This is a genomic window from Ruegeria sp. O4, from assembly GCF_056535125.1.
Window position 1 is genome coordinate 168,777 of the sequence record NZ_JBQERO010000002.1, and the last position, 57,671, is coordinate 226,447.

Annotated in this window: 50 protein-coding genes (1 of these 50 only partly in view); 23 read left to right on the forward strand and 27 right to left on the reverse strand. The window is 59.3% G+C overall.

The features are described 5' to 3' along the window. The 4 genes from lpxC to ACR0J7_RS05070 all read left to right on the forward strand — a co-directional run. Window positions 1-799, forward strand: partial view of a UDP-3-O-acyl-N-acetylglucosamine deacetylase gene (gene lpxC, locus ACR0J7_RS05055; RefSeq protein WP_480481843.1) — the 3' portion only. It extends 122 nt beyond the left edge of the window; only the last 799 of its 921 coding nucleotides appear in the window; its start codon lies beyond the left edge, outside the window; its stop codon occupies window positions 797-799. Between the two features lie 126 nt (window positions 800-925). Further along, window positions 926-1,789 carry an outer membrane protein assembly factor BamD gene (locus tag ACR0J7_RS05060; protein WP_267363885.1) on the forward strand — a complete coding sequence of 288 codons (864 nt, stop codon included), beginning with the start codon at window positions 926-928 and terminating at the stop codon, window positions 1,787-1,789. 36 nt (window positions 1,790-1,825) lie between these two features. After that, complete coding sequence (gene recN / locus ACR0J7_RS05065; RefSeq protein ID WP_480913463.1) at window positions 1,826-3,475, forward strand: DNA repair protein RecN; 1,650 nt, start codon at window positions 1,826-1,828, stop codon at window positions 3,473-3,475. 99 nt (window positions 3,476-3,574) lie between these two features. Next, window positions 3,575-5,260, forward strand: a complete 1,686-nt coding sequence (locus ACR0J7_RS05070; protein ID WP_480913465.1) for a chloride channel protein — start codon at window positions 3,575-3,577, stop codon at window positions 5,258-5,260. A gap of 59 nt (window positions 5,261-5,319) precedes the next feature. Here ACR0J7_RS05070 and ACR0J7_RS05075 read toward each other — a convergent pair whose 3' ends face one another. The 5 genes from ACR0J7_RS05075 to cobS form a co-directional block, all read right to left on the reverse strand. Then, the gene (locus tag ACR0J7_RS05075; RefSeq protein ID WP_480913467.1) at window positions 5,320-5,661 is read right to left on the reverse strand and encodes a DUF427 domain-containing protein; all 342 of its coding nucleotides are present in this window, start codon (window positions 5,659-5,661) and stop codon (window positions 5,320-5,322) included. Between the two features lie 63 nt (window positions 5,662-5,724). Continuing rightward, a complete protein-coding gene (locus ACR0J7_RS05080; RefSeq protein WP_480913469.1) occupies window positions 5,725-7,515 on the reverse strand; it encodes an aminopeptidase P family protein in 1,791 nt (596 codons plus the stop codon). 81 nt (window positions 7,516-7,596) lie between these two features. Then, on the reverse strand, window positions 7,597-9,474 hold the full coding sequence (cobT, locus tag ACR0J7_RS05085; RefSeq protein WP_267363892.1) for a cobaltochelatase subunit CobT: 1,878 nt from the start codon (window positions 9,472-9,474) through the stop codon (window positions 7,597-7,599). Window positions 9,475-9,650: 176 nt separating this feature from the next. After that, window positions 9,651-10,154: a hypothetical protein gene (locus ACR0J7_RS05090; RefSeq protein ID WP_480899040.1), complete on the reverse strand. Its 504-nt coding sequence runs from the start codon at window positions 10,152-10,154 to the stop codon at window positions 9,651-9,653. Further along, on the reverse strand, window positions 10,155-11,141 hold the full coding sequence (cobS, locus tag ACR0J7_RS05095) for a cobaltochelatase subunit CobS (protein ID WP_480475981.1): 987 nt from the start codon (window positions 11,139-11,141) through the stop codon (window positions 10,155-10,157). It lies immediately after the preceding gene. A 100-nt stretch (window positions 11,142-11,241) separates the two neighbouring features. On the opposite strand from cobS, the gene ACR0J7_RS05100 reads away from it, so the two are divergent. Both ACR0J7_RS05100 and ACR0J7_RS05105 read left to right on the forward strand, forming a co-directional pair. After that, window positions 11,242-11,448 carry a hypothetical protein gene (locus ACR0J7_RS05100; protein WP_480913471.1) on the forward strand — a complete coding sequence of 69 codons (207 nt, stop codon included), beginning with the start codon at window positions 11,242-11,244 and terminating at the stop codon, window positions 11,446-11,448. Window positions 11,449-11,587: 139 nt separating this feature from the next. After that, on the forward strand, window positions 11,588-12,478 hold the full coding sequence (locus ACR0J7_RS05105; protein WP_480913473.1) for a Hint domain-containing protein: 891 nt from the start codon (window positions 11,588-11,590) through the stop codon (window positions 12,476-12,478). 166 nt (window positions 12,479-12,644) lie between these two features. On the opposite strand, the gene ACR0J7_RS05110 is transcribed toward ACR0J7_RS05105, so the two are convergent. The 3 genes from ACR0J7_RS05110 to ACR0J7_RS05120 form a co-directional block, all read right to left on the reverse strand. Continuing rightward, window positions 12,645-13,430 (reverse strand): hypothetical protein, encoded by a 786-nt coding sequence (locus tag ACR0J7_RS05110; protein ID WP_480913475.1) that lies wholly within the window; start codon window positions 13,428-13,430, stop codon window positions 12,645-12,647. A gap of 101 nt (window positions 13,431-13,531) precedes the next feature. Further along, complete coding sequence (locus tag ACR0J7_RS05115) at window positions 13,532-14,080, reverse strand: NYN domain-containing protein (RefSeq protein WP_480506273.1); 549 nt, start codon at window positions 14,078-14,080, stop codon at window positions 13,532-13,534. Between the two features lie 132 nt (window positions 14,081-14,212). After that, a complete protein-coding gene (locus tag ACR0J7_RS05120) occupies window positions 14,213-14,839 on the reverse strand; it encodes a J domain-containing protein (RefSeq protein ID WP_480475989.1) in 627 nt (208 codons plus the stop codon). Window positions 14,840-14,945: 106 nt separating this feature from the next. On the opposite strand from ACR0J7_RS05120, the gene ACR0J7_RS05125 reads away from it, so the two are divergent. Continuing rightward, complete coding sequence (locus ACR0J7_RS05125) at window positions 14,946-15,200, forward strand: BolA family protein (protein ID WP_267365906.1); 255 nt, start codon at window positions 14,946-14,948, stop codon at window positions 15,198-15,200. 9 nt (window positions 15,201-15,209) lie between these two features. Here the strand turns inward: ACR0J7_RS05125 and ACR0J7_RS05130 are convergent, their stop codons facing one another. The 7 genes from ACR0J7_RS05130 to pepN form a co-directional block, all read right to left on the reverse strand. Then, entirely contained in the window at window positions 15,210-16,286 is a 1,077-nt protein-coding gene (locus ACR0J7_RS05130; protein ID WP_480557540.1) for a PLP-dependent cysteine synthase family protein, read from the reverse strand. 161 nt (window positions 16,287-16,447) lie between these two features. Further along, the gene (locus tag ACR0J7_RS05135) at window positions 16,448-16,879 is read right to left on the reverse strand and encodes a DUF4177 domain-containing protein (RefSeq protein ID WP_480913477.1); all 432 of its coding nucleotides are present in this window, start codon (window positions 16,877-16,879) and stop codon (window positions 16,448-16,450) included. A gap of 80 nt (window positions 16,880-16,959) precedes the next feature. Next, entirely contained in the window at window positions 16,960-18,216 is a 1,257-nt protein-coding gene (gene pepT / locus ACR0J7_RS05140) for a peptidase T (RefSeq protein ID WP_480506275.1), read from the reverse strand. A gap of 147 nt (window positions 18,217-18,363) precedes the next feature. Then, entirely contained in the window at window positions 18,364-19,875 is a 1,512-nt protein-coding gene (gene gatB, locus ACR0J7_RS05145; protein WP_267365910.1) for an Asp-tRNA(Asn)/Glu-tRNA(Gln) amidotransferase subunit GatB, read from the reverse strand. An 81-nt stretch (window positions 19,876-19,956) separates the two neighbouring features. Further along, the gene (locus tag ACR0J7_RS05150) at window positions 19,957-21,216 is read right to left on the reverse strand and encodes a hypothetical protein (protein ID WP_480913479.1); all 1,260 of its coding nucleotides are present in this window, start codon (window positions 21,214-21,216) and stop codon (window positions 19,957-19,959) included. A 129-nt stretch (window positions 21,217-21,345) separates the two neighbouring features. Beyond that, a complete protein-coding gene (locus tag ACR0J7_RS05155; protein ID WP_480913480.1) occupies window positions 21,346-21,774 on the reverse strand; it encodes a hypothetical protein in 429 nt (142 codons plus the stop codon). Beyond that, complete coding sequence (pepN, locus tag ACR0J7_RS05160; RefSeq protein WP_480913482.1) at window positions 21,771-24,323, reverse strand: aminopeptidase N; 2,553 nt, start codon at window positions 24,321-24,323, stop codon at window positions 21,771-21,773. Before pepN ends, ACR0J7_RS05155 begins: the two co-directional genes overlap by 4 nt. Window positions 24,324-24,530: 207 nt before the next feature. Between pepN and ACR0J7_RS05165 the strand changes: the two genes are divergently transcribed. From ACR0J7_RS05165 to ACR0J7_RS05175, 3 genes are all read left to right on the forward strand, one after another. Continuing rightward, entirely contained in the window at window positions 24,531-26,666 is a 2,136-nt protein-coding gene (locus tag ACR0J7_RS05165) for a malate synthase G (protein WP_480913484.1), read from the forward strand. A 57-nt stretch (window positions 26,667-26,723) separates the two neighbouring features. Beyond that, a complete protein-coding gene (locus ACR0J7_RS05170) occupies window positions 26,724-27,149 on the forward strand; it encodes a GlcG/HbpS family heme-binding protein (protein ID WP_480481817.1) in 426 nt (141 codons plus the stop codon). Window positions 27,150-27,370: 221 nt separating this feature from the next. Beyond that, window positions 27,371-28,150: a gamma-glutamyl-gamma-aminobutyrate hydrolase family protein gene (locus ACR0J7_RS05175; RefSeq protein WP_480476009.1), complete on the forward strand. Its 780-nt coding sequence runs from the start codon at window positions 27,371-27,373 to the stop codon at window positions 28,148-28,150. Between the two features lie 59 nt (window positions 28,151-28,209). On the opposite strand, the gene ACR0J7_RS05180 is transcribed toward ACR0J7_RS05175, so the two are convergent. Continuing rightward, window positions 28,210-30,450, reverse strand: coding sequence for a xanthine dehydrogenase family protein molybdopterin-binding subunit (locus ACR0J7_RS05180; RefSeq protein WP_480913486.1), 2,241 nt, complete (start codon window positions 30,448-30,450; stop codon window positions 28,210-28,212). Window positions 30,451-30,453: 3 nt separating this feature from the next. Beyond that, entirely contained in the window at window positions 30,454-30,918 is a 465-nt protein-coding gene (locus tag ACR0J7_RS05185; RefSeq protein ID WP_480506281.1) for a (2Fe-2S)-binding protein, read from the reverse strand. 98 nt (window positions 30,919-31,016) lie between these two features. On the opposite strand from ACR0J7_RS05185, the gene ACR0J7_RS05190 reads away from it, so the two are divergent. Then, window positions 31,017-31,595 carry a TetR/AcrR family transcriptional regulator gene (locus ACR0J7_RS05190; RefSeq protein ID WP_480913488.1) on the forward strand — a complete coding sequence of 193 codons (579 nt, stop codon included), beginning with the start codon at window positions 31,017-31,019 and terminating at the stop codon, window positions 31,593-31,595. Here the strand turns inward: ACR0J7_RS05190 and kynU are convergent. After that, a complete protein-coding gene (gene kynU / locus ACR0J7_RS05195) occupies window positions 31,588-32,781 on the reverse strand; it encodes a kynureninase (protein WP_480506283.1) in 1,194 nt (397 codons plus the stop codon). The two genes, ACR0J7_RS05190 and kynU, sit on opposite strands and share 8 nt — an antisense overlap. Window positions 32,782-32,953: 172 nt before the next feature. On the opposite strand from kynU, the gene ACR0J7_RS05200 reads away from it, so the two are divergent. From ACR0J7_RS05200 to ACR0J7_RS05225, 6 genes are all read left to right on the forward strand, one after another. Continuing rightward, window positions 32,954-33,403, forward strand: a complete 450-nt coding sequence (locus ACR0J7_RS05200) for a methyltransferase family protein (protein WP_267364290.1) — start codon at window positions 32,954-32,956, stop codon at window positions 33,401-33,403. A 129-nt stretch (window positions 33,404-33,532) separates the two neighbouring features. After that, complete coding sequence (locus ACR0J7_RS05205) at window positions 33,533-35,104, forward strand: Re/Si-specific NAD(P)(+) transhydrogenase subunit alpha (RefSeq protein WP_267364292.1); 1,572 nt, start codon at window positions 33,533-33,535, stop codon at window positions 35,102-35,104. A gap of 13 nt (window positions 35,105-35,117) precedes the next feature. Next, a complete protein-coding gene (locus tag ACR0J7_RS05210) occupies window positions 35,118-36,572 on the forward strand; it encodes an NAD(P)(+) transhydrogenase (Re/Si-specific) subunit beta (protein WP_480913489.1) in 1,455 nt (484 codons plus the stop codon). A 155-nt stretch (window positions 36,573-36,727) separates the two neighbouring features. After that, entirely contained in the window at window positions 36,728-37,084 is a 357-nt protein-coding gene (locus ACR0J7_RS05215) for a VOC family protein (RefSeq protein ID WP_480557517.1), read from the forward strand. Between the two features lie 109 nt (window positions 37,085-37,193). Beyond that, window positions 37,194-38,471 carry a DUF3422 family protein gene (locus ACR0J7_RS05220; RefSeq protein WP_480913490.1) on the forward strand — a complete coding sequence of 426 codons (1,278 nt, stop codon included), beginning with the start codon at window positions 37,194-37,196 and terminating at the stop codon, window positions 38,469-38,471. 107 nt (window positions 38,472-38,578) lie between these two features. Then, a complete protein-coding gene (locus tag ACR0J7_RS05225; protein ID WP_480913492.1) occupies window positions 38,579-39,676 on the forward strand; it encodes an MFS transporter in 1,098 nt (365 codons plus the stop codon). A 6-nt stretch (window positions 39,677-39,682) separates the two neighbouring features. Here the strand turns inward: ACR0J7_RS05225 and ACR0J7_RS05230 are convergent, their stop codons facing one another. From ACR0J7_RS05230 to ACR0J7_RS05240, 3 genes are all read right to left on the reverse strand, one after another. Next, window positions 39,683-40,663 (reverse strand): ABC transporter permease, encoded by a 981-nt coding sequence (locus tag ACR0J7_RS05230; protein ID WP_267366742.1) that lies wholly within the window; start codon window positions 40,661-40,663, stop codon window positions 39,683-39,685. Next, entirely contained in the window at window positions 40,656-41,663 is a 1,008-nt protein-coding gene (locus ACR0J7_RS05235) for an ABC transporter permease (RefSeq protein ID WP_209504480.1), read from the reverse strand. Before ACR0J7_RS05235 ends, ACR0J7_RS05230 begins: the two co-directional genes overlap by 8 nt. 93 nt (window positions 41,664-41,756) lie before the next feature. Beyond that, on the reverse strand, window positions 41,757-43,463 hold the full coding sequence (locus tag ACR0J7_RS05240; protein ID WP_480486243.1) for a peptide ABC transporter substrate-binding protein: 1,707 nt from the start codon (window positions 43,461-43,463) through the stop codon (window positions 41,757-41,759). A gap of 285 nt (window positions 43,464-43,748) precedes the next feature. On the opposite strand from ACR0J7_RS05240, the gene ACR0J7_RS05245 reads away from it, so the two are divergent. Genes ACR0J7_RS05245 through ACR0J7_RS05265 form a run of 5 tightly spaced genes read left to right on the forward strand, consistent with a single transcriptional unit; the run spans window position 43,749 to window position 50,317 of the window. Continuing rightward, complete coding sequence (locus ACR0J7_RS05245; protein ID WP_480913494.1) at window positions 43,749-45,569, forward strand: ABC transporter ATP-binding protein; 1,821 nt, start codon at window positions 43,749-43,751, stop codon at window positions 45,567-45,569. A 4-nt stretch (window positions 45,570-45,573) separates the two neighbouring features. Then, complete coding sequence (argE, locus tag ACR0J7_RS05250; RefSeq protein ID WP_480831594.1) at window positions 45,574-46,740, forward strand: acetylornithine deacetylase; 1,167 nt, start codon at window positions 45,574-45,576, stop codon at window positions 46,738-46,740. 43 nt (window positions 46,741-46,783) lie between these two features. Continuing rightward, window positions 46,784-47,950, forward strand: coding sequence for a M20 aminoacylase family protein (locus ACR0J7_RS05255; RefSeq protein ID WP_480913496.1), 1,167 nt, complete (start codon window positions 46,784-46,786; stop codon window positions 47,948-47,950). Window positions 47,951-47,965: 15 nt separating this feature from the next. After that, window positions 47,966-49,129, forward strand: coding sequence for a M20 aminoacylase family protein (locus ACR0J7_RS05260; RefSeq protein ID WP_480481803.1), 1,164 nt, complete (start codon window positions 47,966-47,968; stop codon window positions 49,127-49,129). Between the two features lie 24 nt (window positions 49,130-49,153). Beyond that, on the forward strand, window positions 49,154-50,317 hold the full coding sequence (locus ACR0J7_RS05265; protein ID WP_480913498.1) for a M20 aminoacylase family protein: 1,164 nt from the start codon (window positions 49,154-49,156) through the stop codon (window positions 50,315-50,317). Between the two features lie 42 nt (window positions 50,318-50,359). Here ACR0J7_RS05265 and ACR0J7_RS05270 read toward each other — a convergent pair whose 3' ends face one another. Together ACR0J7_RS05270 and moaA are read right to left on the reverse strand one after the other, a co-directional pair. Further along, the gene (locus ACR0J7_RS05270; protein WP_480913499.1) at window positions 50,360-51,682 is read right to left on the reverse strand and encodes a 3-deoxy-D-manno-octulosonic acid transferase; all 1,323 of its coding nucleotides are present in this window, start codon (window positions 51,680-51,682) and stop codon (window positions 50,360-50,362) included. A 3-nt stretch (window positions 51,683-51,685) separates the two neighbouring features. Beyond that, window positions 51,686-52,693 carry a GTP 3',8-cyclase MoaA gene (gene moaA, locus ACR0J7_RS05275; RefSeq protein ID WP_480773226.1) on the reverse strand — a complete coding sequence of 336 codons (1,008 nt, stop codon included), beginning with the start codon at window positions 52,691-52,693 and terminating at the stop codon, window positions 51,686-51,688. Window positions 52,694-52,783: 90 nt separating this feature from the next. Here moaA and ACR0J7_RS05280 point away from each other — a divergent pair, with 90 nt between their 5' ends. Next, complete coding sequence (locus ACR0J7_RS05280) at window positions 52,784-53,215, forward strand: hypothetical protein (RefSeq protein WP_480913501.1); 432 nt, start codon at window positions 52,784-52,786, stop codon at window positions 53,213-53,215. Here the strand turns inward: ACR0J7_RS05280 and ACR0J7_RS05285 are convergent. The 4 genes from ACR0J7_RS05285 to glmU are packed head-to-tail and all read right to left on the reverse strand — an operon-like array spanning window position 53,203 to window position 57,620. Beyond that, window positions 53,203-53,889: a DNA alkylation repair protein gene (locus ACR0J7_RS05285; RefSeq protein ID WP_480913503.1), complete on the reverse strand. Its 687-nt coding sequence runs from the start codon at window positions 53,887-53,889 to the stop codon at window positions 53,203-53,205. The genes ACR0J7_RS05280 and ACR0J7_RS05285 overlap by 13 nt on opposite strands. Beyond that, complete coding sequence (locus ACR0J7_RS05290) at window positions 53,883-54,437, reverse strand: pyridoxamine 5'-phosphate oxidase family protein (protein ID WP_480506294.1); 555 nt, start codon at window positions 54,435-54,437, stop codon at window positions 53,883-53,885. The genes ACR0J7_RS05285 and ACR0J7_RS05290 overlap by 7 nt, the downstream gene beginning before the upstream one ends. A gap of 3 nt (window positions 54,438-54,440) precedes the next feature. After that, window positions 54,441-56,264, reverse strand: coding sequence for a glutamine--fructose-6-phosphate transaminase (isomerizing) (gene glmS, locus ACR0J7_RS05295; protein ID WP_480899002.1), 1,824 nt, complete (start codon window positions 56,262-56,264; stop codon window positions 54,441-54,443). 3 nt (window positions 56,265-56,267) lie between these two features. Further along, window positions 56,268-57,620 carry a bifunctional UDP-N-acetylglucosamine diphosphorylase/glucosamine-1-phosphate N-acetyltransferase GlmU gene (gene glmU, locus ACR0J7_RS05300; protein WP_480773229.1) on the reverse strand — a complete coding sequence of 451 codons (1,353 nt, stop codon included), beginning with the start codon at window positions 57,618-57,620 and terminating at the stop codon, window positions 56,268-56,270. Between the last annotated feature and the right edge of the window lie 51 nt (window positions 57,621-57,671).

The window sequence follows — 57,671 nt, forward strand, 5'->3', positions numbered from 1 at the left end:
TATCCATCTGGGCGATGCGATGATCCCGGCGATCTATCACGTGGTCGAACGGACCCCGCTTTGCACCCGTCTGGTCAATGGCGCCGGGGTGTCGGTATCCACCATCGAACATATCATGGCTGCTTTGGCCGGGTGCGGCGTTCACAACGCGCTGATTGAAATCGACGGCCCCGAAGTTCCGATCATGGACGGGTCTTCGATCGATTTCGTACGCGGTATCATGGCCCGAGGCGTGCGTCGTCAGGCCAGCCCGGTGCTGGCCTATGAGGTGCTGAAGACCGTCACCGCATCGCGGGAAGGCGCCAGCGCAAGCATCGCACCCGCGGATGGGCTGATCATCGATTTCCACATTGATTTCGAAGACAGCGCAATCGGCAGCCAGACCAAGACGCTGGATATGCGCAACGGGTCGTTCGCGCGCGAACTCAGCGATTGCCGCACCTTCTGCCGCCGCATTGATGTCGAAGCCATGCGCGAAAACGGGCTGGCCCTTGGCGGTACCCTGGATAACGCCGTGGTCGTGCAGGGCAACGAGGTGCTGACACCCGGTGGGTTCCGCCGCGCCGACGAAGCCGTGCGCCACAAGATGCTGGATGCTCTGGGTGATCTCTATCTGGCAGGCGGGCCGATTCTGGGCCATTTCACGGGCGACAAGTCGGGTCATTCGCTGACCAACACATTGCTGCGCAATCTGTTTGAAACACCCGGCGCGGTGCGTCCGGTTCTGTGCACGCCGGAACAGGCCGCACGCCTGCCGGGGCAGGGCCTGATCGTAAACGAAATTCCCGAAGTCGCCTGATCAGATCAACTCTGACGACATTTGCGCCAGATGTTGCATAAGGCGTTTTGCACCGGAATTTTCTGTGCTAGACCATGGCTCAATTCGGGGCGAACCCTCTTAAGTAAGACGACAAGGATGGGCGGTATGGTTGGCAGCAAGGCGGCAGTCAGATTCGCAGGCGCGGTTCTTCTGGCAGCAGTTTTGACGGCATGTGGAAACGCAGGCGGCCTTTTTGGCAACAAGGGCGCGGACCGGGATCAGAATCTGGAAGGGTTCACACCAGAACAGATCTATACCCGTGGCGAATACGAACTGTCGCAGAATCGCTCGGATGACGCGGCTTGGTATTTCTCCGAGGTCGAGCGTCTGTATCCCTATTCCGACTGGGCCAAGCGTGCGCTGATCATGCAGGCGTTCTCGTTCCATTCCGACAAGAACTACGAAGAAAGCCGGGCCGCTGCCCAGCGGTATATCGACTTCTATCCAACAGACGAAGATGCGGCCTATGCCCAGTATCTGCTGGCGCTCAGCTATTATGACCAGATTGACGAGGTCGGGCGCGATCAGGGGCTGACCTTTCAGGCGCTGCAATCGCTGCGCACCGTGATCGAGGTTTATCCCGACAGCGAATATGCCACCTCGGCAGTGCTCAAATTCGATCTGGCCTTTGACCATCTGGCCGGCAAAGAGATGGAGATCGGGCGATACTACCTGCGTCAGGATCACTTTGTCGCCGCCATCAACCGCTTCCGCGTCGTGGTCGAGGATTTCCAGACCACATCCCACACCGCCGAAGCGCTTTATCGTCTGGTCGAGGCTTATCTGTCCCTCGGCCTGCTGGATGAGGCGCAAACCGCAGGTGCCATCCTTGGCTACAACTACCAATCCTCGGAATGGTATGACGATGCGTACAAGCTGCTGACCTCACGCGGGCTTCAGCTCAAGAGCCGTGGCAACAACTGGCTCAGCACGATCTATCGTCAGACCATCAAGGGTGAGTGGTTGTAATCGCCATGGCATTAGGCTTGGGACGCTGAAGACCCGATGCTGCGCGCCCTTGATATCCGCGACATGCTGATTATCGACCGGCTGGAACTCAGTTTTCAGCCGGGCCTGAATGCGTTGACCGGTGAAACCGGCGCGGGCAAGTCGATCCTTCTGGATTCGCTGGGCTTTGTTTTGGGCTGGCGCGGGCGTGCGGAACTGGTACGGCAAGGTGCGGCACAGGGCGAGGTTGTGGCCGAGTTCGAGCTTTCCGCCGATCATCCCGCACATGCGATACTGTCCGAAGCGGGCCTGCCAGGCGGGGATGAGCTGATCCTGCGCCGGGTCAACACCGCCGAAGGGCGCAAGACCGCTTGGGTCAATGACCGTCGCTGCTCGGGCGATGTGCTGCGCGCACTGTCGGAAACCCTGATCGAACTGCACGGCCAGCACGATGACCGCGGGTTGCTGAACCCGCGCGGCCACCGGGCCATGCTGGACGATTTCGCCGGGGTCTCGGACCGGCTGACATCCGTTCGTGCGGCCTGGACCGTTATGTCACGTGCCCGCAAGGCACTGGCCGAGACCGAGGCCGCGCTGGCCGCCGTCCGAAGTGAGGAAGATTTCCTGCGCCACGCGGTTTCCGAGCTGGATCAGCTTGATCCTCAGCCCGGTGAGGATGCCGAACTTGATGCCCGCCGCCGCATGATGCAAGGGGCCGAGCGTATCCGCGATGATGTCGCCCGCGCCTACGCGCTGCTGTCGGGGGACGGTGCCGAAGGGGCGATGTCCGACGCTATCCGGTGGCTGGAAGGCGTGTCCGGCAACGCAGGTGGTCAGCTGGACGAACCGATTGCCGCGCTGGGGCGCGCGATGATTGAACTGGGCGAGGCGCAGGATGGCGTGAACGCCTGCCTTCAGGCGCTGGACTTCAACCCGTCGGAACTGGAACAGGCCGAGGAACGCCTGTTTGCCATCCGCGCACTGGCCCGCAAACATGACGTGGCCCCGGATGACCTGGGCGCGTTTGCCGACACTCTGCGCACCCGCCTCAACCAGTTGGAAGCAGGCGATGCCGACCTGGCGGACAGGCGTGCCGCTGTGGACGCGGCACAAAAGGCTTATGACAACGCCGCCGCCGACCTCAGCGCGGCCCGCGCAGCGGCTGTGGGGCGGCTGGACGCTGCCGTCATGGCGGAACTGGCCCCGCTCAAGATGGAACGCGCGGTGTTCCGGACCGAACTCACCCCGACGGAACCCGGCCCCGAAGGGACCGACGCGGTGGCCTTTACCGTGGCCACCAATCCGGGCGCGCCTGCGGGGCCGCTGAACAAGATCGCCTCGGGGGGTGAACTCAGCCGCTTCCTGCTGGCGCTCAAAGTGTGCCTGTCGGGCGATGACAGCGCTCGCACGATGATCTTTGACGAGATTGACCGCGGCGTCGGCGGGGCCACTGCCGACGCGGTCGGGCGCAGGCTGGCGTCATTGGCACAGGGCGGGCAGGTGCTGGTTGTCACCCATTCCCCGCAGGTCGCTGCCCGTGCGGCGCATCACTGGCGGGTGCAGAAACAGGTCACGGACGGACAAACCCTGTCCACCGTCATCCCTCTGGCCCAACCCGACCGGGTGGACGAGATTGCGCGCATGGTGGCGGGCGACACCATCACGGACGAGGCCCGCGCCGCCGCCCGGGCTCTGCTGCAGGCCTGATGCGCCCGTGGCACGAATTGGCCTCACACTGTCGCTATCTCACTTTTATTAGGGTGCTCCGTGGCTTACTAAGGGTTACGTGATGATCCCCGAGAGCCAATGACCCAGTCGACCCGCACCGTTCTGCGCAACCAGCTCAATCAGGCTCTGGCCGCGATCAGGGATGCGTGGCGGGTGATGCTGCGCCGGGGGCCAAGCCAGATCCAGTTCTGGTTCATCGCGCTGGTCATTGGTATCGCTGCCGGATTCATGGCGCTTGGGTTCCGCAAGGCCATCCGCGCGTTGCAGGCCTATCTCTATGACACCGATGACGTCCTGCTGCTGCACAGCCATGCCGAGAAACTGCCGTGGTTCATGATCCTGATCATCCCGATCATCGGTGGGCTGGTCGTGGGCCTGATCCTGAACCGGTTCACCAATGACGGGCGCGTCAGGTCTGTCGCTGATGTGATCGAAGGGTCCGCCATCACCGACGGGCGGGTCGAGGTCAAGGCCGGCATCGCCTCGTTCTTTGCCTCGCTGATCACGCTCAGTTCGGGCGGGTCAACGGGCCGCGAAGGCCCCGTGGTGCATATGGCCGGGGTGATTTCCACCTGGGTCAGCAACCGCATCCATGCCGACGGGATCACGGGCCGTGACCTGCTGGGCTGTGCTGTCGCCGCCGCCGTTTCAGCCAGCTTCAACGCCCCCATCGCCGGGGCCCTGTTCGCGCTCGAGGTCGTGCTGCGCCACTTCGCCGTGCATGCCTTTGCCCCGATCGTCATCGCCTCGGTCGCCGGAACGGTGATCAACCGCCTCGAATATGGCGACGTTACCGAGTTCACGCTGGAAACGCCCGGATCGCTGCAATTCTATGTCGAACTTCCCGCCTTCCTGATCCTCGGCCTGATCTGCGGCTTTGTCGCGCTGCTGCTGATGCGATCGATCTTCTTTGCTGAAGATATCGGCAGCCATATCCAGAACCGCCTGTCCATTCCGGGCTGGCTGCGCCCGGCCGTGTCCGGCGCGATGCTGGGGCTGATGGCGATCTGGTTCCCGCATATCATCGGTGTGGGCTACCAGACTACGATCCGCGCTTTAACCGGCGATCTGGTTCTGACGACCGCGATCCTGTTTGCGGTGACCAAGACTATCGCCGTGGCGATCACCATGGGCGGGCGCATGGGGGGTGGGGTGTTTTCACCGTCCCTGATGATCGGCGCGCTGACCGGGCTGGCGTTCGGACTGATCGCCACAGGGCTGCTGCCGGATGTGTCCGGCACGCACACACTTTATGCCTTTGCCGGAATGGGCGCGGTTGCCGCGGCGGTGCTGGGTGCCCCGATCTCGACCACTCTGATCGTGTTTGAACTGACCGGCGACTGGCAGATCGGCCTTGCTGTTATGGTCAGTGTGTCCATGTCCACGGCGCTGGCCTCACGCCTTGTGGACCGGTCATTTTTCCTGACCCAGCTGGAACGCCGCGATGTCCACCTGGCCGCCGGGCCGCAGGCTTATCTGCTGGCGATGCTGCGCGCCGGGGCGGTGATGCGCCCCATCGGGGATGACCGTTCAATCACTGCGGACGAGGCGCGCGCCCTGATCGAACAGGGCCTGTGCATTCAGGCCAGCGCCACGCTTGAGGCCGCGATGCCCTATTTCGACCGCGACGACATACCCTGCATTCCGGTTATCGTTCTGGAACAGGACGGGTCCGAGACACCCGTTGGCGCGCTCTACCATGTCGACGCGCTCAAGGCGTACAACCGGGCCCTTGCAGCCACCGCGGCCGAGGAACATTCATAAGGCTCCCGCCACCGGGACAAGCGTTCCCGAAGCCTCCGCTGAAACCCTGTCCGGCGCCTCTAGATCTGCTCCACCTTCACCGAGTCTACCGGATAAAACGCCAGATACCCCTTGATCTCGGCCAAGGCGGAAATCGGGTCCTCATAGCTCCAGACCGCGTTTTCGGTCACCGAGGATTTGTTGACGATGGAAAAGTGCGTCGCGTCACCCTTGCCGGCGCAATGCGTCACCTTGTCGGTCTGGTCCAGAAACGCCATCGCAACATCGCCGCGCGGAAAGTAAATCACCGGAGCTTTGTCGCCTTCCTGCAGTTCCAGCGCGTTGCTCGTTTCGCCCAGAATCGCACCGCCCGAACGGACAGTCCATTTGCCCGGTGCTTTTTGGATCGTGATCTCAGTCATTTCTGGTCCTTCCGTCGACGTATTGGGGCCTCTCCTCTGCCCGTTCTATGTAACAGGCGGGTGTCAGATCGGCGCAGTTGCGGCATCCAACCACAGTTGCGCGTCATGTCCCAGCCTTGGGCGGATTTTTTCCGCGACGTCGCGATGATAGGCGTTCAGCCAGCCGCGCTCGTCAGGCGTCAACATATCCACCATGATCAGCCTGCGGTCAATTGGCACAAATGTCAGGGTGCGCCAGCACAGCATCGCGCGTTCCGCATCGCCACCGGGCAGGGCCGGAGCTTCTTCCACCACCACTAGGTTTTCAATGCGGATGCCAAAAGCGCCCTCGCGGTAATATCCCGGCTCATTCGACAAGATCATGCCGGGTTGCAGCGGGACATGGCTGACCTTCGACAGGCGTTGCGGCCCCTCATGCACGCTCAGATAGGCCCCGACGCCGTGTCCGACACCATGGTTGAAGTCCTGCCCCGCCGCCCATAGCGGCGTGCGGGCCACGCATTCGATGTCGCGCCCGGCCAGCCCTGCGGGCCAGCGCAGCATCGACATGGCAATCATGCCCTTCAGCACGCGGGTGAAGCAGGTCTTTTCCTCCGCCCCAACAGTGCCGATGGCAAGCGTCCGCGTGATATCGGTGGTGCCATCCAGATATTGCCCGCCACTGTCCAGCACCAGCAGATGACCATCCTGCAACCGGCTGTCGGTCTCGTCCGTCACGCGGTAATGCATGATCGCGCCGTTCGGACCCGTCCCGGCAATGGTATCGAACGAGATATCCTGCAACACGTTGTCCCTGCGGCGGTTGTCTTCCAGCCGCGTGACCACCTGCGTCTCGGACAGGCTGCCGGGGGGCTGTGCGTCCAGCCAGCACAGAGTTTCGACCACCGCCACCGCATCACGCAAATGCGCCTCGGCGCTGCCCGCGATTTCGGCCGGGTTTTTGCAGGCCTTGGGCAGGGCACAGGGGTCGCCGCCATCCACCATGGCATCACCCAACGCGTCGGCCACGATCTGCGGCACCGTGTTCAGGTCCACCTGCACCACACCGTCCAGCGCTTTCACCGCCTCCAGAAACTCCGCGGGGTTGTGCACCGTCACCTTCGGGTCCAGATGATCCTGCACGTCCAACAGTTTTGCCGTAGCCATGAACAGATCGACCCGGCCGTCGTCATGCAGGATCGCAAACCCGTGGGCCACGGGGTTGTAAGCGATATCCGACCCCCGAACGTTCAGCAGCCACATGATCGAATCCGGCAACGTGATCACCGCGGCCTTTCGCCCGGCCTGCCGCAGGTCTGCGGCCAGTCTGGCAATCTTGCTGTCAGCGGTTTCGCCCGCAAACTCGATCGGATGCGCCTTGACGGCCTGCATCGGCGGTTCAGGCTGATCCGCCCAAATGCGGTCCACCAGATTGCCGCAGCGCACCAGTTCGATGCCTGCGCCCTCAAGCTCGCCCAGCGTGGACGAGATCTGCCCTGCCGCGTGCAACCACGGATCAAAGCCCACCTTACCACCACCGGGCAACTGCGCTTTCAGCCATGTACTCAGGCTGATATCAGGCCACGGCACCGGCGTGAACACATCCGCGACCTGCGCCTTGACCTGCGTGCGATACCGCCCGTCGATGAACACACCGGCCATGCCGGTCAGCGCAGCACAGAACCCGGCCGATCCCGTAAACCCGGTCAACCAGGCCAGACGCTCATCCCGCGGGGCCACATACTCGCCCTGATGCGCATCCGCACGCGGGATCAAAAACCCGTCCAACCCTTCGCGCACCAGCTCAGCGCGCAACGCAGCCAGACGCGGCGGCCCCTGCTCGGGCCGCGCGGTCACCTCAAAGGATTGGAACATACTACACCTCCCTCAGCCGGGCGGTCGAAATCGCCGCCTTTTCATCTTTTGGGAAATACTCCCGCCGGAGGCAAGGCCAGCCTAGCTGACCTTCTTCATCCCCATCACCCGCGCCCGCGCGCGCGGATCACTGTCGAACAGGGCCGCCAGTTGTTCCGTCATCGCACCGGCCAGCTGTTCCACATCGGTGATTGTCACCGCACGGTCGTAATACCGGGTCACATCATGACCGATGCCAATCGCCAGCAGCTCGACCATTTTGCGCTTTTCCACCATGGCAATCACATCGCGCAGGTGCTTTTCCAGATAGTTGGCGGGGTTCACGCTCAGGGTTGAATCATCAACCGGAGCCCCATCCGAAATCACCATCAAAATCTTGCGCTGCTCGCGCCGCGCGATCATCCGGCGATGCGCCCATTCCAGCGCCTCACCGTCAATGTTTTCCTTCAGCAGGCCCTCTTTCATCATCAGGCCCAGATTGGGCCGCGCCCGCCGCCACGGCGCATCGGCGCCCTTGTAGATGATGTGGCGCAGGTCGTTCAGACGGCCGGGTTGCTGCGGGCGGCCATCGTTCAGCCATGCCTCGCGCGCCTGACCGCCTTTCCACGCCCGCGTGGTAAAGCCCAGAATCTCGACCTTCACATTGCAGCGCTCCAGCGTCCGCGCCAGAACATCGGCACAGATGGCCGCGATCGAGATCGGACGCCCCCGCATCGACCCAGAATTGTCCAGCAACAGCGTCACCACCGTATCGCGGAACTCGGTATCCTTCTCGACCTTGAAACTCAGCGGAGTGGTGGGGTTGGCGACAACGCGCGCAAGACGGCCCGCATCCAGAATGCCTTCCTCGCGGTCGAATTCCCAACTGCGGTTCTGTTGCGCCTGCAACCGGCGCTGCAACTTGTTGGCAAGGCGCGAAACCGCCCCTTTCAAAGGTTCAAGCTGCTGATCCAGATAGGCGCGCAGCCGTTCCAGTTCCGCAGGTTCGGCCAGATCTTCGGCCGCAATCTCTTCATCATGCGTGCTCAGATAGACCTTGTAATCCGGGTCGGCCTCGGATGCGGGCGGCGGGGCAGGCGGCTCCAGCGGCGCTTCGCCATCAGGCATCTCGGCCTCGTCACCAAGCTCATCCTCGGCCATCTCATCCATCGAGACCTGCGCCTGAGATTGATCCTGCTGCTCTTCCTGCGTCTGCTCAGGCGTCGCATCCGCGTCCTGCTCGTCCTGATCATCCTGACCGGTGCTGTCGGGATCGGGTTGTTCCTCGGCGTCGTCCTCGGCCTGATCCTCCTGCTCGTCGTCCAGCTCGTCGGGGTCATCGCCCAGCTGGTCGCCATAGCCCAGATCCTTGATCATCTGCCGCGCGAACTTGGCGAACTCCGCCTGATCCGACAGCACGTCATCAAGGTTTTCCAACACGCCACCGGCCTGTTCCTCGATGAACCCGCGCCACAGGTTCATGATATTCTCGGCCGCAGGCGGCAGATCGCGCCCGGTGGCCAGATGCCGGATCAGATATCCCGCCGCCACCGACAAGGGCGCGTCGGCAGGCTGCTTGCACTGGTCATATCCGCGCCGGATCGCCTCATGCCCGATCTTGACGTCGATGTTGCTGGCAGTGCCGGGCATATCCCGCGCACCCATCGCCTCGCAACGTGCCGTTTCCATCGCCTCGTACAAATCCCGCGCCATATCCCCCGGAGGCGCATAGCGCGCATGGGTGGCGTCATCATGATACCGGCGCTGCAAGGCCAGCGCATCCGCCGTGCCGCGCGCCAGCAGAACCTCTTCCCGCGTCATACGCCGAGACACCTGCGGCAGCCGCATCGACTCACCCGACAGGCCCGATGGATCGACCGTGTACGAGATGTTCAGCTCAGGATCATCAGCCATGACCTTGGTGGCCTCGGCCAGCGCTTTCTTGAACGGATCAGCGGGGTTGTCGTTGGGTTTGCTCATCAGGCAGGTCCGGTCTTGTTCTGTCCCGGCAACCTAGTGCTATTCAGGGGACTTGACCATAGGGCCAACCCCCTTTTCCCATCGAACCAGCACACCTGTACAGCAGGTTCTTATGCAATCAGATGCACTTGCCCCATTTAACCTACAGTCCCAGCTAATCACTCACCAGTTGGGAGTTACTCAGGTAGCGAAACTTCCTGGGTGTTTTTCGAGTAGAAACCGCGACCATACTTAATAGTGATAGCGTGCGTGAATTCCGCACATGCAATTGTGTGGGCAGCGAGAAGTCTGCCTTCGTGAACATTGTAAGGTTCGCCATCGTTAAGTTTGATTGGTGCCCAGTAGGTTTCGCCTTGGCTTCGCCAGTTTTTTTCCCAGCCGAGTGCTACTTTTTGCGCATCTGCTAAAACCGACATTCCTCCTATGGCCTCAAGAATCCAGTCGGCGGGTAGGTTGGTCTGAACTGTGTCGCCAAAGTAGTATTCGCGTGGCTTGGAGGACAAGTTGGCTATCTCCGAACCAACTAGTCCAGCTAGTGCGTTGGCATAGTTCACAGCCACACAGTGTTTGATCTTCTCGATTTCTGAAGCACCGGTCGGAAAAACGCTTGAAGATAGTTCGGCGTGCGCCAGAGAGGGCAACGAAATTAACGCTGCACCTATCGTTAGTCGTATCACCAATTAGCCCAAGCTCGCACTCGCCGCGCTTTCCGGCAATTCCTCGTCAAAGCAGCGCTGATAGAACTCGGCCACGGTCTGACGTTCCAACTCGTCGCATTTGTTCAGGAACGACAGGCGGAACGCATAGCCCACATTGCGGAAGATCTCGGCATTCTGCGCCCAGTTGATCACGGTCCGCGGGCTCATGACGGTGGACAGATCGCCATTCATGAAGGCGGTCCGGGTCAGGTCGGCCACGGTGACCATTTGGCTGACGGTCTTGCGCCCCTCGGCGGTGTTGTAATGCGGCGCCTTCGACAGCACGATCATCGTCTCAGCGTCATGGCTCAGATAGTTCAGGGTTGAGACCAGCGACCAGCGGTCCATCTGTGCCTGGTTGATCTGCTGGGTGCCGTGATACAGACCCGTGGTATCGCCCAGACCCACGGTGTTTGCGGTGGCAAACAGGCGGAAACACGGGTTCGGCGTGATGATCTCATTCTGGTCCAGCAGGGTCAGTTTACCGTCATGTTCCAGCACCCGCTGGATCACGAACATCACATCCGCACGGCCCGCGTCATATTCGTCGAACACGATGGCGACGGGGTTGCGCAGGGCCCAGGGCAGAATGCCCTCGTGGAATTCGGTCACCTGCTTGCCATCGCGCAGTTTGATTGCGTCCTTGCCGATCAGGTCAATCCGGCTGATGTGGCTGTCCAGGTTCACGCGCACAGCGGGCCAGTTCAGACGGGCGGCGACCTGCTCGATATGGGTCGATTTGCCGGTGCCGTGATAGCCCTGAATCATCACCCTGCGATTATGGGCAAAGCCCGCCAGGATCGCCAATGTTGTCTCGGGGTCAAACTTGTAGGTCGGGTCGATCACGGGCACACGGTCGGTGGCTTCGGCAAACCCTTTGACCTTCATGTCCGTATCAATGCCAAATACGTCACGGACCGAGATATCTTCGGTGGGTTTTGCGTTTACATCGATCGATCCGTCAGCCATGCGCCTTGTCCTTATCCTTTGCCCCGCTCACCGGGTTTGAACCCGTGTGTGGTGCAACATATTGCGGACAAGGGCAAGGGAAAGCCGCCCGCTCGGAAAGGTGAGCAGGTTTTTCTTTCAAACTGGCCCTATTGACGCGCGGGCGATCCTCAACTGCGACGGGTACAAGACGCAGATCACGCTGCGCTCCTCAATGACAGCGCGGCCTGATCGGATGCAGATGCCGAACCATGTGTCCGAAATGCTGCATGCAGGTGGGCATTCGGCAAACTATATGTTGTGGAAAGTGACCTTATCAGACATATAAAATGGTCTTATGGGGCGCTTTATAAGTGATCGGGTGTTGGTGAAACGGGAATGCCGGGTGCGGCTCCGTCTGCAATGTTGCTCTGGGTCGAGTGATCAGCACGCGTCGATATCTGCCAACATGGCCTTGGTGACGCCAGGTGGCATTTAACGTTCTTCTCCATACGGCCAAGACAACGGGCCAGAACGATCTCATCGTCCAGAACACGACACAATCCGCGATCATCAGCGGATCGATGGTGTCGTTTGACGGGGGCGCGACTTTCCAGCCTTACACCTATCTGGGGCAAGGAAACTACCGCGGAACCGGGGAAACCGGAGAATTCATTCAGGTCGGCGGGCAAATCTACGCCTGGGATGCCAATAACCCAACCGGTCCGATGACCACTGGCAACTGGAAAATCACCCCGAGTGATCTGAACCCGACCGATCCGCCCTGTTTTGTTTCGGGCACCCTGATCGAAACGGATCGCGGCCCGCGCCCGGTCGAAGATCTGACCGTGGGCGACCGGGTTTGCGTAGCCGGCGGGACCCCGCTGCCCATCGAATGGATCGGCAAACGAACACTCAGCGCGCAAATCCTGCGCATCCGGCCCCAATTCAACCCGGTCTGCATCCGGCGCGATGCGTTGGGCAAGGGCCTGCCGGACAGGGATCTTTACCTCTCTCCGCAACACCGGGTTGTGCTGGGGGGCTGGCGGGCCGAGCTTTATTTTGGCGCACCAAGCGTGTTCTGCGCGGCCATTCATCTGGTCAACGATGATACCATCCGGCAAGTGACCACGGGCGAGGCGGTGACATATTATCACATCGCCTGCGCCGAACATGTGATCCTCACATCGCACGGTCTGCAAAGCGAAAGCCTGTTTCCGGGTGACATGGCGCTGAAATCACTGCATCGCGACGATGTCGAGGAACTGCGCGCGCTCTTTCCGGTGTTGCGTTCAGACGCAGGACCACACCCCCAAACGCGCCTAAGCTGCCTGACCGGGCGCGAGGCACGCGCGTTGCGAGGCATGTTCGCAGGTTAGGCCCACGTTGCGGAAATCGTGGCGCCATTGTTGGTGCGCACCCGGATCACGCCGCGCTGTTAACAGCATTAGTGCAGTAGTTGCCAATCGGGGATCAACCGAACAAGGTTTGACGCCTTCATCCTCCGGGACATCAACCCAACATCATTCGCGCATGGCTCAGACCTTAGGTCGACAACCCACCCATTGCCCAATCGGCATGGGTCTCGATAACACTGGCCACGGACAGTGCCTTTGCCGCGATATCCTCCGGAGTGTCCTCGGCGAACGCGATGCGGGTCATCCTGTCGTGCATCGCTTCCGAGGTGTAAAACTCAAAGGCCCGCGTATTGCCGGGGCTGTTCCAGAATGCGGTAATCCAGATCGAGTCCCGCCCCGGAATACAATATGCACACCAATCGCGCCACAGACGCAGCACCAATTCGGTATCCGGGCTTGCGGCGACCTGTTCGAACAGCGACTCCAGCGGCCATCCTGCCAGGGCAAACATGCAAAGCGTATCGTCCAGGCAGCCGCGTTCCCGTGCCATCTCGCGTTTCAGATATGCGCGCTGGAACCGATCCAGAACCTGCCATTCCTCGGGCGACCAGTTCTTCGGGTTGCCGGTTTCATACCGGTTCAGGCTCACCTCCAGCCCAACGCTGGCGGGGTCTTCGTCCACAGACAGAATCTCAAGGATCCGGGGCAGTAGGTACCCCCATGTTTCGCGGGCTATCCCCGCGGGATCACAAGCGGCAAAGAACCAGTCCTGAACGTAATGCAGGGGAAGCTCGGCAATGGGCGGCGTGAAGAAATCCGCCTCAATATCTGCGTCCATGCAGCAGCCTTCGCAAACTTCGATGCTGCTCGGCTTTGGATAGGCAAAAACCCTGTACGCATCGCTGATGATGTCAGAAAACGGATGATCCGGCGGGATCTTGGCTTTTGGCGGGTTCTGCTCTTTGCGTGCCACGGTCCTTGCATCCAAAACTGTTCTGCCGGGGCAGGGTCCCGTCAGTGTCATCCCTGAACGCTACGAAACCCGGATCGTTGCGTAAAGCTGTGGTCGCGTGGTCAAAGCGAAAACCAAAGCTCGTCCTTGCGAAAACCACCTTTCACAAGGCGATCCGCTTTCAACACATCCGGAAACTCGTCCTCCCAGTCACGGAACCTGTCATTTGTCACGATACGCGCCCTGCTGTCCCGCGCGGCCTGCAAGATCAGCGGATCTGCCGGCGTGCCTTTGGGCGCGACCATGACCCGCTTGGCCCGCAAGCCCAGGGCGCGGCTCAGCGCCCGGTCGTTCATGTATTCCCCTTCAACCTTGTACCCGACATTCGCATCGAACACGACGCCCGGTTTGAACCCGGCTTGCTTCAGACTGGCCAGAACCTGCCGCAACGTCGCCAGATCCGGGGCGCCGTCTTTCCAGTGCATCACGTTTGACCCGTCCACGATGATCCATGTGTTGGCCCTGCGCCAGTCGAACCAAGCCCGGATCAAAAGGATCGTACTGGCGAACACACAAAGCAGGGACAAAAGGAACAGCCAGTCCATCTCGGTCGGATAGAACTGCGCCACGACCAGCCCGAAAAGAGAGGCAAGCAACAGTAAGAAAGGCATACGCACAGTGGACGCTCCGGGAAAAGCTCTGGTTCTATACCCTGCCACTATCGCGGGAATTGAAACAGGTTTCCAGACAGCATCCTCACAATCCGTTCAAACTGTGTAAACAGCTGGCGACTGACGGCGGCCTTACTTGAAATTCCGGCTGTCCTTGATCTGGTCCCAGGCCCAGACGACCTCTTGCAACTGCTCTTCCTGCGACCGGTCGCCGCCGTTCATGTCCGGATGCAGCACCTTGATCAGCTTCTTGTACGCCTTGCGCACTTCGGTTTTGGACCAGCTGTCATGGGCTTCCAGAATCTCGATTGCACGGCGTTCAGTAGGGGGCAGGCGACGTCCACCACCACCCGAGGTGCGCCCCTTGTTCTGCGTGCTGTTGGCGCCCAGAACCTGATGCGGGTCCTCAATGCCCAGACGGGCCCAGGCGCGCGCCTCCGGGTCTCCCATCGGCTTGGTCTCACGTTCCCAAACCTTGTCCTTCGAGCGCTGCGCGTTCAGCTCGGCCTCGGTGGTGCCGTCGAAGAAATTCCACTTCTGGTTATACTCGCGCACGTGCTGCTGGCAGAACCAGAAATAGTCATCCAGCACATCCGGTGCCTTGGGCGCGCGGAACTTGCCCGGCTCGTCACACCCGTCGTGATCGCAGATCCGGACCGAGGTCTCGGACGCGCCCGACATGCCCCGGCGCCCACGCGGGTTCTTTTTCTTGGCGCTGGAAACGGACATATCGAATCCGAAGGGGTCTGATTTCGCCATGCTCTATCCTCACGAACGCATCTTTTCGACTCGGAGGCAGCAGTTTAGTCTAAGCAGCCGAAAGTAGAAGAGGGGGGCGGCAAAAATTTTGCCGCTGAGCAAAAAAATGAGCGTGACCGACGAAATCCGAACCTGCCTGCAAGCCGCCTTTGACCCGCATGAACTTGACGTGATCGACGACAGCGAAAGCCATCGCGGCCATGCAGGCCACAGGGAAGGCGGCGAAAGCCATTTCAACGTCCGCATCCGCGCCGCCGCATTCGCCGGTCAATCCCGCGTCGCCCGCCACCGGGCCGTGCACAAGGCGCTGGGCGACATCGTGCCCCGCATCCACGCGCTGGCGCTGGATATTGGAACCTGACGCTGCGCCCTATTCTGCGCTCATCTGCGCGGATGGGGTCGAGGCCGAGATCGCATATTCCTCATCCGTCATGACGTCTTCGACCCCTTCGAACAGAGGCGTCGACAGGTAACGCTCGCCCGTATCCGGCAGCATCACCAGCATGACCGATCCCGGCGCTGCGGTTTCGGCCAGCTTCATCGCCACCGCAAAGGTCGACCCGCCCGAGATCCCGGTGAATATCCCCTCTTCCGAGGCAAGGCGGCGCGACCACTCAATCCCTTGCGGCCCCGGAATAGGGACCAGTTGGTCGTAATAAGAATTGTCGATGGCTTCCTGAAGGACCCATGGAATGAAATCCGGTGTCCAACCCTGAATCGGGTGCGGCTCGAAATTGGGGTGGCTTTCGGTGGGCTGGTGATCGTCGTTGCGCGTATTCACATAGCCTGACGACACGATGGCGGCATTAGCCGGTTCGGTCAGGATGATTTTCGTATTGGGCCGCTCTTTGCGCAACATGCGTGACACTCCGGCGACCGTGCCACCGGTGCCATAGCCCGTCACCCAGTAATCCAGCTGCTTGCCTTCGAAATCCGCAAGGATTTCCCGCGCGGTCGTATTCTCGTGAATATCGGCATTGGCTGCGGTCTCGAACTGGCTGGCCAGAAACCATCCGTTTTCCTCGGCCAGTTCCTTGGCCTTGGTATACATGCCGAACCCCTTTTGCGCCTTTGGGGTCAGAACAACCTTCGCGCCCAGAAAGCGCATCAGCTTGCGCCGCTCGACCGAAAAGCTTTCGGCCATCGTCACGACCAGCGGATATCCCTTGGCCGCACAGACCATGGCAAGCCCGATCCCGGTATTGCCCGATGTCGCCTCGACAACCGTCTGACCGGGTTTCAGCCGCCCATCCCGTTCTGCCGCCTCAATGATATTCAGCGCCAGCCTGTCCTTGACCGACCCCGCCGGATTGAACGCTTCGAACTTCACATAAACGGTCACATGCTCCGGCGCGATCCGGTTGATCCGGATACAGGGCGTGTCGCCGACTGTATCAAGGATGCTGTCATACAGGCGTGCCCGCCCCTGTGTCTGCCGAATACCCATTTCAAAGTCCCTCCCGGTTTTCCGGTTAACATGCCACAGATTTCGCTGGGTTGATAAGCACATATCGCGCCCGCAGCGCCCAACCTGCCCGCGGGCGGGCTGCTCAAACTGCGGTGCACACCGTGTTGCAGGTGTAACCGCACGTCAAACCCTGATCCGTCTCAGGCGTCTTTCTTGTCATTGGCGGTATCAGTGTCCTGGTCAACCTGGTCCCGGCTTTTCAACGACAAAGGCGGCTCATGCGCTTCTTCCGAAATTGGTTTCGGCGCGGCCACCACACCGGGGCCGGGGATCGGTTGGGCCAATGGGGTGTCGTCGAACTCGGGTACGTCTCCGATCACCGACGCATCGACTTCCTCGGCCACGACCCGCCGGAACACCAGCACATTGCGCCAGTTTGTGGTCGATCCGGTCAGGCCCGAGCGTTCCTCGCTGGGCAGCAGCTCGGCGCGCTGGTATTCCCAGCCGTCCTGCGCCATCTGGTTCAGGACCTGTTCGACCGAGACCGCAAAGCGGCCCTCGGCCGTTTTCACGCCCTTGGCTTTCACGCCCTTTTGCGGCGCGGGGACGACCTTGTATTCAAAAAGCTGCATCAAGTGTTCCTAAATACCTGTTCACGCCAACTTACCACGCTGACCCCCGGGTGAAAGAGCCGTCGCCCGACCGGCGGTTTTCAGCCCTGATTATTGCCGCCAGCCTGTGCCGCCTTGGTCACAACCGACAGGCACAGCTCGGTCGCCACTGCCATGTCCTGTACCGATATCCACTCCAGTGGCCCGTGAATGCACTGCATTCCGGTGAACAGGTTAGGGCAGGGGGTGCCGAACTCGGTCAGGCGCGACCCGTCGGTGCCGCCGCGGATCGGCACCGACAGCGGCTCGATCCCCAGCTCGCGGCAGGCGTCGCGCGCCAGATCAACCGGTGTCATGTCGTTTTCCAGCCAATAGCGCATGTTCCGGTATTGGTGGCTGATATCGCAGGTGATGGTCGCGCGCGGTTCCGTGGCCTGCACGGCGGCACAGACCTGCCGTACGATGTCACGTTGTGCCTCAAGGCCCTCCATCTCGAAATCGCGCAGGATCAGCTTGATTTCCATCTCGGACGATCCACCGCTCATGTCGGTGACATGAATGAACCCGTCGCGGCCATCGGTTGTTTCGGGCGTCATGGTGGCCTGCGGCAAAGTCTGCACGATCTTCGCCGCCAGATGGGCTGCGTTCACCATCTTGTCCTTGGCCAGTCCGGGGTGGATTGATACCCCCTCGATCCGGATCACGGCACGGTCGGCCGAAAAGCTTTCATATTCGATCTCGCCCACTTCGGCACCGTCCAGAGTATATGCGAAATCCGCCCCCAGATCCTTGGGCAGCTGTTCGGTAACGCCGCGCCCGATTTCTTCATCCGGGGTAAAGGCAATGCGGATAGGTCCGTGCGGGATATCCGGGTTTTCGATCAGATGCCGGGCCATGGTCATCAGGATCGACACCCCGGCCTTGTCATCCGCGCCGAGCAGGGTGGTGCCCGATGCCGTGATCAGATCATGTCCGATCTTCTCGGCCAGATAGGGGTTCTCGTCCGGGGACAGCACCAGATCCGGGTCGTCCGGAAAGGAAATGTCGCCACCGTTATATCCCTTGATCACCCGCGGCTTGACGCCCGTTGCATTGAACTGGGGGGCCGTATCCACATGCGCCAGAAAGCCCACCGTCGGGCCGGGTGCGGTGCCGGGGATGGTCGCGACGACCACGCTGTCACCCGTCAGCGTCACATCGCTAGCGCCGATCTCGGTCAGTTCCTGCTTCAGCAGGTTCAGCATGTCGAACTGTATCGGGGTGCTCGGCGTGGTCGCCGAGGTCTCGTCGCTCTGACTGTCGATCGCCGCGTAACGCACCAGCCGATCTTCGAGTTCCTGATCAAATCTGTTCTGCATGATACCTCACCTCTCTGGGGCGGAAGAAAGGGTGCAATCACGGGCGAAGTCAAGCCGATGAGCTGACCCCATTTCTTAAAAAATCGTGGAAATCTGATTGTACAAACCTGACAATTGCCACTGGCAGGCTTGTACAAAATGTAAGGTTCAGGAACTCAGCTTCTTGCTGACCAAATCGTTAACGGCCTTCGGGTTGGCCTTGCCGCCGGTCGCTTTCATCACCTGACCCACGAACCAACCCGCCAGTTTCGGGTTCACCTTGGCCTTCTCGACCTGGGCCGGATTGGCCGCGATGATCTCGTCCAGTGCGGCCTCGATCGCACCGGTGTCGGTGACTTGTTTCATCCCGCGATCCTCGACGATCTGCGCCGGGTCACCGCCTTCGGTATAGACGATTTCAAACAAGTCCTTGGCGATCTTGCCCGAGATGGCATCAGAGGAAATCAGGTCGATGATCCCACCCAGCTGCGCCGGAGAAACGGGCGACTCCGTGATGTCGTGGTCTTCTTTTTTCAGACGTCCGAAAAGCTCATTGATCACCCAGTTCGCGGCCAGTTTGCCATTGCGGCCCTGCGCGACCTCTTCGAAATAGGCCGCCGATTCAACTTCGGCAGTCAGTACCGAGGCGTCATAGTCGGTCAGGCCGAACTCACTGATAAAGCGCGCTTTTTTGTCGTCAGGCAGCTCTGGAAGATGGGCGGCGATATCGTCCACCCATGCCTGCTCGATCTCCAGCGGCAGCAGGTCGGGATCGGGGAAATAGCGGTAATCATGCGCTTCTTCCTTGGACCGCATCGACCGGGTTTCGCCCTTGTCCGGATCATACAGGCGGGTTTCCTGCTCGACCTTGCCACCGGCTTCGACAATAGCGATCTGGCGGCGGGCTTCGACCTCAATGGCTTGCTGGATGAACCGCATCGAGTTCATATTCTTGATCTCGCAACGGGTGCCTAGATGCGAAAAGTCCTGTGTTTCCTGATACTTCTCATACGCGCCCGGCAAACAGATGGAGACGTTGACATCCGCCCGCAGGTTGCCGTTCTGCATGTTGCCGTCACAGGTGCCCAGATAGCGCATGATCTGACGCAGCTTGGCAATGTATGCAGCGGCCTCTTCCGGCCCGCGAATATCAGGGCGGCTGACGATCTCCATCAGGCAAACACCGGTCCGGTTCAGGTCGACAAAGGACATGTGCGGGTCCATGTCGTGGATCGATTTGCCGGCGTCCTGTTCCATGTGGATGCGTTCAATGCGAACCATGCGCGCAGTGCCGTCCCCCATCTCGACCAGAACCTCGCCTTCGCCCACAATCGGATGATAAAGCTGGGAAATCTGGTAACCTTGCGGCAGGTCAGGGTAGAAATAGTTCTTGCGGTCAAAGGCCGATTTCAGATTGATATCCGCCTTCAGGCCCAGCCCGGTGCGCACTGCCTGTTCCACGCAGAACTCGTTGATCACCGGCAGCATTCCCGGCATTGCCGCATCCACGAAAGCCACGTTCGAGTTCGGCTCGGCCCCGAATTTTGTGGACGCGCCCGAGAACAGCTTGGCATTGGATGAGACCTGCGCATGCACCTCCATCCCGATCACCAGTTCCCAATCGTGCTTGGCCCCGGCAATGGTTTTGGGTTTGGGCATTTCGTATGTCAGGTCGAGCATGGCGCGCCTCATTTCCGCAGAAGTCTAAGCCTGCGTATTAGGCCCGGCAGGGCCTAGGGGCAAGGGGGAATCCTGACGCGTTCAGTTCTTGGAAAACTGCAGACCGGACGATGTAAAGGTTACATCCTTGCCGCTGCGCAGTTCATCCCGGAACAAATCCGAGATGGCGCGCAGCGCGTCGCGCTGACCACGCGCAGCAAACCGCTCGGGCGAGTTGATGCGGACAGAGTTGTTGAACCCGTTGGCGGCATGGGCCCAGATCAGGGGGTGAAGCTCGGTCAGGTGATCGCGGATCAGCCAGTTTGCGGTGTCGCGCATTTGGGCGCGGACATTGTCTGCCTTTTCGTTCAGCCCGCGACCATTCTGAATGGTGATTGCACAATAGGCCGACAACATATTGATCATCTGCTGGTCAGGGCGCAGGCCTACGATATCGCGCAATCCTTCAAGGAAATATTCGACATCGACCTGCGCGCAGGCCTCTTCGTCCAAAGCGATGGCATCGAATTGCACCCACGTATATCCACCAGCGCCCCAGATATCCTGTGTCCGGACGGCATTGCGCAATGCCTGCAATTCCAGTTCCGCGTAGCTGCCGAACCACCGGGGTAATAGATGGCTGCCCATCGCGCGCATGTGACGCTGATTGCGCGGATCCAGCGTGATCAGACGCTCGTACTCATCGGCAACGCGGGCGTTTGATTTGCGCTGCCCGGCCAACAGGGCACAACCAGCGGCCGCAATCAGAGGGCTGTTCGGTGCATCCGCCTTGCACTTGGGCAGGATCGCAGCGGCCCGGTCGAAATGAGCGGCACAGCGCGAACGGTGCAAGGGTGGAAGGGCCGTGTCCGTGGCGTTCCCGCGCCAGGCCCAGGCCAGGTCGATATGGGCCAGCGCCACAACGGCAGCGATCATCGGATCACCAGGATTGTCTGACAACTCGCCTTCCAGTTCCGAAATACCACCCAGCAAATCGTAATCGGATATGGCCTTGCCGTCCGACAGTGCATGTTCCGCAGCCAGAACCACGTCAGATCTGGCCCCGAACGCCAAAAGATCGGCAATCGGCATACCATCTGATACGGCGGCACGATCCTGATCCGCTGCACGCATTTCATCGGACAACTCGGTCCAGCGATCCTGTCTGGCCAGATAGCGCCCATGTTCGATTGTAGAATGTCCAATCAGATTGTCGCAATTCGACGTTGCAACAGGAATGTTGAGCTGCCCATGTTCAGGCAGGGCAGCGGCCAGCGCAGATTTCGTTGCGCACAGATCTTCTGAGGCGTCCGTGGGATTGGATATGGGCTGGGCAAACAGCGCCCTTAACGACCGAAACATGGTAAAACTCAAAACTGTAAAAACACTTAACTGAGTCTGAAGTCTGGCGAGGTATCAGGCTCAATTCAAGTAATTTGCTTAATAAACTTTGTTTTTTGTGTCCAATGCGCCCTTAGATCACGCAGTGTTTCAGAAAACAGTGAAATGATGACGGTTTACGCGAAAACCTGCCTGTTTCAGAATGGTTTCCAGATCCCGATGCGGCGGCAGAGACTCATCTGGCAGCCGGATTCGTTTCCCGGATTTCAGGGCGATGGATACGCGAACGGAAGTGTCCCACCGGGTGTCAAATCGGAAATGGTCGATATCCCGCATTGGGATATCGCCCTGCCGATTGCCCGTGAACCAGCGTACGGCATCCCGGTCCAGCTGCACGCCCGCGCTGGTATTCTGGATCACGTCCCATAGCGCTGGGAGGGTGGCCAGAGACAGCAGGCCAACAACCCACCAAGCCGCGTCGAACAGGATGACCAGCGCCAGTAGGGCCGCGTAGACACTGGCCAGAATGACCACTGCTCGCGTGTTCCTGTTGCGACGGGTAAAGCTGTAAGGTGTCATGCGCCAAGAATGCGGGATACCATTTCCGTCGTGTCGCGCGACAGGTTCGGAGTTTCCGCAATGCGGGACAATTGTGCGCGCATCAGGTCCTGACGCCCGGCGTCGTACCGTTTCCAGGTCTGGAAGGCAGAACACATCCGTGCCGTGGTTTGCGGGTTCACAGGATCAAGGCGGATCAGCCAATCGGCCAGCAGGCTGTACCCGGCACCATCCGGTTGGTGGAACCCTGCGTGGTTCATCGCCAGCGCGCCCATAACAGCGCGGAACCGGTTCGGGTTCTTCCAGTTGAAGTCGGGATGCCCGGTCAATGCCTTCGCCGTTTCCGGTGTCGCCTCGGGGGCGGCCATGGTCACCTGCAAGCCAAACCATTTGTCCATGACCAGCCGGTCATGCTGCCATTGGTCATAGAAGTCGGCCAGCTGCGCCTCGCCCTTGCGGGCGCGCAGCAGGCAGGACAGGGCGGTCAGTTGCAGGGTCATGTTATCCGCTTTGGCATACACAGTGGCCGCCATTGCCCCTCCGTCCAGACGAGAAGTCAGCGCCAGTGCCGCGCTGCCAAGGGCGCGTTTTCCTGATTGCTCGGCATCCGGGCTGTAGGGGCCATCAACCAACGCCTCGCTGTGCAGGCGGGGCAGCAGATCCTGCACGTGCTGTGTCGTGGCCTGCCGCAGCGTTTCGACCGCCGACCAGATTGCCATCGGATCGGGCGTCTGGCCGCGTTCATGCAAGGCCGCAGCCAGTTCGGATTGCGTCGGCAGCCCAAGCATCAAGGCGCGATAGGCCGGGTCCAGCGTGTCGTCACGCAGCACAGCCAATAGCCCGTCAAGGTAATCGGCGTCCGGGGTTGCCTCGTCCAAGATCATCCGCAGCAAGGTGTCTTGCGCCAGCGATCTGCCAGCCTGCCAGCGGTTGAACGGATCTGTGTCATGCGCCAGCAGAAACGCGCGTTCGGCGTTTGAATGATCGTGTTCCAGAATGACCGGTGCCGAGAAATCGCGCAGGATCGAAGCTGTGGGCCTTGTCGCAAGCCCGGTGAACTGAAAACTCTGCTCGGCCTCTGTCAGTTCCAGCACTTCGGTCGCGCGGACCTCATCCCCGTTTGACCCCAGCAGGCCAATGGCGACCGGGATCACCTGGGGCAGTTTCTCTGCCTGACCCGGTGTGGGATCGGTGCGCTGTTTCAGTGTCAGGGTATAGGTCCCGTCGGCCCAATCTTCAGATACGGTCAAACGCGGTGTGCCCGACTGGCTGTACCAACGTTTGAACTGGGTCAGGTCGCGGCCCGTGGTGTCTTCGAACACTTTCAGCCAATCCTCGATCGTGCAGGCCTGCCCGTCATGGCGGTCAAAATAGAGGTCCAGCGCCTTTGCATAGGCCTCATCCCCGACCAGCCGCTTTAACATGCCGATGACTTCGGCACCTTTTTCGTAAACCGTGGCCGTGTAGAAATTGTTGATTTCCTGAAAGCTTTCGGGCCGGACCGGGTGCGAGAGCGGGCCGTTATCCTCGGGGAATTGCCGCGCGCGCAGGTCGATGGCGTCGTGAATGCGTTTCACAGGGCCCGAGCGCATGTCGGATGTGAATTGTGCATCGCGGAAGACGGTCAGACCTTCTTTCAGACACAGCTGGAACCAGTCGCGGCAGGTGATGCGGTTGCCCGTCCAGTTGTGAAAATACTCATGCGCGATGATCGCCTCGATCCGTTCGAAATTGGCATCGGTCGAGGTTTCAGGACTGGCCAGAACAGCCGAAGAGTTAAAGATGTTCAGCCCCTTGTTTTCCATCGCGCCCATGTTGAAGTCATCGACGGCGACGATGTTGAAGACGTCCAGATCGTATTCCCGGCCATAGACATCTTCGTCCCATTTCATGGACTTCTTCAGCGCCTCCATGCCGAAGGCGCACTTGCCTTCATCCCCCGGACGCACCCACAGGTTTAACTCAACATCCCGGCCTGATCTGGTGGTGAACCGATCAGGATGGGCCACAAGATCCCCAGCGACAAGCGCAAACAGATAGGCAGGCTTGGGCCACGGGTCGGTCCATTCGGCCCATCCTTCGCCCTTGCCCGAGGGGTTGCCGTTCGACAGAAGAACCGGCAGGTCGCCATTGATGCGCACGGTAAAGGTGGACATGACATCGGGGCGATCCGGATAATATGTGATCTTGCGGAAACCTTCCGCCTCGCACTGGGTGCAATACATGCCGTTCGACATATAAAGCCCCTCCAACGCCGTGTTGTTGCCCGGATCGATCTCAACCTCGGCTTCCCAGAGGAACGGGGCGTCGGGAACACCGGCGGTCAGGCCCTTGTCCGTGACGTCAGGCGAAACTTCGGATCCGTTGATGGACGCGCGGATCAGGTTCAGATCTTCGCCGTGCAGAAAAAAGGTGCGATCGGTCGCGTCGGGGTTTGGACGAAACGCGATACGCGACGTGACCCGTGTGGCATGTGCAGACAGATCGAAGGTCAGGTGCACGCTGTCCAGCAGATAACCAAACGGAGTGTAGTCTTTCAGGAAGATCGTGGTGGGGGCAGCGTCGCGCATGGGGGCCTCGCATCGGTTCGTGTCTGGCGCGACGTTAGGGGCATCGTTCCAGAGCTGCAACTGGCCCCCGCCATTCCCTTGATGTTTTTGAAACAGCTTCCGTTCGATCCGAATAACCCAAACGCTAAGTCGAAAGTTGCCTATCGGAAACTTTCGGCCTAAGTCACTTACGCATACAATGGCACACAATCGCAGGAGAGCAGGAAGATGAGTGGCAGACAAACCCTGAGCGGGCTGCAGATCGATCCAATACTGGCAGAGTTTATCGAGACGCAGGCATTGCCGGGTACGGGTGTGTCGGCACAGAATTTCTGGGCGGGTCTGGCGCGACTGGTGTCTGAACTGGGGCCGAAGAACCGCGCGCTTCTGGCCAAGCGGGCCGAGATACAAGGGCGCATCGATGGCTGGCATATTGCGCGCAAGGGTCAGAGCAATGATCCCACTGACTATCAGGCTTTTCTAAAGGAAATTGGTTATCTGGTCGAGGAAGGCGACGGGTTTCAGATCGACACGACGCATGTCGACCCCGAGATTGCGCTGACGCCGGGTCCGCAGCTGGTTGTGCCGATAACCAACGCGCGCTTTGCGCTGAACGCGGCGAATGCGCGATGGGGCAGCCTGTATGATGCGCTTTATGGCACCGATGCGATAGGCGATCTGCCAACAGGCGGTGGGTATGATGCGGCGCGCGGTGCACGGGTGATTGCATGGGCGAAAGCTTTTCTGGATGACGCTGTTCCTCTGGCTGGTGGGTCTTGGGTCGACGTGTCGGGACTGCATGTCGAAGAAGGTGTTCTTTCCCCAGCACTGGCAAACCTTGCTCAATTTGTTGGTTTCGGTGGCGCGGCAGACAAGCCGGATTTTGTGCTTCTGAAAAACAATGGCCTGCATATTCAGATCATGTTCGATCCGACTGGCGCTATCGGTGCCACTGATCGCGCAGGTATCGCCGATGTCCGGCTGGAATCCGCCCTTTCAACGATTATGGACTGCGAAGACTCGGTCGCTTGTGTTGATGCGGCAGACAAGGTCGTGGCCTATGGCAACTGGCTGGGCCTGATGAAGGGCGATCTGACCGAAGACGTCACCAAGGGCGACACCACATTTACCCGCAAACTGGCAGAAGATCTGACCTTCACCACACCGACAGGTGAGCAGGCGACCCTGAAAGGTCGTTCGCTGATGCTGGTGCGGAATGTCGGCCACTTGATGACGAACCCGGCCGTTCTGGACGCCGAAGGGCGCGAGATTGGCGAGGGGCTGATGGACGCGCTCTGCACCACTCTGATCGCAATGCATGACCTGCAACGGGATGGGGGTAACTCGGTCGAAGGGTCGGTCTACGTGGTGAAACCCAAGATGCACGGGCCGGAAGAGGTTGCCTTTGCGGTTGAGATTTTCGACATGGTCGAAGACATCCTTGACCTGCCGCGCAACACCGTGAAGCTGGGCATCATGGATGAGGAACGCCGCACCTCGGTCAACCTCAAAGAATGTATCCGCGCCGCAAAATCGCGCGTCGCCTTCATCAATACCGGTTTCCTGGATCGCACGGGGGATGAGATTCATACCTCAATGGAGGCTGGCCCGATGCTGCCCAAGGGCGACATCAAGAATACGCCCTGGATTGCGTCTTATGAAGACCGCAATGTCGATATCGGTTTGGCCTGTGGCCTTAAGGGCAAGGCGCAGATCGGCAAAGGCATGTGGGCGATGCCGGACCGGATGGGCGATATGCTTGAGGCCAAAATCGGTCACCCGCTGGCCGGTGCTACCTGCGCCTGGGTGCCGTCGCCTACTGCTGCGACGTTGCACGCCACGCATTACCACAAGGTCAACGTACTGGCCCGTCAGGACGAGATCGCAGCGGCGGGTGCCCGAGGAACGCTTGACGATTTGCTGACCATTCCCCTGCTGGGGGGCCGCAATCTTGGCGAGGCGGAAATCTCGCGCGAGGTCGAGAATAATGCACAAGGCATTCTGGGCTATGTCGTGCGTTGGGTCGATCAGGGCGTGGGATGTTCCAAAGTCCCCGACATCAACGACATCGGGTTGATGGAAGACCGTGCGACCTGCCGGATTTCGTCTCAGGCACTGGCCAACTGGCTGCATCATGGCATTGTCGACGAAGCACAGGTGATGGCTGCGATGCAGAAAATGGCGGCTGTCGTGGACCGCCAGAATGAAAGCGATCCGGGTTATGTCCCGATGGCGCCGGGCTTTAACGGAATCGCTTTTCAGGCGGCTTGTGACCTTGTGTTCAAAGGTCGTGTGCAGCCCTCGGGCTACACCGAGCCGGTCCTGCACGCGCGCCGTCTGGAATTGAAGGCGGCCACAGCGTAAAACGAAGGGGGCGATCCGCCCCCTTTCTTCTTTCGACATGCAGACACAGGAATGCACATGGAAGTTTCCCTTCGCAAAGCCCGCACCATTATCCGCAAAGCGCTTGAGAAAGGCCGCGAGATGGAGCTTAAGCCACTTTCGGTGGTTGTTCTGGACGCAGGCGGCCACGTCATCGCGTTCGAGCGTGAGGATGATGCAGCACCGGGCCGCTTTGCGATTGCGCATGGCAAGGCATATGGCTCTGTCATGCTGGGAATGGCGGGCACGGCACAGATGCAACGGGCCGAGGCGCAAGCCTACTTTATGGCGGCGGTAAACGGAGTGTATGGCGGGCAGGTCGTACCAGTTCCGGGCGGGGTCTTGCTGCGGGGTCGAAAAGGGGACGTGATCGGTGCCGTTGGGGTAACCGGCGACACGTCAGAAAACGATGCTGCCGTTGCGATGGCGGGAATTGAGGCCGCCGGGTTGGACGGCGAGATTTAAGTCCGACCATTGAGAGCAGCTCCGTCAAAGCAATGACTTGGCGCATGTTTCCGACTTGAAGTTTTAGGCGGGGAAAACGAGCCGTGACTTGACTGATCGCGGGGGGTATTTGTGCACCCCTGAACACGTCCCTGCGCTGTCACGCAGGAGGTGTATTCTTGCACGGCTGTGAAGCTGCGGTTAGCTTCCTTTTCAAGGGGATGAATAACAAGGAAAGCGGAATGTCTCGACCCGTTGTTGGTATTATCGGCAACTCATACCTCATGAACGATCAATACCCGACCCATGCAGGGGGGACGATGAATTCGGACGCTGTGGCGAACGTATCGGGATGTTTGCCGCTGCTGATTCCCGCCGATCCCCGTTATGTGTCGGTTGAGGAGTTGCTGGAGGTTTGCGACGGCTTTCTTCTGACCGGCGGTCGCCCCAATGTGCATCCCGAAGAATATGGTGAACCGGCTACCGAGGCGCATGGAGAGTTTGACCGCGCGCGTGACGCGATCACCCTGCCGCTGGTTCGGGCCTGTGTGGAACGGGGTCAGCCGTTTCTGGGCATTTGCCGCGGATTTCAAGAGGTCAACGTGGCCATGGGCGGAACACTCTATCCGGAAATTCGTGATCTGCCGGGGCGGATGAACCACCGGATGCCGCCCGATGGTACACTTGAGGAAAAATTTGCGCTGCGCCACGTGGTGAAACTGACGGAAAACGGTGTGTTCCACGACTTGTTTGGTGCGCAGGAGGTCATGACAAACACGCTGCACGGGCAGGGGATCAAGTGCATCGGACAGCGTGTGGTGATCGATGGGCATGCGCCGGACGGAACGCCCGAGGCGATCTACATCAAGGACGCGCCCGGATTTACGCTGTCCGTGCAATGGCATCCCGAATGGGATGCGATCAACGACCCGGTTTCACGCCCCTTGTTCGAAGCCTTCGGCATGGCTGTGCGGGGATGGGCGGCGGGGATTGCCTGTCAGGCAGTTCAGAAATCAGCCTGACTAGGGCACCGGACCGTGCGGGCGCGCGACGGACCGGTGCAGGGGAAGGTAAATGGCAATCAGACCAGCAGGTTGAACTGATTGACCAGCGGCAGGCTGCGCGCACGTTTTCCGGTTAAATCAAACAGAGCGTTACCCAGTGCGGGCATCGAGGGGGGGGTGCCGGGCTCACCAGCGCCGCCCATATGGCGATTGGTCTCCAGAACGCGCACCTCGACTTGTGGCGCAGTATGCATACGAAGGGCGTCATAGTCGGGGAAATTGAACTGCTCGACTTCCCCGTCGGCGAAGGTAATCTCGCCGAAACACGCGGCCGACAGGCCATACATCATGCCGCCAAACATCTGTGCCTTGACGTTTTCAGGGTCCAGCGCCAGCCCCATGTCACAGGCGATCCAGGCCTTGTGGATGCGGATGGCACCGTTATCGTCGACCACTTCGATAACCTGAGCCACCGGAGTGCCGAAGCTGTAGGTGAAGGCCACGCCACGGCCTACACCGTCAGGTGTTTTTCCGGTCCAGTTGGACATTTCCCTGACCGCCTCCAGACATCCGGCAGATGGGGCATGTTCGGTTCTCATCATTTCTAGCCGGAAGTCCAGCGGGTCGCGCCCTGCGGCATGGGCCAATTCGTCCATGAAGGTCTCGTGGAAAAAGCCGTTGTGGCTGTTGCCGACTGAACGCCAGAAGCCCACCGGGACAGCCAGATCAGCGACGTGGCCGCTCATCCGGTAGTTTGGCACGGCATATGGCTGGTTGAAGAACCCTTCGACCAGCACTTTGTCGGGTCCGCCTCCGGGGAAGCCGGTGTAACGCTCGACCGCCTGTTGCGTGCAGGACTGCGCTGCAACCTTGCCGTCAATAAGAACGGCCTTGCCGTCCTGAACAGCGCCGCGCATCCGGGCGATGGCGCCGGGGCGGAAGTAGTCGTGACGCATGTCTTCTTCGCGGCTCCAGGTTGTCTGGACCGGTGTGCCAGGCATGGCCATGGCGACCTTGGTGGCGATTTCTCCGAAATCCAGTTCGCCCCGGCGGCCAAACCCTCCCCCAAGGTAGGTGGTGTGAATCTGAACAGCCTCAGTGTCCAGATTTGCGGTATTCGCAGCGCGAAAACGGATCAGCGTCGGGGCCTGATTACCGCACCACAGTTCCAGAGCGTTTCCGGTATAGAGCGCGGTGGCATTCATCGGCTCCATCGTGGCGTGCGCCAGATAGGGCACTTGGTATTCGGCAGTGACCTCGGTTGCGCCATCCGGCGTCACGCTGACATCGCCATCATCGCGCATGGTCGAGTTCGGCGCGCCGTCAAACGCCTCGGCAATCTTTGAGAAAATGCCATCGGTATCAGGTGGATATGGCGCATCGCCCCAGTCGATCTCAACAGCCTCAACCGCCTGATTGGCCAGCCATGTGTTGTTCGCGATCACGGCAACACCTGTGCCCAGATCAACAACCTTCTCGACCCCGGGCATGGATATTGCAGCACTGTCGTCAAAGCTGTTCATCGCGCCGCCAAGTTTGGGGTTCATGCGCACGGCAGCAAATTTCATACCGGGCAGGCGAACATCGATGCCAAACTCGGCAGTGCCTGTCACTTTGCCCACCATGTCCAGTCGCGGTTGTGTCCGTCCCAGATAACGCCATTCGGACGGGTCTCGCAAAGGTACCTCGACGGGTTCCAGTCCGGCCGCTTCCACTGCAAGATCGGTATAAGCGATCTTGTCACCGGTCGGCGCGATGACATGGCCTGAAGCTGTTTTCAGATCCGAGGGGTCGATACCCAACCGATCAGCGGCGGCGCGTTTCAGCGTTTCACGGGCCGAAGCACCGGCTTGCCGCATCCTCTCGAACCCGTCCTTCATCGAGGTGGAGCCGCCTGTGACCTGCAGGCTAAGGGCCTTACCAAGAACACCCAGTGCTTCACCTAAGTTGTGCTGGAAGTCTGAGATGTCGTAGCCCTTGTTTGGCAGTCCCTCGCCCATCATGGCTGAGTTGTAATAGGCGGCGGCTGCCGGACCATGCAGAACGGTGATCTGATCCAGATCGACATCCAGTTCTTCGGCGATCAGCGCGGCCCACGTGGTTTTCACGCCCTGTCCCATCTCGGCACGGGGCGCGAACAGGGTGATGCCATTCTGATCGATCAGTACGAAGGGGTTCAGGGCCGCTTCACCCTCTTTCGGTTTCAGCGGGTTGGGGGCAGGGCGGGTGACATAATACGCGCCAAAGGCGACGCCGCCGACAATTGCGGCTGAGCCGATCAGGAACGTGCGGCGGATAATTTTGCCAACAGAAGCCATCTCTTACGCCTCCTTCAACTTGGAGGCTGCGTCGTGGATCGCGGCCCGGATGCGGGGGTAGGTGCCACAGCGGCACAGGTTTCCCTGCATCGCCTCATCGATCTCTGCGTCCGTGGGCGCAGGGTTCTCCGCAAGCAGGGCAGCGGCCTGCATGATCTGGCCCGACTGGCAATAGCCACATTGCGCCACCTGATGGTCAGCCCAGGATTGCTGGATCGTAGCCAGTGCTTCTGGCGTGCCGACGCCTTCGATTGTGGTCACGTCACCCCAGACATCCGACAGCGCCACTTGGCACGAACGTACCGCCTCGCCATCGATATGAACCGTACAGGCGCCGCAAGCGGCGACGCCACAGCCAAACTTGGTGCCGGTCAGGCCAACCTCATCCCTCAGAACCCAAAGCAGGGGGACATCATCCGGCAGGTCGATCTGATGAGGAGTTCCGTTAATCTTCAGGGCCGTCGCCATGGCGCACCTTTTGTAACTGTGGCAGGTTCTGACATAATGGTTGTAAAGTGTCAGTCTGTCAATTGACAAATTACACAAAAAATGTCAGAGATTTGCGCATGAAAGATACGAGTGACGAATCCCGGCAGAAAGCGATCCTAGCATCTGCTTTTCAGGCCTTTTCCGCATACGGGTTCCGCAAGACCTCGATGGATGACATTGCGCGCGGTGCGGGGATGTCACGGCCAGCGGTTTATCTGTATTACAGGAACAAGGAAGCGATCGTTCGCAAGCTGACTGAACGGCATTACGAGGAAAAGTCCGCAGTGGTGGCCGCGGCGCTGAACAGCGAAGGCTCGGTTTCAGAACTTGCCAGAAAGGCGATCCACGCCCAGACCGAGGGCATGGCTGCGATTTTGGCGTCGCCGCATGGGCTTGAGATGCTGGACACGACCAAATCCATGGCCATCGACATTGTCGAACGGGGCGAAGGTGAACTAACCGCGCTTTATGCCGAATGGCTGAGGCGAGAGCAGGGTGCTGGCCGCGTTCGTCTGTTCGACACGCCTGAAGAAACGGCGAAAACACTTACGGTCACGCTGAAGGGGGTCAAGCTGACTGCGTCAGACGCCGAGGAATTTGAAAGGCGCACCAACCAGTTGGCGGCCCTGATCGGGGCCGGGCTGGAAATCAGGTAACGCGCTGCCGGGTTTTGTACTCGGGCGTGTCCCAAAGCTTGTTCTGCATGACATCCGCCAGAATCCCGACTGCACGCTCGACATCGCTTTCATCGATATACAGCGGCGTGAAACCAAACCGCATTGTGTCAGGTGCGCGGAAATCTCCGACGACACCACGCGCGATCAGCGCTTGCATCGCGGCATAGCCTTCCTTGAAGCGGAATGAAACCTGACTGCCACGCTGCTCGGGCGCGCGCGGACTGTCCAATTGCAAGTCTGGGCAGGTCGCCTCGACCTGACGAATGAAAAGCTCGGTCAATTCAATGGACTTGGCGCGCACATCCGCCATGTCGGCCATATCCCAGATATCCATGGCCGCCGACAGCGCGGTCATTTGGATGATCGGAGGTGTTCCCACGCGCATACGCTCAATCCCGCTTCCGGGGCGATAGTCCAGGTCAAAGGCAAAGGGCTCTTCGTGCCCCAGCCAGCCGGACAGGGCCGGGCGCACACTATCTGCCAGTCGGGGCGCAACATAAATGAACGCGGGCGCACCGGGGCCGCCATTGAGGTATTTATAAGTACACCCGACTGCGAAATCCGCATTGCACCCTGCAAGGTCAACGGGAATGGCCCCTGCGGAATGCGCCAGATCCCAAACCGTCACGACACCGTTGGCGTGGGCCAGTTCCGTCAGTGCCTTCATGTCGTGCATCCGGCCCGTGCGGTAATCCACTTCGGTCAGCATCAGGACCGCGACCTCTTCGGTGATTGCATCTGCGACGTCCTGCGGGTCGACGACGCGCAGTTCGTATGGGCTCCCAAGGGATCGCAGCAGGCCATCGACCATGTACAGGTCTGACGGAAAGTTCCCATTGTCGGAAAGCACAACCTTGCGGGTCGGGTTCAGTTCAAGGGCAGAGGACACGGCCTGATAAACCTTGATCGACAGGGTGTCGCCGGTCACGACGCTGCCTGGCTCGGCTCCGATCAGGCGGCCAATTCGATCTCCAAGCCCCATGGGAAGGCCCATCCAACCGGCTTTGTTCCAGCCGGTGATCAGCATTTGCCCCCATTCCTCGGTCAGCATGTTCTGCACACGAGACGCAGCCGTTTTAGGCAGCGGGCCCAAAGAGTTGCCGTCCAGATAAATCACGCCCTCGGGCAGGTCGAACATGGCTTTGGTTGCTGCAAAATCGGTCATGAAGGCTCACTCACTTGTGTGGTCGTCTTTTGTTGCATTTGGGGTAGCCGATCCTGACATGTCTGTCTATCGATGCGACATACTGGTCTTTTGCTAATCTGGCCGAAAAACGGTAGGACGTCGGTCAGAAGCGACACACACCCGACACCGTCGTCGTTCATGAGGGCTTAGAATGCGCTGGATAGATGTACCGCCAGTTTGGTTGATCGCTTTTGCGGTGCTGGCATGGGCACAAGCCAGATACATGGCGCTGGGCCTGTCACTAGAGAGCGGCCTGACCGACCTTCTCAGTGGAGTTCTGATCGGCGGTGGCGTTCTGATGGCCGTTCTGGCCATTGTCGAGTTTCGCCGCCATAAAACAACCGTCATTCCCCATGAGACACCGACCGCGATGGTGCAAACGGGCATCTACAAACGCAGTCGAAACCCGATCTACGTCGGGGACGTACTGATTCTTGCGGGTTTGATTCTGCGGTTTGACGCCGTGTTGTCACTGGTTTTGGTTCCGGTCTTCGTCTGGGTGCTGGAGCGCCGGTTTATCCTGCCGGAAGAAGACCGCCTGCGCCGGCAGTTCCGCACGGATTTCGCACGCTATGAACGCAAGACGCGGCGTTGGATCTAAGGTGGCTGATTTTGTGATGTTACGTAAAAAATGCTGCGCTTGCGAAATAATGTTGCGCAGGATACATCTTTGCTTAACAAAGAATACCGACCACCCGCTCGGACAGAGTAAAAATTAGGGGGACTGCCAGTGAAGATAGGCACGCCAAAGGAAATACTGGACGGTGAGAACCGGGTTGCAATGACGCCCGACTCGGCCGTGCAATTGCAGAAACTGGGCTATGAGTGCCTGATCGAGAAAGGCGCGGGCGCGGCTGCCGGTTTTTCGGATGCCGCATACGAGGCCGTAGGCGTTGAGGTGGTCAAGACCGCAGCGTCGCTGTGGAAGACTGCGGATATCATTGCCAAGGTTCGGATCCCGACTGAGGCCGAACTGAAACGGTTGACCAAGGGCAAGACCCTGATTTCGTTCTTCAATCCTGCGGGCAACGAAGAAGGAATGGAGCTGGCCAAATCCAAGGGCGCCAACGTGATCGCCATGGAGATGGTGCCACGCATCTCGCGCGCGCAGAAGATGGACGCGCTGTCGTCGATGGCAAATATCGCAGGCTATCGCGCCGTGATCGAGGCAGGCAACAACTTTGGCCGTTTCTTCACCGGCCAGGTGACCGCCGCCGGTAAAGTTCCTCCTGCCAAGGTGCTGATCGTTGGGGCCGGTGTGGCCGGTCTGGCCGCAATCGGGACGTCCACGTCGCTGGGCGCGATCACCTACGCGTTCGACGTGCGCCCTGAAGTGGCCGAACAGGTCGAATCGATGGGGGCTGAGTTCGTCTATCTGGACTTCGAAGAAGAGCAGCAGGACGGCGCGGCCACAGGCGGGTATGCCTCGGTCCAGTCGGAAGAATTCCGCAACGCCCAGCTGGCCAAGTTCCGCGAACTTGCGCCCGAGATGGACATCGTTATCACCACCGCCCTGATCCCCAACCGTCCGGCGCCCAAGCTGTGGCTAGAGGATATGGTCAAGGCGATGAAGCCGGGTTCGGTCATCATCGACCTTGCAGCCGAGCGTGGCGGTAACGTCGAAGGCACCGTGCCGGATGAGAAAGTTGTCACCAACAATGGCGTGACCATAATCGGTTATACCGACTTCCCCAGCCGGATGGCGGCACAATCCTCGTCGCTTTATGCCACCAACATCCGTCACATGATGACAGACCTGACGCCCGAAAAGGACGGTCAGATCAATCACAACATGGAAGACGATGTGATCCGCGGCGCGACCGTGACGCATGAAGGTGAAATCACCTTCCCACCGCCACCGCCCAAGATTCAGGCGATCGCCGCGCAGAAGAAGCCCGAGGTCAAGGAACTGACCCCGGAAGAGAAAAAGGCGCAGGAGATTGCGGCCTTCAAGGCGCAGACCAAGCAGCAGTTCACCCTTTTGGGTGTTGGTGGCGCGCTGATGCTGCTGGTGGGGCTGGTTGCCCCGGCCAGCTTCATGCAGCATTTCATCGTCTTCGTGCTGGCCATTTTCGTAGGCTTCCAGGTGATCTGGAATGTCTCGCACAGCCTGCACACGCCGCTGATGGCGATCACCAACGCGATCTCGTCGATCATTATCGTTGGGGCGTTGATGCAGATCGGATCGGGGTCGTTCCTGGTCATTCTGCTGGCGGCGCTGTCCGTCTTCATGGCCGGGATCAACATTTTCGGCGGCTTCCTCGTAACCCGGCGCATGCTCGCCATGTTCCAGAAATCTTAAGGAGGCCGGGCACATGGAATTTGGCTTCACCACTGCCGCCTACGTTGTTGCGGCTGTTCTGTTCATCCTTTCCCTTGGCGGGTTGTCGAACCAGGAAAGCGCCAAGCGCGCGGTCTGGTACGGTATTGTCGGTATGGCGCTGGCGGTCTTTGCCACGCTGGTTGGTCCCGGTTCTGGGCTGTGGCTGCTGTCCATCCTGCTGATCATTGGCGGCGGTCTGATCGGTCAGTACGTGGCGCAGCGCGTCCAGATGACCGAGATGCCGCAGCTGGTCGCCGCGATGCATTCACTGGTCGGTCTGGCGGCTGTGTTCGTCGGCTTCAACGCGCATTTTGAAATCGGCAACGTGGCACAAGTCATGGCAATTGTGGATACGGCGAAAGAGGCGGATCTGCATGATCTGGGCACCTTTGCCAAACTTATCGCCAAGAAGACGCCGGCCGAGCTGGCAATCCTTCATGTAGAGCTGTTCCTGGGCATCTTTATCGGTGCGATCACCTTTACCGGTTCGGTCGTGGCCTATGGCAAGCTGGCGGGCAAAGTGACCTCGGCGGCGACAAAGCTGCCCGGTGGTCATGCGCTGAACGCAGCGGCTGCGGGTCTCTCGCTGATCTGCTTGATCTGGTATACCTCGTCCGGTGGGCTGCTGCCGCTGATCCTGATGACCCTGGCCGCGCTGTTCATTGGTTATCACCTGATCATGGGCATCGGTGGCGCGGATATGCCGGTGGTTGTGTCGATGCTGAACAGCTATTCGGGCTGGGCCGCGGCGGCTATTGGTTTCTCGCTGGGCAATGACTTGCTGATCGTGGTCGGTGCGCTGGTGGGCTCAAGCGGTGCAATCCTGTCCTACATTATGTGCAAGGCGATGAACCGTCACTTTGTCAGCGTGATCCTGGGCGGCTTTGGCGGCACTTCCGGTCCGCAGATGGAAGTTGAGGGCGAGCAGGTGGCCATCGAGGCGGATGGCGTTGCTGCTGCCCTGAACGATGCCGACAGCGTGATCATCATCCCCGGCTATGGGATGGCGGTTGCGCAGGCACAGCAATCGGTTTCCGAACTGGTCCGTAAGCTGCGCGCCAAGGGTAAAGAGGTTCGTTTTGCGATCCACCCGGTCGCGGGTCGTTTGCCGGGCCATATGAACGTGCTGCTGGCCGAGGCGAAGGTGCCCTATGACATCGTTCTGGAAATGGACGAGATCAATGACGACTTCCCGGATACGGATGTGGCCATCGTTATCGGCTCGAACGACATCGTGAACCCTGCGGCGCAGGAAGATCCCAACAGCCCCATCGCCGGTATGCCGGTTCTGGAATGCTGGAAGGCCAAGCAGGTCTTCGTGTCAAAACGTGGTCAGGGTACAGGGTATTCGGGTATCGAAAACCCGCTGTTCTTCAAGGAAAATACCCGCATGTTCTATGGCGACGCCAAAGCGTCGCTGGACAAGCTGCTGCCGATGATCGAGTGATTAACCGGTTTGATCCAATTGCAAAGGGCGCCTTTGGGCGCCCTTTTCTTTTTTTGTGCTGTTGGGGGCTTTGCCCCCAAACCCCCAGGATATTTATGGCCAGATGAAGCGGGCGGGTTGTGATATACTCGATGCACGTGTGGTAGGAGCGAAACATGCAGAAAGTGAACGGTATTGGGGGCGTATTCTTTCGGGCCAGTGATCCCGAGGAATTGAGCCGTTGGTACGAAGAACATCTGGGCGTAAACCACTATGATCCGGTGCCCTGGAAGCAGCGCGAAGGGTATACGGTGTTTGCGCCGTTCGCGCAGGACACCGAGTATTTCGGAAACCCGGATCAGCAATGGATGATCAATTTTCGGGTCGACGATCTGGGCGCGATGATACAGCAGCTTGAAGCTGCCGGAATCGCTGTTGAGACCCGCCCCGACTGGGACAGTGAAATCGGAAAGTTCGCGCGACTTCACGATCCGGAAGGAAATCCGATCGAGCTGTGGCAGCCAAATCAATGAGATAGTCGGTTTGTATACCTTTGTATTCGTGTAAGTATATGAAATAAAATAAGAATTGATGTCTCCGAGTTGTGACGTATAGTGCGGACACCGCTATCGGAGCCTCGGAATGACGCCAATCGATGATCACCCGCTGCGCTATGCGCTGGCCAATGAACTTCATGCCCGCCCGTTTCCGGCCGCCGATACGCCGTGCACGGTCGCATTTATTGCGATCAAGAAGCCTGAAGCAGCCGTCGCTCGGGACCGCAATCAGGATATTGCGCATCTGATCGATCTGCTTGACCGGCATGGGGCGCAACATCCGCAGCCGGGGGCCACGCATTATGCCGGGCAGATAGGACGCCATTGGCTGAAATGGGAGCAGCACACAGAGTTTGTCACCTATACGGCGATTGTGCCGAACGTCAGCGGCCGCCCCTTCAACCCGGCTGATTTCGAAGTGTTTCCCCCAGATTGGCTGATGGCCAGCCCGGGCCAGAGGATCACTTCGCTGCTAATGCGGGTGGTACCGCGCCCGGAAGATGCAGCTGTAAAGGTCGCTCTGGCTGATTGGTTCGAACCTGAAAGTCTGGCGGTGTCGCGGGTGTTGGATGCTTCGGCGATTTGCGCCAGTGATTTCCGCATCGACCCGGCTGGTCACATGCGTTTTGCCCTGTTCGTGACCGAAGGCACGGGCACGCGCCGCACAGGGCGTATTATCCAGCGGCTGTGCGAGATCGAGACATACAAGGCGATGTCGATGCTTGGCTTTGCCCGCGTCAAACAATTGGCCCCCCGGATCGAGGAACTGGACGCCCAGTTGGCGAAGCTGATGGTTGAAATGACGGATGACACCACACCACCAGAAGCGCTGTTACCTCAATTGCTGGCCACATCGACTGAGCTCGAGACCATTTCGGCCCGCAGTTCGTTCCGATTTGGGGCAACCGGCGCTTACGAGGCGCTGGTGAATCAACGGATCGACGTCCTGCGCGAGGAAAGGTTCGAAGGCGGCCAAAGCTTTGCCGATTTCATGATGCGCCGTTATGACCCTGCGATCCGTACCGTGAAATCAACCGAACGCCGCCTGCAGGCGCTGTCTGACCGGGCGATCCGTGCGGGTGAGTTGCTGCGCACAAGGGTGGACGTCGAGCGGAGTGCACAAAATCAGGCCCTGTTGGAAAGCATGGATCGTCGGGCTGATCTTGCCTTGCGCTTACAACACACGGTCGAGGGGCTTTCTGTAGTGGCCATCAGTTATTACGCGGTCTCACTTGTTGGCTATCTTCTGTATCCGTTGACGGCCACAGGGATAAGCAAGGGAATGCTGACGGCGGCGGCGACGATCCCGATTGTAGCGGGCGTATGGTTCGCCGTTCGGCGTATCCGCAAACGCCTGGGTTAAGCTGCAATTGCCAATTTGCGCCCAACCTGTAGAACGGGTGGGGCGGGCAGACAGCACGAGGTTCTCTGTTGATTGGCGTTTTCTCGGCATGGCGGGCAGTTGCGGCCATGTTCATCCTGAACGGGGCCTTGTTTGGCATCTGGGCCTCGCGCATTCCGGCCGTGCGCGACCGGTTGGACTTGTCTCATGACGCGTTGGGGTACGGGTTGTTGTTCATGGCGGCCGGGGCCGTCTGTTCCTTTCCGGTCACAGGGCGGTTGACGGATCGGAATGGCGCTGTTGCGATTACCCGGATTGTGGCCGTTCTGTACACGCTGTCGCTGGTTCTGCTTGCTGTGGCTGGCGGGTTTTGGGCGCTGGCGTTTTGTTTGTTTGTTTTCGGCGCGTTCCACGGATCGATGGATGTGGCAATGAATGCCTGGGCCGCCGAAGTCGAGCAGGCTTATGACAAACCCGTAATGTCATCATTCCACGCCATGTGGAGCCTTGGGGCCGGTCTTGGCGCGCTCAGCGGATATGTGGCTGTTCAGATGGGGCTGACGGTTCTGGTGCACTTCCTAGTGGCGGGTGGCGCGGTTGTCGCCTTCGCGCTGGCCTTGTCGTGGGTGCGCTGGACGTCGAAACGGTCCGATCGGCCGCAAAGCTCGGTTTTTGCTTTGCCCTCGGGCGCGCTGATACTGGTCGGATTCGCCGCCATGTGTGGTGCATTGGGTGAAGGCGCCGTCGCGGACTGGAGCGCGATTTTCCTGCGAGACGTGTCCGGTGCGCCCGAAAGTGTTGCCGCATTGGGCTATGCCGTGTTTTCCGTGGCGATGGTTGCGTTTCGACTTGCAGGTGCTGTTGTCATCACTTGGTTTGGTCCTGCCGCCACGGCTCGGTTTGGCGGGATCTGCGCGGCACTGGGCGTTTTCGTTGTGGTTTCTTCGGTCGTGCCCTTGCCCGCATTGGCGGGGTTTGCGCTGATGGGTATAGGGTATGCGGTGATCATGCCGCTGGCGTTCAGCCGTGCAGCCAGCGATCCGCATGTGCCGCCGGGGCAAGCCATCGCGAGTGTAGCTACGCTGGGATATGGCGGGCTGTTGATTGGGCCGCCGCTGATCGGATTTTTGGCGGAACTGTTCGGCCTGCGTCTGGCGTTCGCCGTGCTGTTGCCATTGGCCGTTCTGATCGTGCTGTTGGCCGGCGCGCTGAAGCGCGCCGACTAACTTGTTTCAGCGTCCGCGAATGCGGGGATCCAGCGCGTCGCGCAGACCATCACCCAGATAGTTGACGCTCAGAACAGTCAGCGAGATTGCCAGACCGGGCCAGAATACACGCTCGGGGTATTGCTGAAGATAGTCGACACCATCAAACAACAGGCGGCCCCATGTCGGGAAGTCGGGCGGGAAGCCCAGCCCAAGGAAGGACAGCGCGCTTTCGGTGATGATCGCTGTGGCAATCCCCAGTGTTGCCGACACCATGATCGGCGAAAGAACGTTCGGCAGGATATGCCGCGTGATGATCTGGCTGTTGCTGGTGCCGATGGAGCGTGCGGCCAGAACGAATTCACGTTCCTTGATGGCCAGGACGTCACCGCGCACGATCCGTGCAGTCGGCATCCATGAGGTGATGCCGATGGCGCAGACGATCAGGATGAAGATCCCGCGCTCCAGCCCGAAAGCCGCTGACAGGGGCTCGCGGAACAGAAGCATCATGACCAGCAGCAAAGGCAGCAGGGGCAGGGCCAGAAACAGGTCGGTCAGGCGCATCAGCGGCCCATCGAGCCGCCTGAAGAATCCCGCCAGAACGCCGATGAACGAACCCAGAAACAGCGCCAGCAACATTGCGGTTATGCCAACCGAGACTGAGGTTTGACCACCCGACATCATGCGCGCAAGAATGTCGCGACCCAATTGGTCGGTGCCAAAGGGATGCGCCCAACTGGGCCCCTGATTGCGCGACCGGATATCGATCTGGGTTGGATCAATGCTCCACAGATACGGGCCCAGATAGACACCGGCAACGATGATGATAAACAGGATCGCCCCGACCATTGCGCCTTTGTGGGTCTTGAACTGATCCCAAACATCGCGCCATTGGCTGCGGGGAGGGGTGGCCAGTTCTTCCATCACGTCGGCTGTCGGCAAGGCGGTTGAAGCTGGTGCAAGTCCTTCGTCCGGGACCAGCGTATCGGTACGATCATGATCAGTCATATCGAATCCTCGGGTCCAGAATGCCATAAAGTACGTCAGCGATCAGGTTGAACAACACGATCAGTACGGCGAAAATAAAGGTCAGGGTTTGCACCATCGGCAGATCATTGGCCTGAATCGCGCCGATCAGCAACTGCCCGATTCCGTTCACCTTGAACACCTGCTCGGTGATGATGGCGCCACCAAAGATGGACGGAATACCCAGCGCGATCACGGTGACCACCGGGATCATCGAGTTTCGCAGGACGTGAACCATGACCACGGTATATTCGCTGAGACCCTTGGCGCGGGCGGTGCGAACGTAATCCTGATTGAGGTTATCCAGCATGGACGCGCGCATGAACCGGCTGAGCTGCGCGGTGATCTGCAAGGCCAGAACCATGACCGGCATGATCATCTGTTTGAGCTGCACAACAAAACTGTCCCAGCTGTTGACCACCAGCGTGGTGTCATAGATCGACGGGAACCAGCCCAACTGAACCGAAAAGATCACGATTACCAGCACGCCCGAGAAAAACGGCGGGACCGAGAAGCCGACCATTGACACGAAGGTACCCATCTGGTCGAACCAGGAATATTGGCGGTAAGCCGAGTAGATGCCGATGGGCAGCGCGATCAGGATGGCGACCACATAGGCGGTGCCGACAACCCACAAGGTCTGCGGGATACGCTGAACAACTATGTCCATGACCGGCGAGCGGGTCTGCCACGAAATCACGCGCAGGTCGCCTTCGGAGAAGGTTGTACCGAATACAGAGTCGACCAATACCTGTGGTTCTATCCAGAAGAACTGCACGATCCATTTCCAGAACCGGATATGCATCGGCTGGCCGAGGCCAAGCGCCTCGCGCATCTTCTCTTTGACTTCCGGGGGAACGGTGAGTGGAACCTGTGCCATCGGGTCGCCAGGGGCAAGCTCGAGCAGCAGGAAGATGACGAGGCTGATGAACAGCAGTGTGGGCACGGCCAACACCAGTCGTCTGATTGTAAAGTTGAGCATTCAAAGGCGCCTTTGTTGATGCGTCTTCTTGTTGGAGCGGCCTGCAAATGACCGCGCCCCGAAGATCGGGGCGCGGCTTGGCAGGTTTAACGCTTAGGACCCGGTCTTGCGGTACCAGTCCGCAACGTTCCAAAGCTCGCTGTCCCAAGTGTTCAGGATCACGCCACCCAATGTGTTGGAATGTGCAGAGACCCGTCCACGATCAACCAGCGGAACCACGACATAGCTGTCCTTGGTCAGCATATCGTTGAGTTTACGGGCAATTTCGCCACGCTTTTCAAGCTCGCCAGTGCGGCCCAGTTCGGCCACCAACTTGTCGTACTCGGCATCACAATAGCGGTTGATGTTCTCGCCCTGCCACTGGCTTTCCGGTTTGGGTGCTTTGTCGCAGGTGTGCTGCGCAAGATAGCTTTCCGGATCGGTGCCATCGAAGTTGTTGGCGTACATTTCAACGTCTGCATAGAAACGCTGGAACGTGTCCGGGCTGCCCGGGTCACCACCAAAGAAGACCGACGCGTTGATGTTGCGCAGCTCGGTTTCGACACCGATCTGGCTCCACCATTCCTTGATCAGCGCCTGGAAGTCCTGACGAACGGCGTTGGTCGAGGTTTGATAGACCAGCGACAGTCTTACACCATCCTTGGCGCGGACACCGTCAGCACCTTTCACCCAACCGGCTTCTTCCAGCATCTGGTTCGCGCCGTCGATGTCCTGTGTCAGACATTCGGTGTTGTCGCTTGCGTACAATGCCGGGGCCGGTACCAGGTTGCAGGTCGGGCGACCGGCTTGGCCGTAGCCAATCTCAACCAGCAGATCACGGTCGATTGCCATCGACAGTGCCTTGCGAACCGCCAGTTCCGACAAGGCCGGGTGCGGATGTTTTGCGGTTGAACGTTCACCTTCAGGCAGGCTGGGGGACGGATCCGTCATGTTCATTTCGATCCGTTCAACCAAGGTCCCGAACGCCGCGATCGGAGTACCCTTGCCGCCTTCTTTCATTTGCTCGATGACTTCGGGCGCCAGTTGCAGGTTCCACGCATAGTCGAATTCGCCGGTTTCCATCACAGCACGGCCAGCCGCTGTCGCATCACCGCCACCTTTGAAGGTCAGCGTGGCAAAAGCGGGCTTGTTCGGGTCACGATAGTTCGGGTTGGCCGACATGGTGATCACGTCGTTTGGCTTGAATTCGTCCACCACAAACGGGCCGGTTCCGATCGGGCCAAAGTTCTGATCTGTACATTCGGGCGCCTTGGAGCCCATGCAGTTCTGAAACTGGGCCATCTGGATAATTGGCGACTGGCCACCCATGAATGGGCCATAGGGGTTCGGCTTTGGTTCGGCAAAGTTGACCTTGATGGTCAGATCGTCGATTGCCTCGACGCTTTCGACGCCTTCAAACTTGGCAAGCTGGGCGCAACCACCTTCCGGATGCATGCAATAGTCGGCGGTGAATTTCACGTCGGCCGACGTCACGGGCGATCCATCGGACCAGACCAAACCGGATTTCAGTTTCCACGTGATCGATTTCAAATCCGATGAAACACCACCGTTTTCCACGGTCGGGATATCCTCGGCGAGATAGGCTACAAGGTTCCCGTCTTGGTCATAGCGACCGAGCGGCTCAATCACCAACGAAGCCGATTCGATATCTTTGGTGCCCGAGGACAGGTACGGGTTCAGGATCGACGGAGCCTGCCAGTAAATGATGCTGACATTGCCGTCCGATCCACGCTCGGCCATAGCCACAGGGGCCATCGCCGTGCTTGCAATCGCACCAAGCAAAAGGGTTTTGATTTTCATAAGTTACTCCCAAGTTGGACACGTTCGTGTCTCGATTATCTCCGCAAGGCCTGCGGGTTTGGCGTTGCCGCCCCAAGGTAAGGTTCTGATCAACAAAGATAATAGCGCTAACGATTTCGGTCTGCGCCGCCTCCCCAGGTCGGTTACATGGCGTATCGAAACAGAACCTGAGAAAAATGCAAGTAGTGCCGTCGCGAAAATGTGTAATGGGTTTGACTTTTCCCGGCGGCCCGCCTTAGCGTTCGGAATTCAGAAAAAGAATACCGTCGTCAAGGGAGCGCGCGCGTGCTGGATCAGCCTATTGCACAGATTAAAAAACTGCGGGTGGAGTTTCAGACGAAGGATGGCCCCATTGTCGGTGTTGAGGATGTCTCGTTCGAGGTCAAACCGGGTGAAACCGTTTGTATCGTTGGCGAATCGGGGTCTGGAAAATCGGTGTCGTCGCTGTCGCTGATGCGGTTGGTCGAGTTCGGTGGGGGTGAAATCGCGGGTGGTGAACTTCTGTTTGATCGCCGCGATGGGGGCGAGATGGACCTGTCCAAAGCCGATCCGGATCTGATGAAACAGATTCGCGGCAACGAGATCGGGATGATTTTTCAGGAGCCGATGACGGCGCTTAATCCGGTTTTTACCGTTGGTCGCCAGTTGACCGAAGGTCTGCGCATCCACAAGCAGATGTCAAAGGCACAGGCCGAGGACCGGGCGCTTGAGTTGCTGCGCCAGGTTCGCATCCCCGAGCCCGAGCGTCGTCTGAAACAGTACCCGCACGAGCTGTCGGGCGGGATGCGCCAGCGTGTCGTCATCGCGATGGCCATGGCCTGCGAGCCCCGCCTGCTGATCGCCGATGAACCCACCACAGCGCTGGACGTGACCATTCAGGCCGAGATCCTGGCCCTGATGGATCGCCTCAAGCGCGAAACCGGAACTGCGGTGATGTTCATCACCCACGACATGGCTGTGGTTGCCCAGATGGCTGACCGTGTTGTCGTTATGTATCGCGGCAACAAGGTCGAAGAGGGGACCGTCAAGGAAATCTTTGAAAACCCGCAACATGATTACACCAAGGCCCTTTTGGCCGCAGTACCGAAGCTGGGTGAAATGCAGGGCAAGTTGGCACCTGAACCGATGAAGTTGCTGGGTGTCGAGGGGCAGAAAATTGCGCCCATCCCCGGAACCGAAGAAGTTTTGTTGACCGTAAAGAACCTGACTACGCGGTTTCCTGTCAAAGGTGGTCTTCTGCGGCGCACGATCTCGAACGTTCATGCGGTCGAGGATGTGTCATTCACACTGAACAAAGGTCAGACACTCAGCCTTGTGGGCGAATCCGGGTGCGGAAAGTCCTCGGCCGGGCGTTCGATCCTGCGGCTGGTCGAGCCGATGGCGGGCGAGGTCAATCTGGACGGTGTCGATATCATGAAGCTGGACCCGTCCGGCCTGCGCAAGGCGCGGCTGGACATGCAGATGATCTTTCAGGACCCGTTCGCCTCGCTGAACCCACAGATGCAGCTGGTCGATCAGGTTGCCGAGCCGATGCGCAACTATGGCGTGGCGTCGGGATCCGAATTGCAGGACCGCGTGGCGCAGTTGTTCGACAAGGTGCAGCTGCCGCGCAGCTTCATGCGTCGTTTCCCTCATGAAATGTCCGGGGGACAGCGTCAGCGGATCGCGATTGCCCGCGCACTGGCCCTGAACCCCAAGCTGATCATCGCGGATGAGGCGGTCTCGGCCCTCGACGTGTCGGTTCAGGCACAGGTTCTGAACCTGATGATGGAGCTGCAGTCCGATCTGGGGCTGTCCTATCTGTTCATCAGCCATGACATGGCCGTGGTTGAACGTGTCAGCCACTATGTCGGCGTTATGTATCTGGGCCGCATTGTGGAACTGGGCCCGCGTGCACGTGTGTTTGAAAACCCGCAACACCCCTATACGCAGGCGTTGATGAAGGCAGTTCCAATTGCTGACCCAAACAAGCGAAAGACTGAAAAAGACCTGAACTTCAAACCGATCCCGTCACCGATCCACCCTGTCGACTACAAACCGGAACCCTCGCAATATCAAGAGGTTGAACCGGGTCACTTTATCCTGACCACAGACAGTGGGTACTGACACGATGGCCAAGCGCCTGACGCCGCTTGAGATCATGACCAAGCTGATCTCATTCCCAACCGTGAGTCGTGACACCAACCTGCCGTTGGTCGACTGGGTGGAAGAATACCTGCAAAGCCATGGGATCACGTCGCACCGCTGGCCTGATCCGGATCAGCCGCATAAGGCGGCGATCTTTGCGCATGTTGGCCCTTTGGAAGAAGGCGCAGTTGTGCTGTCTGGGCACACGGATGTCGTACCGGTTGACGGGCAACCCTGGGACACCGACCCCTTCACCGTGACCGAGGAGGACGGCAAATATTTCGGGCGCGGCACCTGTGACATGAAGGGATTTGATGCGCTTGCCATCTGGGCGCTGGTCGAGGCGCATTACGCACGTGTGAAACGACCGCTCCAACTTGCGCTGAGTTTTGATGAGGAAGTCGGGTGTACCGGGGCGCCGCCGATGATCGAGGCGATGCAGGGCGTTCTTCCCAAAGGCTCGGCGGTGGTTGTGGGCGAACCATCGATGATGCAGGCGGTGACGGGTCACAAGGGTGGGTTCGGCTTTGACACCCATATGGTCGGGTTCGAAGTTCACAGCTCGATCATGCACACAGGCGTCAACGCCATCATGGCGGCGGCCCCGTTGATCGACTGGGCCAACCAACAGAACGCGCGAAACATGGCGGCGCAACCCAGTACCGTTGCTGCCGTGTTCGATCCACCCTGGACAACCTGCCACGTCGGTATGATTGAAGGCGGAACAGCCCATAACATTACCGCCAAAGACTGCCGGTTCATGATGGATTTCCGGACTGTGCCCGATGAAACGCAGGCCCAATGGCGCGATGCCTATTTCGAACAGGTTCGGCAAGTTGAGGCTCAGATGCAGGCCGTTCACCCGGATACCCGCATCGAACTGACTGAAAACTTCGCGATTCCGGGGTTGATCCCGGAAGAGGATGGTGAAGCCGAAGCTCTGGTACGCGCCCTGACCGGAGACAACGCAAGCCATGTGGTCAGTTATGGGACCGAGGCAGGCCAATTTCAGGAGGCCGGGTATTCTGCCGTGATATGCGGACCCGGAGACATAGCGCAGGCCCATCAGCCGAATGAGTTCATTACGATTGAACAATTCGAAGCCGGTCATAAATTCATGCAGCGATTGGTTGAAAAACTATGCGCCTAGCCCGGTCTAAAATGGTGTCAGCGGTTGAGAGGGAGGTCTTGAGATGCCCGTAAAAAACAGACTTGCAAAAATGCATGGCGAGATCACCGAATGGCGTCGCCACCTGCACGCCCATCCGGAGCTGATGTATGACGTCCATGAAACTGCGGCGTTTGTCGCTGCCCGTCTGAAAGAATTTGGAGTGGACGAGATCACTCCGGGCGTTGGCAAAACGGGCGTTGTCGGGGTGATCAAAGGGCGCACGGACACGCAGGGGCGCGTCATCGGCCTGCGTGCAGACATGGACGCGCTTCCGATTGAAGAGGCGACAGGGCTGGACTATGCCTCGACCGTGTCGGGCAAGATGCACGCCTGCGGTCATGACGGGCATACTTCGATGCTGCTTGGGGCCGCGCAGTACCTTACCGAAACGCGCAATTTCGATGGCACCGTAGTTCTGATCTTCCAGCCTGCCGAGGAAGGCGGGGCCGGCGGTCTGGCCATGTGTCAGGACGGGTTGATGGACCGCTGGGGCATTCACGAGGTCTATGGCATGCACAATATGCCCGGTCTTCCGGTGGGAGAGTTCGCAATTCGCCCTGGCGCGTTGCTGGCCTCGTCCGATGAGTTTGAAATCACCGTCACTGGCAAGGGCGGACACGCCGCTGCACCGCACGAGGCAGTGGATACAACGCTGGTGGCCTCGCACATCGTTGTTGCCTTGCAATCGGTGGTGTCCCGGACCGTTGACCCGATCAAGCGAGTTGTCCTCACCGTTGGTACGTTTGTGACGGACAGCGTAGCGTCGAACGTGATCGCTCATTCGGTTCGTTTGCAGGGAACCGTGCGGACACTTGACCCCGAGTATCGCACAATCGCCGAAGAACGCGTGCGCCGGATCGCCGAGGATACGGCCTCGGCCTTTGGCGCGAAGGCGGAGGTTATCTGGACACCGGGATACCCGGTGACAGTGAATTCCGAGGCCGAAACAGGCTATGCCGCCGAGGCGGCAGCTGCGGTTGCGGGCAAGGTCAATGACAGCACGGACCCGATCATGCCGTCCGAAGATTTTGCCTATATGCTTGAAGAACGCCCCGGCGCGTACATCTTTATCGGGAACGGGGATACGGCCATGTGCCACCACCCGCAATACAACTTTGACGACGACGCGATCCCCGCCGGTTGCAGCTGGTTTGCCGAGCTTGTGGAACGACGATTGCCTGTCGCATGAAACAGGGAGAATGACATGCCGATCAAGAACCGTCTCGCAGAGATGCATGATGAGATCACCGGTTGGCGGCGTGACATTCACCAACACCCGGAAATTCTGTACGACACCCACCGCACCAGTGCGCTGGTTGCGGAAAAGCTGAACGAGTTTGGTTGCGACGAGGTCGTGACCGGCATCGGTCGCACCGGAGTCGTCGGGGTCATTCGCGGCAAAAGCGACACGCGGGGCCGTGTGATTGGCTTGCGCGCCGATATGGATGCCCTGCCGATGCAGGAACAGACCGGGTTGGACTATGCCTCAGAAATACCGAATGCGATGCATGCCTGCGGTCATGACGGGCATACTGCGATGGTTTTGGGGGCCGCCAAGTATCTGGCGGAAACCCGCAACTTTGATGGCACGGCAATTGTGATCTTTCAGCCTGCCGAAGAGGGTGGGAATGGCGCCGAGGCCATGTGCAAGGACGGTCTGATGGATCGGTTCGGCATTCAGGAAATCTATGCGATGCACAATGTGCCGGGTGTTCCCACCGGGCAGTTTGCCATTCGCTCAGGCCCGTTGCTGGCAGCGGCGGACGAGTTTGACATCCAACTTGAAGGGCGCGGCGGCCACGCGGCAAAACCTCATCAGACGATTGATACAACGGTGATGCTGTCGCAGCTGATCGTGGCGTTGCAGACGATCGTGTCGCGCAACGCGGATCCGATTTTGCAGGCCGTGCTGTCTGTGACCTCGGTCGAGACATCTTCGAAAGCGTTCAACGTGATCCCGCAATCGGCGCGGATACGCGGCACCGTTCGGACCCATTCCAACGAGTTGCGCGACCTGATCGAACAACGGCTGAAGGAAGTCTCGGAAGGGACCGCTGCAACATTTGGCGGGTCCGTGAACCTCACCTATACGCGCGGTGTTCCGGTGACGATCAATGCCGAAGCCCAGACGGGATATGCAGCAGAGGCTGCGGTGTCGGTTGGGGGCAGTTGCATTGAAGCGCCGATGGTGATGGGGGGCGAGGATTTCTCGTTCATGCTGGAAGAGAGGCCCGGGGCATTCATCGTCTTGGGCAACGGTGACAGTGCCGGGCTGCACCACCCCGAATACAATTTCAATGACGAGATCATCCCCATTGGGTGCTCGTGGTTTGCGGAAATGGTCGAGCGCCGGATGCCGGCGGCGTGACCTGAATCAGGAGAGAGAAAAGACATGCCAGTCAAGAACCGCTTTGCCGAATTGCAGAATGAAATCACGGAATGGCGAAGGGATCTTCACGAAAATCCAGAGATCCTGTTTGAGACCCACCGCACCAGCGCGAAGGTGGCCGAGAAGCTGAAGGAGTTCGGATGCGATGAGGTTGTAACCGGTATCGGACGTACCGGCGTTGTGGGGGTGATCAAAGGCAAGTCGGACAGTAAGGGAAAGGTGATCGGCCTGCGCGCAGATATGGATGCATTGCCGATACATGAGGCGACGGGGTTGGACTATGCCTCGAAAATGCCGGGTGCGATGCATGCCTGTGGTCATGACGGGCACACAGCGATGTTGCTGGGGGCGGCAAAGTACCTGTCGGAAACCCGCAACTTTGACGGCACCGTTGTCGTGATCTTCCAACCTGCTGAAGAAGGGGGCGGCGGGGGGCGCGAAATGTGCGAAGACGGCATGATGGACCGCTGGAACATTCAGGAAGTTTACGGAATGCATAACTGGCCGGGACAGCCTGTCGGCAAGTTCGCAATCCGACCGGGGTCGTTCTTTGCGGCGACCGATCAGTTCGACATCACCTTTGAGGGTCGCGGCGGACATGCGGCCAAACCGCATGAGACCGTGGATACCACAGTTCTGGCAGCGCAGGCTGTCCTAACGCTGCAAACGATTTCTTCGCGCAATGCCGACCCGATTGATCAGGTTGTGGTGTCAGTGACATCGTTCGAGACGTCATCCAAGGCGTTCAATGTGATCCCTCAGACCGTGCAGATCAAAGGCACGGTGCGCACCATGAGCAAGGGCATGCGGGATCTGGCTGAAAAGCGGATCAACGAGATTTGCAACGGTGTTGCGGGCACGTTTGGCGGTACCGCTGACGTGACCTATATTCGTGGATATCCGGTGATGGTGAACAGCGAAGAGCAAACAGAGTTTGCGGCGGATGTGGCCCGGTCGGTGTCCGGTGATTGCGACGAGGCACCTTTGGTCATGGGGGGCGAAGATTTTGCCTTCATGCTGGAGGAACGTCCAGGCGCCTACATTCTTGTGGGCAACGGTGACACCGCAATGGTTCATCACCCGGAATACAATTTCAACGACGAAGCCATTCCGGCCGGATGCAGCTGGTGGGCGGAGATTGTCGAACAGCGGATGCCAGCCGCCTGATGGAGAGCGTGGGGGCTCTGCCCCCACACCCCCGGGATATTTCTAGCCAGATGAAGCGGGATCCTCTGCTTGCAGATCAAGCACCGTGCAGAGGGTTTCGACGACGGCATCCAAGGCGGTCGACTGCGTATTGACGCAGGATTGTGCAGCCCTTCGGGCCGCTTGAAGGGCATTCTGATCTGACAGCCAATGTGAAACGGCCTCAGAGAGGTCAGCGGATGTTTGGACCTCGACAGCGCCCTTGGCGTCGATCAGCGGGGCAAAGGTTTCTGCAAAGTTGAAATACCCCGGGCCGGTGATCACTGCGGCCCCGGCCTGTGCCGGTTCAAATGGGTTGTGTCCGCCAATCTCTTTCAGTGACCCCCCAAGGAAAACGATCGGGCAAAGCGCGTACCAGGTTCCGGTTTCGCCCAGTGTGTCGGCAACATACACGCGCGTCGTATTTGTGATGGGTTCATTTTTTGACCGGAAGGACGCGTTGAGCCCGGCGTTGTTCAGAAGTTCTGCGACCTCGCCGCGCCGTTCGGGGTGGCGCGGGATCAGGAGCAGCAGAAGGTCGGGCCAATGCTGCAATAATGCCTTGTGGGCTGTCAGAACGCTGTCTTCTTCTCCGGCATGGGTGGAACTGGCGATCCAGACCGGTCTGGCAGCTAATTGCGCGCGAATGTCGTCCAGCGTGTTCTGGTCCACAGGCAGAGGATCGGACATGGCCTTGAGGTTGGTACCCGGCTGCACGCGTTGAGCAGGGGCGCCCATGGCAATCAGGTTGGAAGCTGTTTTGTCGTTTTGCGTCAGGAACAGGCGAAACTTATCCAGGATAAACCTTGCCGTTTTAGGGCGCTTTTTCCATCCGGCGACAGATTTGTCCGACAATCGTGCATTCAGCAGAGCCAGCGGAATGTCGCGCGCCGCGCTTTCGACAATCAGCCGCGGCCAGATCTCGCTTTCGACGAAGATCCCGGCATCGGGTTGCCAATGGTCCAGAAAGCGCCGGACCGGGCCGGCTGTGTCAAGCGGTGGGTACTGGTGCCGGGTGCGGGGCGGCAGGCGCTTTTCGATCAGGGCCGCTGAGGTTGGCGTGCCCGAGGTGATCAGAAACTCGACCCCGGGAAGGCGGGCGCTCAGCCGATTGATCAGAGTGAGGACCGACAAGCTTTCGCCGACGCTGGCGGCGTGGAACCAGATCAACTGCCCTGCGGGGCGGGGCTGACTGGCATGGCCAAGACGCTCGTGCTGGCGGTTGGCTGCTACGCCCGCGGCCTCAAGTTTCGTTCGGACGGTTCTCCAGACCAAAGGTGCGGCCAGAGAGATCAGGGCGCAGTACAGATGGTACAGCGCTGTGGGGCGGTCTTTGTGATCCGGCATGTATCAGCCGCCTGTATGGCTCATGTGGCGGCTCATTCGGCCATCGACTGACTGGCGGGAATAGTCGAAGTCATGGCCTTTTGGTTTCAGGTTGATCGCCGCGCGGATGGCATCTTCAAGCGGCTGTTCGGTGTCGGGGTAATCCCGCAATGCGCAGCGCAGATCCGCCATGTCCTCCTGCCCCAGACACATATAGAGTTCACCGGTGCAGGTCAGGCGCACGCGGTTGCAGCTTTCGCAGAAATTGTGAGACAGGGGCGTGATGAAGCCGATCTTCTGACCGGTTTCTTCCAGCCTGATATAGCGGGCCGGGCCGCCAGTGCGTTCGGCTAGATCCGTGATTGAGTAATGTTTTTCGTACTCTTTGCGCACATCCTTGAGCGACCAGTACTGGTCCAGGCGATCCTCGTTGCCGATATCGCCCATCGGCATGACCTCGATCCAGGTCAGGTCCATGTCGCGCTCGGCGCACCATTCAGTGATCTTGGGCAATTCGGGTTCGTTGAACCCCTTGAGCGCAACAGCATTGATCTTGATCCGCAGCCCAGCCTTTTGCGCCGCGTCGATGCCGTTCAGTACCTGTTTGAGGCGGCCCCAGCGTGTGACCTTGGCAAATTTGTCGTCATCCAGAGTGTCCAGGGATACATTCACACGGCGCACACCGGCGGCATAAAGATCTTCGGAAAAGCGATGCAATTGCGAACCGTTTGTCGTCAGCGTCAGCTCTTTCAACGCGCCGCTGTCCAAGTGGCGAGTCATGGCGTTGAAGAAAGTCATGATATTGCGACGAACCAATGGCTCACCGCCGGTAATGCGCAGTTTCTCGACGCCCATTCTTACAAAGGTCGAGCACATGCGATCCAGCTCTTCCAGCGTCAGAAGGTCTTTCTTGGGCAGAAAGGTCATGTTTTCGGACATGCAGTAGACGCAACGAAAATCACAGCGGTCCGTGACGGAGACGCGGAGATACGTGATAGCGCGGGCAAACGGGTCGATGAGCGGAGCTGACATGCGACATAGGTAAAGCTGTAACCTGCCTGCGACAAGTGCGAACTGCGCTTTGCACTGGATCACACCCGCATGGGGTTGTAGTTTCCGGGCATGAAAAAGGCATTTGTTTTTCTATGCGTTGTTTTGACCGGGTGCGACACTGTCCGGGCAACGAAGGAACGTGTGTTCGGGTCGGGGGACGAGGCGGCTGTGGCCGCATCGGATGTCGAAACTGCGCCAGTTGTCGCTGAGGAAGTTCTTCAGCCCGAGCCTGTTGCGGCACGCCCCAGTTGGGTCGGGGCCAAAACAACCATTGCCGGGCTTGGTGATCCGACCACGCCAGGACGCTGGATGCAGACGCCGCTGGTCGATAGCGAGGTAACGGCGCGGGTTGTTGTGCCCAGAACCGGCGCGCAGGCCTATATCACTCTGGTTCCTGCCGCAGGCCCGGAAAGTAGCGGCAGTCGCTTGTCGCTGGATGCCATGCGGACCCTTCTGGTGCCATTAGACGAACTGGTCGAAGTCGCGGTTTATGCCGACTGACTTTTCAGGTATTTGGCTGCTTCGCGGCGGGCAAACGGTTTCATTCCATCACCGTGTTTGTCCAAAAAAGCGATCACGCGTTCGGGGTCGTGTTTGGACAGTTCCCGCAGCCACCAGGCGATTGATTTCTGAATGAACCAGTCGCGATCCGGGACATATCCGGCGGCCCAGCCGAGGATACGGTCGCGGCGTTGCAGGTCTTCGGGCTTGGGGTGGTTCTGTTTGGTCCAGGGCAGCGTTGCGACAAGGGCGGCGCGCCGGGTCCACATGTGATCGGACTGTGTCCACTGTTCGACGGCATCCAGCCTCTCGGGATCGGCCATCAGTCGTTTTTGTATCGCCATGCAGGCATGATCGGCGACGGCCCAGGCGTCAAAGACCGGTAGCCAGCTTTGAAGCAGGTCCCAAACCTGATCGTCGGGCCGGATGCGGGCTTGGGTCAGAAGCTTGGCCGCGGCAAGGCGCCCTTCGTGGATATCGGTTTGCCACAGCGCCTTGGCCAGCGTGACGCGTTTGTTCACATCCAGCTCTTGCCGCCATGTTTTGGTCAGATCGTTGAGAACCGGATTGGCGACACCCAGATAGACGCGATCCGCCTTGTGATAACTGGCCATCTGACCCGCACGTTCGGGGTCGGCATGGGCTTTGATCTGATCAAGAAAAGGGGTCAGCATTGGGGGCAGACCGGAGCGCCTGTCGGTTCGCCGTCAATCGTCTGGCTGTTCTTTTCGGCCCAATAAGACCGGATGTCGCCGTCCGTCTTGCCATCGACCCATTTCTGCATCGTGTCGCGGTCGGACTGGAATTCCATGAACGGCACTGCATACCCGCAAGAGGTCTGAACCATTTCGATCGACTGGTCATAGATCTGTCGCGCGCTGCGGTGGTTGGGGAAAAGATTGGCCAGTTCATCCCAGCCGTCATCTCCGACGTGCAGAGTGCGGGCTGTGCCATATGTGCGCAGGATCAGTGGGCGCGTGGTGAAGGAGCACCACATCAGTGTCATCCTGTTGACCTGCATCAGATGCCCCGCCGTCTCGTTGCCGCTGCCAGTCAGGTTCATCCAGACGATGCGGTTTGGCCCCAGCACCCGCAGCGAGTCCATACCTTTGGGCGAGATATTGACCTTTCCCTCGGTCCCGGCGGTGCCGACGAAGAACATATGCTGATCTTCGATGAACTTTTGATGCGCGTCATCAAGCCGGGGAAACTGTTTGGACATGGGTCACTCTACCGTCACTGATTTTGCCAGATTGCGCGGCTGGTCTACATCCGTCCCTTTGGCTACAGCTGTGTGATAGGCCAGCAACTGTGCGGGAACCGAATAAAGGATCGGCGCAAGACTGGTGTGAACATGCGGCATCCGGATCGTGCACCAGACTCCGTCTCCGGCCTCGTCAATTCCATCATCATCAGACACAAGGATCACTTTGCCCTTGCGCGCCATCACTTCCTGCATGTTTGACACGGTCTTGTCGAACACAGTGTCACGGGGGGCCATGACAACCACGGGCATATGCTTGTCGATCAAGGCGATGGGGCCATGTTTCAACTCGCCCGATGCATAACCTTCGGCGTGGATGTAGCTGATTTCCTTGAGCTTCAGCGCCCCTTCCATTGCCAGCGGATACATCAGGCCACGGCCCAGGAACAGAACATCGCGCGCCTCGGACAGGCGTTGGGCTGCTTTGCGGATCGCCCGGTTCTGATCCAGTGCTGTGTTCAGCACGGTCGGCAATCCGCGCAGCGCAGCGGCATGATCGGCGATTTCCTCATCCGTCAGGGTGCCGCGATCTGTCGCCGCCTTGAGCGCGAGCATCAGCAAAACGCTTAGTTGACAGGTGAAGGCCTTGGTCGAAGCCACACCGATTTCAACGCCAGCATAGATCGGCAGGGCGATATCGCTTTCCCGAGCAATCGAGCTTTCAGGGACATTGACGACAGAAACGATCTTGTCCGCCTTGCCCTCGCAATAGCGCAGCGCGGCCAGGGTGTCGGCGGTTTCTCCTGACTGGCTGACAAACAGCGCCAGTGTGCGAGCCGTGATCGGAGGTTCGCGGTAGCGAAACTCGCTGGCGATATCGACCTCAACCGGCATCTTGGCCAGTTGTTCGAACCAGTATTTCGCGGTCAGGCAGGCGTAAAACGCGGTGCCGCAGGCGACCATGGTCAGACGGTCCAGCTTGCTGAAATCCAGCTCGGCGTCGGGGAACACCACTTGATCACCGCCCGTGGGCAGGTAGGATCGGATGGCCTCGGCCACGACGATAGGCTGCTCAGCGATTTCCTTGGCCATGAAATGCTTATGCTCGCCCTTGTCGGCGCGCGCATGATCCAGCTTGATCTTGCGCTTTTCCCGGTTGGCCAGTTCACCGGCTTCGTTGCGGATTTCCAGCGATGTTCGGGTCAGAACCGCGCGGTCGCCTTCCTCAAGATAAGTGATCTGGTTGGTCAGCGGCGCAAGGGCAATGGCGTCCGAGCCCACATACATTTCACCATCGCCGTGGCCGATGGCCAGGGGTGATCCTTTGCGGGCCGCTACAATCAGGTCATCCTCACCATCGAAAAGGAATGCAAGGGCGAAGGCACCTTCCAACTTGTCGATGGTCTTGAAAGCGGCCTCGACCGGGGACATGCCTGTGTTGAGGTGATGTTCCGTCATCAGCGCGACGGTTTCAGTGTCGGTTTCGGTCTTGAAGGCCACGCCGTGTTTGGCCAGTTCCGCCCTCAGGTCGCGGTAGTTTTCGACAATTCCGTTGTGAACCACGGCCACCGGGCCCGCCTTGTGGGGATGCGCGTTGTTGACGGAAGGCGCACCATGTGTGGCCCATCGGGTGTGACCAATGCCGGATTTACCGGGCAGCGGATCATGCACCAACAGATCGCTGAGGTTGACCAGTTTGCCGACCGCACGGCGACGACCCAGGACACCGTCATTAACGGTTGCAATCCCGGCGCTGTCATAGCCGCGATATTCCAGCCGTTTCAGGGCTTCTACCAGTATAGGAGCCGCTTCATGCTGCCCCAAGACACCTACAATTCCACACATATCTCAGGCCTCGTTATCGCGGCGAGCCTTCTTCGCCTTCAACATATCAAACAGTTTTCTCGCGTAGCCGGGTTTGTTTTCCTGCTTGGCACGCGCCACGGCCAACGCCTCGGGCGCCACGTCTTTGGTCACCACGGTGCCTGTCGCTGTCATTGCGCCATCGCCCACAGTGACCGGGGCCACGAGCATGGTATTGGAGCCGATAAAGACATTCGCACCAATGGTGGTCTTGTGCTTCATCACGCCATCATAGTTGCAGGTGATTGTTCCCGCGCCGATATTCGTCGCAGCACCCACTGATGCGTCCCCGATATAGCTGAGGTGGTTGACCTTCGCGCCTTCGGCAATTTCTGCATTCTTGATCTCGACGAAATTGCCAACCCGCGTGTTTTCGGCCAGTTCCGCGCCGGGGCGCAGCCGCGCGTAGGGGCCGACAATGGCGCCGCGACTGACATGGCACCCTTCCAGATGGGAAAAGGCCCGGATGGTTGCACCGCTTTCGACGGTCACTCCGGGGCCGAAGACCACGTTGGGTTCGATTACTGTGTCACGCCCAATCACAGTGTCTGCGGACAAGTATACCGTATCCGGTGCCATCAATGTGACACCCATATCCAGCAGTTCTGCCCGCGCGCGCGCCTGAAACACCGCGTCGGCGGCAGCCAGATCAGCGCGTGAGTTCACGCCCAGCGTCTGGGCCTCGTCACAGGCGACGGCGGTTACGTTCAGACCGCGTTTGCGGGCGATCTCAACTACGTCTGTCAGGTAGTATTCGCCTGAGGCATTGTTGTTTTCAACGGCGTCAATCAGCGAAAAAAGCAACTGGGCATTACAAGCTAAAAGGCCCGAGTTGCAAAATGTTATGGTGCGCTCTTCATCTGATGCGTCTTTGAATTCGACAATGCGTTCCAACGTGTCGCCATTCATGACCAACCGGCCATAGCGGGCCGGATCAGCCGCTTCGAACCCAAGGATGACCAGGTCGTTCCCAGATCGAGCCTCGACCATCCGTTCCAGCGTGTCGTGTTGTAAAAACGGGGTGTCGCCGTAAAGAACCACGATATCACCGTCGAACCCGTCCAGTGCCGTCCTGGCCTGACCGACCGCGTGGGCCGTACCCAACTGTTCTTCCTGAACGGTTATCCGGGCATCTTCGTCTTCGTCCTGAGCAACCTTTGCTACAGCATCGGACCCGTGGCCGGTAACGATCACCGTACGTTCGGGCGACAGGACAGACCCGGCGCGCATCGCGTGAACAAGCATCGGAGCCTGAGCGATGGGATGCAGGACTTTGGGAAGATCCGAATTCATCCTGGTGCCTTTTCCGGCGGCAAGGATGACAAGGGCAATGGTCATGAAATCGTTTTCTCTTTGTGTTTTGTTGCCGACCGTTTTATCCGCTGAGGG

Excerpts from the sequence above, each read along its gene's own strand:
- ACR0J7_RS05060 (WP_267363885.1), top strand. The coding sequence starts at position 926 with ATGGTTGGCAGCAAGGCGGCAGTCAGATTCGCAGGCGCGGTTCTTCTG.
- recN (WP_480913463.1), top strand. The coding sequence starts at position 1,826 with ATGCTGCGCGCCCTTGATATCCGCGACATGCTGATTATCGACCGGCTG.
- ACR0J7_RS05070 (WP_480913465.1), top strand. The coding sequence starts at position 3,575 with ATGACCCAGTCGACCCGCACCGTTCTGCGCAACCAGCTCAATCAGGCT.
- ACR0J7_RS05075 (WP_480913467.1), bottom strand. The coding sequence starts at position 5,661 with ATGACTGAGATCACGATCCAAAAAGCACCGGGCAAATGGACTGTCCGT.
- ACR0J7_RS05080 (WP_480913469.1), bottom strand. The coding sequence starts at position 7,515 with ATGTTCCAATCCTTTGAGGTGACCGCGCGGCCCGAGCAGGGGCCGCCG.
- cobT (WP_267363892.1), bottom strand. The coding sequence starts at position 9,474 with ATGAGCAAACCCAACGACAACCCCGCTGATCCGTTCAAGAAAGCGCTG.
- cobS (WP_480475981.1), bottom strand. The coding sequence starts at position 11,141 with ATGGCTGACGGATCGATCGATGTAAACGCAAAACCCACCGAAGATATC.
- ACR0J7_RS05115 (WP_480506273.1), bottom strand. The coding sequence starts at position 14,080 with ATGCCTTTCTTACTGTTGCTTGCCTCTCTTTTCGGGCTGGTCGTGGCG.
- ACR0J7_RS05120 (WP_480475989.1), bottom strand. The coding sequence starts at position 14,839 with ATGGCGAAATCAGACCCCTTCGGATTCGATATGTCCGTTTCCAGCGCC.
- ACR0J7_RS05125 (WP_267365906.1), top strand. The coding sequence starts at position 14,946 with ATGAGCGTGACCGACGAAATCCGAACCTGCCTGCAAGCCGCCTTTGAC.
- ACR0J7_RS05130 (WP_480557540.1), bottom strand. The coding sequence starts at position 16,286 with ATGGGTATTCGGCAGACACAGGGGCGGGCACGCCTGTATGACAGCATC.
- ACR0J7_RS05135 (WP_480913477.1), bottom strand. The coding sequence starts at position 16,879 with ATGCAGCTTTTTGAATACAAGGTCGTCCCCGCGCCGCAAAAGGGCGTG.
- pepT (WP_480506275.1), bottom strand. The coding sequence starts at position 18,216 with ATGCAGAACAGATTTGATCAGGAACTCGAAGATCGGCTGGTGCGTTAC.
- gatB (WP_267365910.1), bottom strand. The coding sequence starts at position 19,875 with ATGCTCGACCTGACATACGAAATGCCCAAACCCAAAACCATTGCCGGG.
- ACR0J7_RS05150 (WP_480913479.1), bottom strand. The coding sequence starts at position 21,216 with ATGTTTCGGTCGTTAAGGGCGCTGTTTGCCCAGCCCATATCCAATCCC.
- ACR0J7_RS05155 (WP_480913480.1), bottom strand. The coding sequence starts at position 21,774 with ATGACACCTTACAGCTTTACCCGTCGCAACAGGAACACGCGAGCAGTG.
- pepN (WP_480913482.1), bottom strand. The coding sequence starts at position 24,323 with ATGCGCGACGCTGCCCCCACCACGATCTTCCTGAAAGACTACACTCCG.
- ACR0J7_RS05165 (WP_480913484.1), top strand. The coding sequence starts at position 24,531 with ATGAGTGGCAGACAAACCCTGAGCGGGCTGCAGATCGATCCAATACTG.
- ACR0J7_RS05170 (WP_480481817.1), top strand. The coding sequence starts at position 26,724 with ATGGAAGTTTCCCTTCGCAAAGCCCGCACCATTATCCGCAAAGCGCTT.
- ACR0J7_RS05175 (WP_480476009.1), top strand. The coding sequence starts at position 27,371 with ATGTCTCGACCCGTTGTTGGTATTATCGGCAACTCATACCTCATGAAC.
- ACR0J7_RS05180 (WP_480913486.1), bottom strand. The coding sequence starts at position 30,450 with ATGGCTTCTGTTGGCAAAATTATCCGCCGCACGTTCCTGATCGGCTCA.
- ACR0J7_RS05185 (WP_480506281.1), bottom strand. The coding sequence starts at position 30,918 with ATGGCGACGGCCCTGAAGATTAACGGAACTCCTCATCAGATCGACCTG.
- ACR0J7_RS05190 (WP_480913488.1), top strand. The coding sequence starts at position 31,017 with ATGAAAGATACGAGTGACGAATCCCGGCAGAAAGCGATCCTAGCATCT.
- kynU (WP_480506283.1), bottom strand. The coding sequence starts at position 32,781 with ATGACCGATTTTGCAGCAACCAAAGCCATGTTCGACCTGCCCGAGGGC.
- ACR0J7_RS05200 (WP_267364290.1), top strand. The coding sequence starts at position 32,954 with ATGCGCTGGATAGATGTACCGCCAGTTTGGTTGATCGCTTTTGCGGTG.
- ACR0J7_RS05210 (WP_480913489.1), top strand. The coding sequence starts at position 35,118 with ATGGAATTTGGCTTCACCACTGCCGCCTACGTTGTTGCGGCTGTTCTG.
- ACR0J7_RS05215 (WP_480557517.1), top strand. The coding sequence starts at position 36,728 with ATGCAGAAAGTGAACGGTATTGGGGGCGTATTCTTTCGGGCCAGTGAT.
- ACR0J7_RS05220 (WP_480913490.1), top strand. The coding sequence starts at position 37,194 with ATGACGCCAATCGATGATCACCCGCTGCGCTATGCGCTGGCCAATGAA.
- ACR0J7_RS05225 (WP_480913492.1), top strand. The coding sequence starts at position 38,579 with ATGTTCATCCTGAACGGGGCCTTGTTTGGCATCTGGGCCTCGCGCATT.
- ACR0J7_RS05230 (WP_267366742.1), bottom strand. The coding sequence starts at position 40,663 with ATGACTGATCATGATCGTACCGATACGCTGGTCCCGGACGAAGGACTT.
- ACR0J7_RS05235 (WP_209504480.1), bottom strand. The coding sequence starts at position 41,663 with ATGCTCAACTTTACAATCAGACGACTGGTGTTGGCCGTGCCCACACTG.
- ACR0J7_RS05240 (WP_480486243.1), bottom strand. The coding sequence starts at position 43,463 with ATGAAAATCAAAACCCTTTTGCTTGGTGCGATTGCAAGCACGGCGATG.
- argE (WP_480831594.1), top strand. The coding sequence starts at position 45,574 with ATGGCCAAGCGCCTGACGCCGCTTGAGATCATGACCAAGCTGATCTCA.
- ACR0J7_RS05255 (WP_480913496.1), top strand. The coding sequence starts at position 46,784 with ATGCCCGTAAAAAACAGACTTGCAAAAATGCATGGCGAGATCACCGAA.
- ACR0J7_RS05260 (WP_480481803.1), top strand. The coding sequence starts at position 47,966 with ATGCCGATCAAGAACCGTCTCGCAGAGATGCATGATGAGATCACCGGT.
- ACR0J7_RS05265 (WP_480913498.1), top strand. The coding sequence starts at position 49,154 with ATGCCAGTCAAGAACCGCTTTGCCGAATTGCAGAATGAAATCACGGAA.
- ACR0J7_RS05270 (WP_480913499.1), bottom strand. The coding sequence starts at position 51,682 with ATGCCGGATCACAAAGACCGCCCCACAGCGCTGTACCATCTGTACTGC.
- moaA (WP_480773226.1), bottom strand. The coding sequence starts at position 52,693 with ATGTCAGCTCCGCTCATCGACCCGTTTGCCCGCGCTATCACGTATCTC.
- ACR0J7_RS05280 (WP_480913501.1), top strand. The coding sequence starts at position 52,784 with ATGAAAAAGGCATTTGTTTTTCTATGCGTTGTTTTGACCGGGTGCGAC.
- ACR0J7_RS05285 (WP_480913503.1), bottom strand. The coding sequence starts at position 53,889 with ATGCTGACCCCTTTTCTTGATCAGATCAAAGCCCATGCCGACCCCGAA.
- ACR0J7_RS05290 (WP_480506294.1), bottom strand. The coding sequence starts at position 54,437 with ATGTCCAAACAGTTTCCCCGGCTTGATGACGCGCATCAAAAGTTCATC.
- glmS (WP_480899002.1), bottom strand. The coding sequence starts at position 56,264 with ATGTGTGGAATTGTAGGTGTCTTGGGGCAGCATGAAGCGGCTCCTATA.
- glmU (WP_480773229.1), bottom strand. The coding sequence starts at position 57,620 with ATGACCATTGCCCTTGTCATCCTTGCCGCCGGAAAAGGCACCAGGATG.